A 57671-nucleotide genomic window follows, 5' to 3' on the forward strand; every position below is an offset into this window, starting at 1 on the left:
CGTTAAGCTAACCGATACTAATTGCTCGTGAGGCTTGATCCTATCATTTGAGAGGCTTTGTCCTAGCGACAGAGTCTGCGCGAGATACACATCAGAAACCCGCGTATTTTGGCTTCTTGCAATTTGACCAGTTTATGTCTGGCGGCCATAGCGAGGTGGTCCCACCCCTTCCCATCCCGAACAGGACCGTGAAACACCTTAGCGCCGATGATAGTGCGGCATTCGCCGTGTGAAAGTAGGACACCGCCAGACGCCCATACGTGAAAAAGCCCGCAGAGCTCCGCTCTCCGGGCTTTTTTGCATTCTGCGCGCGCTTGTCCCAATCCCCCTGTCCGGCGGCCAGCTCCGCCCCTGCGTACATTCCCGCCATCACGGTCATCCCACGCCGGCAGAGGCCGGTGGTCGTGCGCCGAGCCCCCCGCCAATGCACGACTCGCCAGTCGTCGAACGACGAATCCCTCTCCGCCATCCCGCTCCTGCCGCCCCCGGCGTCACGGGGTCATGCCGGCGTCCGCCGGATGTAAACGGACGGCGAGCCGGCCTCCCGGTCGACGCCTGAACACCCGAAGGAGGACGGGAGGCCGGCTCGTCGTCGGGCCACGGACAACTGCCCCCCACGAACGAGACGCCGCAACCGCCCACGAACCCTGAACGCCCACGAACGGGAGGCCGGCTCGTCGTCGGGCCACGGACAATCGCCCCCCACGAACGAGACGCCACCCCCGTCCACGAACCCTGAACCTCCACGAACGAGACGCCCCAACCGCCCACGGGGACACTAGACTCCCGCGAACCCTACTCTCCGGGAGTGCTTGCCGCTGCGCGTCTCAGTACCACCAGCACAGACGCTGGAAGCAGCCGCAGAGCGAGTCCGGTCAGCGGGGAGGCAAAGCGGCACGGGGGGGCAGGGCGGGCCGATGCGCTTTGCCGGACTTCGCATCGGCCCGGGTAACCGTCTCAGCGGCTCTTGCGGCTACCGGACCGGGCCTTCTCGCGGAACTGACAATGCAGGGGGTCGGTTGCGGTGCACCGGTAATAGACGATACCGAATGGTCCATCGCTGCGTTGCCAGTGCTGCTGCTCATGCAGACTGAGCAGAGGCGTGCGCTCTGGCTTGAAAGTCATGTCGAGAACGCCTACGTTCAGCCGATAACTGCATTTCGCCAGTTTGCCTTCGCCATCTGCATGATTGGGCGATGGGTAAAAAATCGCTTCGACAAACGATTTGACCGGGCCTGAAGCGGAAGCAGGGGCGATCCCTAGCCATTCGCCCTTGGCGCGATAGACCTCACCATAGGCGTCTATGGTGGCGATGGCCGGACAGTGCTCGATGGGTTCGGCTTGCGCGCCGGCAGAAATCAACAGGGCGGCCATTAAGTAGCGGTATCTGCTCTGCATTTACATCTCCTTTTGTCACTCATTGTTACAAAACATTGCGTTTTTACAATGAAATGCCGACGGGTGACTGTCAATGCAGCGCGGCGAGTGCCGATGCCGCGGCATGTTGCAGCATGAGCGGCACTCGCCGTTGCAATAGGAAGGCCGGAGAGCGGCGGCACCGTCAAGCGCCTGGGCATACAGTATTTCCTTATGGACTGATTTGGATCTTATTTAGTGCATATTGATATATCCAATCGGTTTTGAAAGCGTTCGCTCCATCCGTTAGATTGTCGCTATGGATTGGCCGCCGCCATCGCGGCGGCCCGGATAGCAAGATAGGTTTTCGCAATGACGCTCAACGCGCAACGGCAAACTCATTTGAAGCAGCTCGAAGCCGAATCGATTCACATCATCCGCGAGGTGGTGGCTGAGTTCGAGAACCCGGTCATGCTGTATTCGATCGGCAAGGACTCGGCCGTCATGCTGCACCTGGCGATGAAGGCTTTTTTCCCCGGCAAACCGCCGTTTCCGCTGCTACATGTCGATACCACGTGGAAGTTTCGGGAAATGATCGCTTTTCGCGACAAGATGGTGAAAAAACTCGGGTTAAAGCTGCTCGTACATGTCAACGAGGAAGGCGTGCGCGAGGGCATCAATCCCTTTGTTCATGGCAGCGGCAAGCACACCGACATCATGAAGACCGCCGCGCTGAAGCAGGCGCTCGATCGCTATGGTTTCGACGCGGCCTTTGGCGGAGCGCGGCGGGATGAAGAGAAATCGCGCGCGAAAGAGCGCGTCTACTCCTTCCGCGATCGCAATCACCGCTGGGATCCGAAGAATCAGCGCCCTGAATTGTGGAACTTGTATAACGGCAGGATCAACAAGGGCGAGAGCATCCGTGTCTTCCCCCTGTCCAACTGGACCGAACTGGATATCTGGCAGTATATCTACCTCGAAAATATCGAGATTGTTCCGCTTTATTTTGCTGCAGCCCGGCCCGTGGTCGAGCGTGACGGCATGCTGGTCATGGTCGACGATGAGCGCATGCCGCTCGGGGAGGGCGAAACGCCGCAGCTGCGCAATGTACGCTTCCGTACGCTGGGGTGTTACCCGCTGACCGGGGCCGTGGAGTCGACAGCGGCGACCCTGCCCGAGATCATCCAGGAAATGTTGCTGACGACCACGTCCGAGCGCCAGGGACGGTTGATCGACCATGACCAGGCCGGATCGATGGAAAAAAAGAAAATTGAAGGCTATTTCTGAGCGTCCGCACGACGACCAAGCAGGAACACATCTATGTCACACCAGTCCGAACTGATCGCCGACGACATCCTGGCGTATCTGGAACAGCACGAGAACAAGGATTTGCTGCGTTTCATCACATGCGGCAGCGTGGACGACGGCAAGTCCACCCTGATCGGGCGCCTGCTGCACGACTCGAAGCTTATTTTCGACGACCAGCTGGCCGCGATCCGCCGCGACTCGCAGAAATTCAATACGACCGATGGCGACATCGACCTGGCCTTGCTTGTCGACGGCTTGCAGGCCGAGCGCGAGCAGGGTATCACCATCGATGTTGCGTACCGCTATTTTTCTACCGACAAGCGCAAGTTCATCATCGCCGACTGCCCCGGGCATGAGCAGTACACGCGCAATATGGCGACCGGCGCCTCGACCTGCGACCTGGCCGTGATCCTGATCGATGCGCGCCGGGGCGTGCAGACGCAGACGCGTCGCCACAGTTTCATCGTCAGTCTGCTCGGGATCCGCCATGTTCTGGTTGCGGTGAACAAAATGGATCTGGTTGATTTCCAGCAGGATGTCTATGACGCTATCTGCGAACAGTACACCGAGTTGGGGCGCCGCCTGGATATCGAATCGATCGCCTTTGTGCCGGTCTCGGCCCTGCGCGGCGACAATGTGGTCAAACCCAGCACGCGCATGCCCTGGTATGAGGGGGAGACCCTGATGCAGAGTCTGGAGGCCGTCGAGCTGTCTGCGACGGCGCGGCTGGATGCATTCCGCTTCCCGGTGCAGTACGTCAATCGCCCCAACCTCGATTTCCGGGGATTCGCCGGTACGGTGGCTGCCGGCCGCATCCGGCCCGGCGACGCGGTGACAGTCCTGCCGTCCGGCAAAAAAAGCCGGGTGCGTGCGATCGTGACGGCCGATGGCGATTTGCCTCTCGCGCATGCCGGCCAGGCGATCACCCTGACGCTGGAAGACGAAATCGACATTTCGCGCGGCGACGTGCTGGTGCAGGGGGGCGCAGCGGCGCCACAGGTGGCTGCCGCATTCGATGCCAAGCTCGTATGGATGGACGAAACGGCCCTGATACCCGGGCGCGAGTACCTGTTCAAACTGGCCGGCCGCGTCATTCCGGGCCGGGTCGAAAAAATCGACTACCGCAGCGACGTCAATAGCGGCGAGGAGATCGCCTGCGATGTGCTGCGCCTGAACGAAATCGGGCATGTCCAGGTCCGCCTGGATGCGCCGCTCGCTTTCGATGCCTATTCTGCCTGCCGCGTTACGGGTAGCTTTATCGTCATCGATCGCATGAGCAATGCGACGGCCGGCGCAGGCATGATCGTATCGGCGCGATATGGCGAGCCTGACGTCGCGGAAGATGGCGCTGCCCGCTGGCTGGCCTTCGAAACCGAGTTCAACGCACTGGTGCGCAAGCATTTTCCGCATTGGGAAGCGCGGGATATCCGCGATCTGCTGCCGCGTTGAATTTCCGCCCGCGAGTGCGGGCGGGATGCTCAGCGGCTGCGGGACTCCAGGGTGTAGCGTGCTCCATCGTCCTGCGCCAGCGCGGCGCTGAGCCAGGGGAGGGTGTTCTGCAGGGTGTCGGCCAGCGTCCACGGCGGGTTGACGATGAACATGCCGCTGCCGTGCATGCCAAAACCGTCGTTCGACGGCGACTGAACGCTCAGCGTAACGTCGAGCCAGCTATCGACCGGAAGCTTTTTCAGCTGCTGCGGCAACTCTTTGGCTTCGGCGCGTTGCAGCAACGGATACCAGACCGCATAAACGCCGGTGGCAAACCGTTTTAACCCTTCTTTCAGCGCGACGACCACGTGCTGGTAGTCGCGTTTGTCTTCATAGGGCGGGTCGATCAGGATCAGGCCGCGCCGGGGCGGAGGCGGGAGAATGGCCTTTATGCCCTCAAAGCCATCGCCTGCCCTGATCTGCGCACGTCGGCCGGCCTCTTCGAAATTGGCTTGCAACAAGCGGCTGTCGCTCGGGTGCAGTTCGAACAGGCGCAACTTGCCCTGCGCCGGCATCGCGCGGTCTGCGCAATACGGCGAGCCCGGGTAGTAGCGCAGTTTTCCATCCGGATTCAGTTCCCTGACGATTTCCACATAGCGTTTCAATGCCGCGGGCAGGTCATCGCGCTCCCACAGTCGGCCGATGCCGGTACGATATTCCCCGTTCTTCGATGCGTAGGCGTCTTCCAATGCGTAAACGCCGGCGCCGGCATGAGTGTCGATATACCAGAACGGTGTGTCCTTCTGCCCGAGATAATCCAGTAGTGCGATTTCTATGCAGTGTTTGAGGACATCGGCGTGGTTGCCGGCGTGAAAAGCATGACGGTAGCTGAGCATGGCGGTGTTTCTTCGTATTCAGCCCGCTATTGTAGCGGATGCGGCCTACGCCGTCAGTGCGTGCACGACGTATCATGGATGGCGCATATTTTGCTTGTGCCCATCGTCCGGTTCTGGCCCCGGTCTGCGATTCTGCCTCCGCTTTCGCTTGCGCCTTTCGTTTTTTCGCTAGGTGTGTGGCTGACTTGCGTCAAACGAATCATCTGAAATTTACTTTATCTTTATGTGAAGATTTTTTTCTTGTCAGCCTAATCGGTGCAGGCGAAAATGCAGCGTGCAAGGGAGCATCAGCGCTGCCTTGCAGGCCGATGGCCGGCGAGTTAGTGTCAGGAATCCGTAAACTCTTCAGATCGAAGGTTTACAGGACGTGGGAAGGGCTTCACAATGCGGCGCTTTGATGGCGCCGCAGATGTCGAATTTGCCGTAGAGGCGGATAATGGAGCGGCGCAGCCTGGCGCTGACGGCCGGAAGGCCGCGGCGGGGCCGGTTTTTCCGGTTTACGGGTGTGCTTTGAAGTTTTTGTCGATGCGCGGGGCGGCCGGGCCTTTGCCTGCCGGCCAGCGTATTTCCCACCACTAGAACGATACGAGTTAACAGAGATGAAAATCGAACTGAAAAGTGCAGGTGTCGCTGTCGTTGCCGCACTCATGGCTTCGTCCGCCTTTGCCAAAGACTTCGCTCCGGCCGTTGTCTACGACCAGGCGGGCAAATTCGACAAGAGCTTCAATGAAATGGCGTACAAGGGCGCGGAACATTTCAAGAGTGATTTCCACTTGAACTATCGTGAAGGCCAAATCGCTTCGGATGCGCAGAAAGAACAGACCCTGCGCAATCTGGCACGCAAAGACGCCGACATGATCGTTGCCGTCGGCTTCTCATTCACCCAGGCCGTCGAAACGGTTGCCCGCGAATTCCCCAAAGTCAAATTCGTCATCATCGACTCGGTCGCCAAGGGACCCAACGTCCAGAGCATCCTGTTCCGTGAACAGGAAGGCTCATTCCTGGTCGGCATGGCCGCGGCGATGAAGACCAAGACCAATACCGTCGGCTTTATCGGCGGCATGGACGTTCCTCTGATCCGCGCCTTCGGCTGTGGCTACGTTCAGGGCGTCAAATACGTCAACAAGAACGATAAGGTCATCCAGAACATGACGGGCACCACTCCGACCGCGTTCAACGATCCTGCACGCGGCACCGAACTGGCCAAGAGCCAGTTCGATCGCGGCGTGGATGTGGTGTTCGCCGCAGCGGGCGGTACCGGGCTGGGAGTCATGCAGCAAGCCAAGTCATCCGGCAAGTTCTCGATCGGCGTCGACAGCAACCAGAACCACCTGCATCCGGGTTCGGTGCTGACCTCCATGGTCAAGCGCGTCGACAATGCGGTTTACGAGGCATTCAAGACGGCTAAGGACGGCAGCTGGAAACCGGGCGTGAAATACCTCGGTCTGAAAGAAAACGGCGTCGACTGGGCTCTGGATGCGGATAACCGCGCTCTGATCACGCCGGACATGGAAAAGCGCATCACTGAAGCGCGTAAAGCCATCATCGCTGGCAAAATCAAGGTGGTCGACTACCGTGCCAACAACAGCTGCCCGGTAATGTGATCGTCTGGGCAAGACTGAATCTGACGGAACCGTCCGATGGACACGCTGGCGCGGGCGCCGGCGTGTCTGCCGGAGGCTTGAGGCGTCGCAGACGCTCCTGTTTCGGGGCAGAGCCATATCTGAACCGGGGAATTATCGAGTATGACCGACTTTGCCATCGAACTGATCGGCATCAGCAAAAGCTTCGGCGCGGTGAAAGCCAATCGCGACGTCGAAATGCGCATCGCCAAGGGATCCATTCATGGGGTCATCGGCGAAAATGGCGCTGGCAAATCCACGCTGATGAGCATTCTTTATGGCTATTACCAGGCCGATAGCGGCCAGATCCGTGTCAATGGCAAGGACGCGCGCATTTCAAATAGCCAGGAAGCAATTCGTTTGGGTATCGGCATGGTGCACCAGCATTTCATGCTTGTCGATACCTTCACTGTGCTGGAGAACATCATCCTGGGGGCCGAAGGCGGCTTCGTGCTCAAGAAAGGTCTGTCCAGCGCACGCGACCACTTGTTGAAACTGAACACGGAATATGGACTCGATGTCGACCCCGACGCGGTGGTCGGAACGCTGGGCGTCGGCTTGCAGCAACGCGTCGAAATCCTCAAGGCCTTGTTCCGCGGAGCCGAAGTCCTGATTCTGGACGAACCGACCGCCGTACTGACGCCACAGGAAGCGGATCATTTGTTCCGTATCCTGCGGACCTTGCGCGAGCAGGGCAAGACCGTGATCCTGATCACGCACAAATTGCGCGAAGTGATCGATATCACCGACGCGGTGACCGTGATGCGAGCGGGCACCGTGGTCGGCAATGTGCGCACCTCCGACGTCGACCGCGAGAAGCTGGCCGACCTGATGGTGGGGCGCAAAGTGAATCTCAAGGTCGACAAGGCCGATCGCGAGCCGGGCGAAGTGGTGCTCGATGTGAAGAATCTGGGTCTGGTCGATCATCGTGGCGTCAAGTTGCTGCAGGATATCGGCTTTTCCCTGCGTGCGGGCGAGATCGTGGGCATCGCCGGCGTAGCCGGCAACGGGCAGTCCGAGCTGATGCAGGTACTGGCCGGCATGCTGGAGCCCACAAGCGGCGAAGTCGAATACAAGGGGCAGTCGATTACCCACCTGAAGTCGCGCGAACCCAAGGCCAAGGCCTTGCGCCGGCTCGGCATCGCCCATGTGCCGGAAGATCGTTCGCGCGAAGGTCTGGTCAAGGCCTTTCCGATGTTTGAAAATGCAATCCTCGGTTATCAGGACGATCCGCGGCTGATGCGGGGGACGATGTACAACCGGCGCGCGCTGATCGCCCGTACCCGTACCCTGATCGAGCAGTTCGACATTCGCCCGGGCGACCCGATGCTGCGTGCCGGGCTGTTGTCGGGCGGCAACCAGCAGAAAGTGGTGCTGGCGCGCGAAATATTCGCCAATCCCGATCTGCTGCTGGTAGGGCAACCGACCCGCGGCGTGGACATCGGTGCAATCGAATTCATCCACAAACGCCTGGTCGAACTGCGCGACGCGGGCAAGGCGATCCTGCTCGTTTCGGTCGAGCTGGAAGAAATCATGTCGCTGTCCGATCGCATTCTCGTGATGGCCTGCGGCCAGATCACGGGTGAAGTCGCCGGCAATGCGGCGACGACGACGGAACTTGGCCTGCTTATGGGCGGGGGAAACAAACAGTGAAATTCGGACAACCTTCCACCTTGCCGCGCTGGGCACAACTGACCCTGCTGCCGGTACTCAACCTCAGCGCCGCTTTGCTTGTGACCGGGCTCGTGACCTGGCTGATAGGCGAGAATCCGCTGGAATGCCTGCACCTGCTGGTTGTGGGGGCTTTGGGCTACGGCGAAGGCATCGGCTATACGCTGTTTTACACGACGGGCTTCATCTTTGTCGGCCTGGCGGTCGCGACGGCCGCACATGCCGGCCTGTTCAATATCGGTGGCGAGGGGCAAGCCTATCTGGGCGGGCTGGGCGTGACGCTGGTCGTCCTCTCCTTCGACCACGTGTTGCCGTTCTGGATACTGATGCCGCTGTGCCTGATCGGCGCCATGCTGTTCGGCGCGGGCTGGGCCCTGATCCCCGCCTGGTTGCAGGCAAAGCGTGGCAGCCATATCGTGGTGACCACGATCATGTTCAACTTCATCGCCTATTCGTTGATGTTGTACCTGATCAGCCATCATCTGATCGAACCGGGTTCGCAAAACCCGACGACCCGGGAGTTCGGTCATAACGCCTGGATGCCGGCCATGAGCGACATGCTGGCGGCCATCGGGCTCACCATTCCGCCCACGCCGCTGAACGCCTCCTTTCTGGTCGCTCTGCTGGCCTGCGTGCTGTTTTACCTGGTGGTCTGGCATAGTCGCTGGGGCTTCGAGCTGCGCACGGCGGGCAGCAACGAGCACGCGGCCCGCTACGCCGGGATCGGCGTCAGTACCGTCATCATCGTCGCCATGTGCGTTTCGGGTGCCTTGTCCGGACTGTCGGCCGTCAACGATCTGCTGGGGTCGACGCATCGGATGAATGTCGGATTTACCAACGGCATCGGTTTCGTCGGCATTGCCGTGGCGCTGATGGGGCGCAACCATCCGGTCGGGATCCTGCTGTCCGCGTTGTTGTTCGGTGCGCTGACTCAAGGCGGGCTCGAGCTGTCGCTGGACAAGCCGGTCATTACCCGCGAGATGATTCTTCTGATCGAAGGTCTGATCATTCTGTTCTGCGGAGCGCTGGAAAACTTGTTCGAGCCCTTTCTGGCCAGTCTGTTCGCTCGTTTCACCCAGAGGAAATAACTGATGGAACTCCTGATCAGTACTCTTGATTCGACGGTTCGCGTGGCGACGCCGTTGACGCTGGCTGCGCTGGCCGGCCTGTTTTCCGAGCGTTCCGGCGTGGTTGATATCGGCCTGGAAGGCAAGATGTTGATCGCGGCTTTTGCCAGCGCCGCCGCGGCCTATGTCACGGGCAGTCCCTGGCTGGGTTTGATGGCCGGGGTGGCGGCAGCGGTGATGTTTTCCATGCTGCATGCGTTCGTGTCAGTGACCTATAACGGCAATCAGCTGATTTCCGGGATGGCGATCAATACCATCGCCTCCGGGATCACGCCCGTGCTGGCGCTGGCCTGGTTCCAGCAGGGCGGCAACACTCCGCCGCTGCCGGATGAGGCACGCTTTGCAGAAATCGCACTGCCCTTCGTCGATACGCTGCGCAACGTGCCCGTGATCGGCCCGGTCTACAGCGGTTTGATTTCAGGGCATTCGATCCTGGTCTATATGACGGTGCTGATCATTCCGCTGGTTTCGTGGTTCGTATTCAAGAGCCGCTTCGGCCTGCGCTTGCGCTCCATGGGCGAAAACCCGCATGCGGCCGATACGGCCGGGATTTCGGTCGCGCGCGTACGTTACATCGCCTTGTTCTGGAACGGTGTGCTGTGCGGGATGGCGGGGACTTTTCTGTCGGTCTACCAGACCGGCAGCTTCATCAAGGAAATGACGGCCGGCAAGGGGTACCTGGCACTGGCGGCGCTGATCTTCGGCAAGTGGCGCCCGGTTCCTGCCATGATAGGCTGCTTGCTGTTCGCCTTTGCCGATGCCGTGCAGATCCGTCTCGAGGGCGTCGAACTCCCGTTTGTCGGTGCTATCCCGTCGCAATTCATCGCCGTCATCCCCTACGTGCTGACCGTGTTGTTGCTGGCGGGTTTCGTCGGCCGTTCGACGGCGCCGAAAGCGGTCGGCATTCCTTTCGTCAAATCGCGCTGAAGTCCGCCCGGGGCCTGCCGCCCCGGGTCAGGGCTGGGCCGGGGTCACGCTTTGCTGATGGCATTGTCCGCTGACTTCGGCTTGCTGCGCCCCATGCTGCCATAACGTTCCTTCCAGCGCTCCGGTCGTTTTTTCGATGCGGTAATCGTTGACGGTGTCGCCCTGTTGCAGGCTGAAGCGGATCGGGTCGCCCACCAGCGTCAGGTTGCGGGTGCGGATTGGAACATTGTCGCTGCGTCGCAGGGTGTTGGCGCCGGCATCGACAATGACGCTCATCTCGTTGAGCGGGTGTGCCGCATGGCTCCCCGCCGTGCGCAGCTGCCTGCTGCAGCGCCAGGATTGCAAGGCCTGCAGCTCGCTCGGCGCCCGGCCGGAGTCGAAGTGCAGCGTCGCGATCACGAACTGGAAACGGTTCTCCTGCTGCCCCTGGCAGTCTTCGGTGACGCGCGTCTGCCCCAGGTCCCATTGCACATGCTTGTCGATATGCAGCGGACGGCCGGCAAGCCGATAGCTTGCATCCGTGGTGCGCGCCGGTGCTCCGAAGTGTTGCAGCCCCCACTGATACAGGGCGTGGCACTGATTGCGGGTCGCGTCATCCTGCGTCGTATACAGGGTCAGTCGTGCCTCAGGACCCTGCTGCGACAGAATGGCGTGCCATTCGCCGCCGGCCAGCATGACTCTCTGTATCCGGCTGCGATGCTCGTTGCCGGGCTGTTCACCCAGGTAGTCGACCCAGGAATGCTCGTTCCAGACGGGACTGGCGGAGGCATGCGCCCAGTCCATCGCGCGCCACATCCCTGCGTCGCCGAGGCGATCGGCGAGCGTGGCGGCCTGGGTCAGCAGCGGGACCACGGCGCAAAACAGGAAAAACGGTATCTTCATGCATTATCCAGACAGACGACAGCCGCCGATGGTATCACGCCGGCCGCACGCGAGCTCGCCAATGACTGACCAGATCGCCGTCGCTTGAGGCGATAGCGAGCGATGGCGTCGCCGCGCAAGCATGATGGTGCGTTCGATCGGAGGCGTCAGCGGCCGGGAGGCTAGGCGCGCATTGTCCGCTGACGGCAGCGCCATCTCGGGAACCACGCTGATGCCGATGCCGGCTTCTATCATGCGATAGACCGTGGTCAGATGCCCGAGCTCCTGCACGACATCGCCGCGAACGTGCTGCTGTTGCAATGCCCGATCGATCAGCGGGCGGCTGCCTGAAGCGTAGTCGAGCATGACCAGGCGCTGTTGCTCGAGCGCGGTCCATGCGACACAGGGCTGTGCCGCCAGGGGGTGATCATCGCGGCACACCAGATAGAACGGCTCGTGGCGTATGGGTTCGCAGTACAGATCGTCGGCATCGAGCGGATCGACGATGACGCCGAAATCGACTTCGCCGTTGCGGATGCCGGCCAGAACCAGGTTTTGCACCTGGTCGCGCAGGATCAGAGTGACCTGGGGGTAGCGGCGTCGGCTTTCCTCGATGCAGGCCGGCATCAGATGCGCGGACAGCGTGGGGCTGGAGGCTACCCTGACTTTGCCATGGCGCTGTTCTCCCTGCGAGCGCGCTTCGACGAGTGTGGCATCCAGCTCTTCCAGCTGCCTAGCCAGTGCGACTGCCAGTGCCGCACCGGCCTCGGTCAGCGCCATGTCGCGCGTGGTGCGGTCGATGAGCTTCAGGCGCAACTCGCTTTCCAGCTCGCGGATGGCATGGCTGACGGCGGGCTGACTCAGGCCTATCGCGTCGCCGGCGCGGCTGAAGCTGCGCTGGCGAGCGACGGCGATAAAGACCCGGAGCTGGCGTAAGGTGATATTCATGGACTGAACGGGATCATGACGCTGCGGAGATGCCTGATTCTACCTGCATTCGCCTACCGCAGCAGCTGGTCGTGATGGCGGTGGCATTGCCCGCGCACTTGACTACAATCATGTGACGAAGCGACCGCCTGGGAGTCACTATGCACTATGATTCGATTGTCATCGCCGGAATGGCGCGCACCCCGATCGGCGGTTTTCTGGGCGAACTGGCGGACGTCAGCGCCAGCGCACTGGGGGCCGCTGCCATCCGTGCGGCGGTGGCCGGAGCCGGTCTGGCTCCGCACCAGGTCGATGAGGTGATCATGGGCTGCGTGCTGGCGGCCGGGCAGGGGCAGGCCCCCGCGCGGCAGGCGGCGTTCCGGGCAGGGCTGCCTGTGACGGCCGGCGCCAGCACCCTGAACAAAATGTGCGGATCCGGCATGAAGGCGGTGATGCTGGCGCATGATCAGATTCTGGCCGGCTCGGCCGAGCTGATCGTGGCTGGCGGTATGGAAAGCATGAGCCAGGCGCCGTATCTGTTGCCGCGGATGCGGCAAGGCATGCGCTTCGGCCACGGTGAGCTCAAGGATCACATGCTGCTCGATGGGCTGGAAGACGCCTACCGGCACGGCACCGCGATGGGCGTGTTCGCCGAGGACTGTGCCGCAGAGTACGGCTTCGAGCGCAGCGAGCAGGACGATTACGCGCTGCAGTCGCTGGAGCGTGCCCAGCGTGCGACGCGCGAGGGAGATTTCAAGCGCGAGGTCGTTGCCGTGCAGGGGGCGAACGGAATTCTCATCGACAGCGACGAGGGGCCGCGCCGTGCGCGGGCCGAGAAAATCCCCATGCTCAAGCCGGCCTTCCGACCTGGTGGCAGCATCACTGCCGCCAATTCGAGCTCGATCGCCGACGGTGCGGCGGCGCTGGTTCTGACACTGGAGTCGACGGCACGCCGACTGGGGGCGACGCCGCTCGCGCGGGTCATCGGCCACGCCACCTTCGCGCAGGAGCCATCCCGTTTCACCACGGCCCCGGTTGGAGCGATCATCCGCCTTTTCAAACGCATAGGCTGGCGCCGCGAAGACGTCGATTGCTTCGAGATCAACGAGGCGTTCGCCGTGGTGGTCATGGCCGCCATTCGCGATCTGGGGCTCGATGCGGCGCGAGTCAACCGCAATGGCGGGGCGTGCGCACTCGGGCATCCGATCGGGGCATCGGGTGCACGCATCCTGGTTACGCTGCTCGCGATACTGCTGCAAGGCGGCGGTCGGCGCGGCGTCGCCAGCCTGTGCATCGGCGGCGGCGAGGCGACGGCGGTGGCGCTCGAAACGCTGTAGCAGTCCGCGGCTATTGCGGGTCGCGTTCGACCGGTTTTACCGCATATTCGCCTTCCAGCCAGTGCCGGAACAGGGTATAGGCCACTGCCAGCAGAGTCGGGCCGATGAACAGCCCGATTACCCCCCAGGCAATCAGGCCGCCGATCACGCCGAGGAAGATCAGCGACAGGGGAAGTTTCGCCCCCTGGCTGATCAGCATCGGTTTGAGGAAGTTATCGATCGTATTGACCAGCAAAAAGCCCCATAACACAAGAAACGCGGCGCGGCCCGTGTTGCCCATGTAAAACACCCAGGCTGCGCCCGGCAGCCAGACGATCAGCGTCGGCATCTGCGCGACCGCCAGCATGAAACAGAGGAAACCCAGAACCAGGGAGCCAGGCACGCCGGCTATCCACAGCCCCGCCACACATAGCAGGGTCTGTGCGAGCGCCGTCCCGACCACGCCGGTGGTGACGCTGCGTACGGTTCGCGCCACGACTTCAGGCAAATCGATCGCCGGGGCGCCGCCGAGTTTGACGATGGTTCTTTCCGCTCCGTACCAGGCCGCCTCGCCGTTATAGAGCAGGACGCCGGAGACGACGATGGCGAGGACGATCTCGAGCAGGCTCAGGCCCAGCTGCGCAACATGCGACAAGGACCATATCGCGCCTTCGTTGAGTGCCGGGCGCAACTTGTCCAGCATGCTGGGAAGGTCGCTTTGTGCGGTTTTCCACAATTGGGTCGTGGCGGGGCCCAGGACGGGAATGGAATCCACCCAGCCAGGGGCATCCGGTAAGGAGAGCCCGGACAAATCGCGGGTAAACGCCGATAACTGCGGCAGAAAATCGACCAGGGACAGAATCATCAGGCTGATCGGGACGGCCAGCGCGATCAGCATCAGGCAGACCAGGATCGCCGCCGCCAGCTTGCGCCGCTGCCCGATGCGGTCCGACAGCAGATTGAACGCCGGCCAAGTGGAAATCGCGATGATGATGGCCCAGATCAGCGCTCCGAGAAAGGGCAGGATGATCTTGACGCAGGCCAGCACCAGCAGGGACAGTACCGCGATACGGAATACCGCCATCACGCTCATGCCGGTCAATTTTTGCCTCAGGTCTTCGGTGCTCATGGTGGCCTTGTCGTGTATGTCAGCGTAGCGCAGACAAATGGTCTTGGAACGGAGCCGCGGGCATGAAGCCGATCACGCGGTCTGCTTCGCGTCCGTTCCGGTCGAACAGGATGATGGCAGGGGGGCCGTACAGCCCGAAGCGCCGCAGTAAATCCCGGGCGGCCGGATCGTTCGCGGTGACGTCGGCGCGCAGCAGGACGAAAGCGGCGAGGCGGGAGGCCACGGCGGGGTCGGGGAAGGTTTCCGCTTCCATCTCCTTGCACGCGACGCACCAGTCGGCATAGATGTCGAGCAATACCGGGCGTCCGCGTGCCGCGGCGACTGCCCGGTCCAGTTCGGCGCTGCTGCGGACCGGAGTAAAGGCCTGCACTGCGCGGGCGGCAAGCGTTTGCGTCCGCCACTGGACTCCGACCGCGCCCGCGGCGGCCAGCAGGAGAATCAGGGCCAGGGCGCGGGCGATCAGGGGGCGCGGGCCGCGGCCGTGGCGACGGTAAAGGGTGACGGCGGCGGCGATCAGCAGAGTCGCCCATGCCAGGGTGACGGCCCAGTACGGCATGAAGGGCGCGGCCAGCCGGATCGCGAGTCCGAACATGACGAAGCCGAACACGGCCTTGACCGTGTTCATCCAGTTCCCTGCGCGCGGCAGGATGTGCCCGCCGAACCCGCCGATCAGCAGCAGCGGCAAGCCGATGCCCATGGCCATGCTGTACAGGGCTGCGGCGCCGAAGCCGGGCGACCCCAGGCTGCCGATATAAGCGAGTGCCACCACCAGCGGCGGTGCGACACAGGGGCCGATGATCAGTGCCGAAAGTGCGCCCATGGCGAATACCGTCGCCAGCCGGCCGCCGCTGAGCCGGTTGGTGCGTGCCGCCAGCCGCGATTGCAGCGCAGCGGGCAGTTGCAGCGTGACGATGTCGAACATGGACAGACCGAGGACGATCATCAGCAGGCTTGCGGCCAGCACGATCGGGGCCTGTTGTAACCATACGGTCAGCAGACTGCCTGTGCTGCCGGCGACGACGCCGACGACGGTGTAGCTGAGCGCCAGCCCCTGTACATAGGCCAACGCCAGCAGGAAGCCGCGGGCGCGCGTCAATGCCGCGCCCTGCCCCGCGATCAGCGAGGACACGATGGGCAGCAGCGGGTAGAGGCAGGCGGTCGCCGCCATGCCGAGGCCGGCCAGGAAAAATCCGGCGAGCGCGGTCAGCCGGGAGACGGGGACGGAGGGCGGTGCCGGCGGCGGGGCGGGGCGGGTGTCGGCCGCGCTGCGCAGCCAACCGTCGCCCGGGCGGGACCCGATGGCCAGGTGATGCGTATAGGGCGGGTAACAGACGCCGGCTTCGGCGCAGCCCTGCAGTTTGAACTGCAGCTGAAAACGCGGCGGCGCCGCGGGGGAGAGGGGCACCCGGATCCGGTTCTCTCCGGTGAGTATGGCCTGCTTGCCGAAATAGGGGTCGTGCTTGATCTTGCCCGGCGGAATGTCGGGAGTGCGCAGCAGGTGGTCGGGGGTGCTGCTCAGCCGGATGCGGTCGCGGTAGACGTAGTAGCCGGGGGCGACGTCGAGAAGGATCACCACCTCGCCGGCCTGGCGCGAATAGCTCGCCGCGAAGGCTTTCTCGGGTGCGAGCAGATCGTTCGGGTCAAGGGCGTGGGTAAAAATCGGGTACAAGCCCAAAATCAGCCATAGCGTGGTAAAGATACGTTTGAACGATGTCGTGGCGATTCGCGGCATGGGGTTGATGTCGTTCTGTCCTGTTAACGGTTCATCGCGCAAGTTTTCGTGAATCAAGACCGGCTGGCTTCGGTTATTATGAATCGTCCGTCCGAGCAAGGCCTGATCCATGACCAGATTGCCTGTACATTTCGCTCATGCTAACGGTTTTCCCGCCGGTGTCTACCGAAAAATGCTGGGGCCGCTGGCCGAACGGCACGATCTCGGCCATATCGAGCGCATTGGCCACAACCCAGCCTATCCCGTTACCGATTGTTGGCCGCATCTGGTGCGCGAGACACTGGCGGCCATCGAGGCGCGCGGCGTTGCCGTGGTCGGGGTCGGGCATTCGCTCGGCGGCGTGCTGTTATTTTACGCGGCTATCGCGCGGCCGGAGCTTTTTCGGGGTTTGATCATACTCGATTCGCCGCTGCTGTCTTCGCACCGGCTCGGTATGATCTGGCTGGCGAAGAAACTGGGCTTTATCGACCGGCTGACTCCGGGCGGCAATACCCTGCGCCGTCGCGACAATTGGGCATCGGTGGCGATGGCGCGCGATTATTTCGCGCGCAAGATCCTGTTCCAGCGCTTTGACCCCGACTGCCTGTCCGACTATGCCTTGTACGGCACCCAGGACAACGGCGACGGAGGACGACGGCTGCTGTTCCGGCCCGAGGTCGAGTACCGGATCTTCAGAACGTTGCCGCACGACTATCCGCGCTACCGGGGCCGCCTCGCCGTACCGACGGTGTTTCTGGCCGCGGCCGAATCGCATCTGCTCGCCGGAAGCGACCTCGAGCATCTGCGCGTGGACTTCGGCATGCACATCGAGCAGATGCCGGGCACGCATCTGTATCCTCTGGAGCGGCCGCTGGCGACGGCGGAGCGGATACTGCAGCTGATCGATGCGTTTGCCTGATCACAGGCTCAACAGGGCGACATAGCTGCCGGCCAGACCGATGAGCGTGGTCGCGAACGTCGGCAGGCAGCGCAGGGCGAGGTCGCGTCCGCCTATGGTCGCGATCAGGCCGAACTTGAACAGTGTGTTGGATCCCACAGCCAGTGCCAGCGTCGCCACCAGTCCGTTGATATCCATCCTGTGCTGATTGAACAGGTTCATCGCCGACAAGGTGATGGCGTCGACTTCGTTGACGCCGGAAATCACTGCCACCGCGTAGACCCCCTTGTTGCCGAATTCGGTGCCGAGCCAGGCCGAACAGAATAGCACCGCAGCGAAGATCACCCCGAAGCCGAGCGCAAGCTTGAGCTCGGTCGGGTTGCCGAGGGCGAGTTCGGGGCGCTGTTCCTTGTTGTTGTTGCGTGCGACGACCATAGGCACGAGGCCGATAGCCAGCGCCGGCAGCATGGCGAGCGCGACTTTGGGTAGCGCCGCGGGGGCCACCACCAGCGCCAGCAGCGTCAGGCGAAGCAACAGGACCAGATTGGCGACCCGGATCACCTGGCTTGCGAACGGGATGGAGGCCGGGTTGGCGCTCGCCTCGCGCGAATAGACGAGGCTGGTCGCGGTCGAGGACACCAGGCCCCCCAACAGGCCGAGCAAGGGGCCGTTGACGCGCTCGCCGATGATTTTTTCGAGCAGGTAGCCGCTGAGGCCGATGCCGGCCACGAGAACCACCATCAGCCAGATCTGGTGCGGATTGAATGCCAGATAGGGGCCGAAACTGCGATTGGGGAGCACCGGCAGCACGATCAGCGACAGGGCGGCGAATTGCAGCAGCGAGTAGAGGTCGCGCCGCTCGAGTCGATTGGACAGCCCGGACAGCTCGGGCTTGAGGTAGAGCAGGCTGGTGGTCAGGATGGCCCCGGCGACGGCGAGCTCGGAGTAGCCGTAGGCCGTCAGGACGCCGAGCGCGTACGCGACCAGGGCCGCGACCAGCGTCGTGGTGCGCGGGTCGCTCTGGCTGTCGCCGCTTTCGCTGTTGCCATTGGGCAGGAAGCCGAGTGCGACCACGGCCAGCAGGCCGCCGAGCGGCATGTATGGCGCGCCGGCGGATCGGGCGATCAGGGTGCACAAGGTGCCGAGCAGGGCAATCAGGGGGATGGTGCGTATGCCCGCCAGCACATGCCGCTTGCGCTCGCGCTCGACCCCGATCAGCAGGCCGATGCCCAGGCTGGTCAGCAAAAGGGGGAGGGACTCGAACGGCGTGCCGTGGACTGCGAGCCAGCTCGACAGGTTGAATCCTCCCATGGCGTCTCTCCTCAGGCCCGCTGTGCGAGCCGGCGTTCTATCTGACGCTGGATTCCGTTACCGTCCAGCCCGCAATCGCGCAGCAGGGCGGCGACATCGCCGTGCTCGACATAGCTGTCGGGCAAGCCGAGCTGCAGCACGGGTGTCGTGCATCCCTCTTCCTGCATGGCTTCCATACAGGCCGAGCCCGCTCCGCCCATGACCACGTTTTCTTCCAGCGTGACGATCAGCTCGTGACTGGCTGCGAGCTGTAGCACCAGTGCCCGGTCCAGCGGCTTGACGAAGCGCATGTTGACCACGGTGGCGTCCAGCGCCTCTCCCGCTTGCAGAGCCGCCTGCAACAGGCTGCCGAAGGCCAGTATCGCCACCTGCCGGCCGTGGCGGCGGATCTGGCCGCGCCCGATCGGCAATGCCTGCATCTCGTTCTCTATGGCGACGCCCGGACCGGTGCCGCGCGGATAGCGTACTGCGCTGGGGCCTTCGATTCCGACCGCGGTGAACAGCATCTGCCTGCATTCGTTTTCGTCTGACGGTGCCATGATCGTCATGTTGGGAACACAGCGCAGGAAGGAAATGTCGAACGCGCCGGCGTGGGTGGGGCCGTCCGCCCCGACCAGGCCGGCACGGTCGATGGCGAAGACCACCGGCAGGTTTTGCAGGGCGACGTCGTGGATCAACTGATCGTAGGCGCGCTGCAGAAAAGTGGAATAGATCGCAACCACCGGCCTGAGGCCTTCGCAAGCCAGGCCGGCGGCGAAGGTCACTGCGTGCTGCTCGGCGATGCCGACATCGAAATAGCGCTCGGGGTACTCGCTGGCGAAGCGGACCATGCCCGAACCTTCGCGCATCGCCGGCGTGATGCCGACGATGCGGCGGTCGAGGCGGGCCATGTCGCACAGCCAGTCGCCGAAAATCTGGTAGTAGCTGGGGCGTGCTCCCGGCTTGCTGCCGGCCAGTCCGTTGGCCGGGTCGAAACGCGTCACGCCGTGGTAGGCCACCGGGTCGTTTTCGGCCAGCTTGTAGCCATGCCCCTTCTTGGTGACGATGTGCAGGAATTGCGGCCCCGACAGGCTCTTGATATTGCCGAGCGTATCGATCAGCGCATCGAGATCGTGGCCATCGATCGGGCCGATATAGTTGAATCCGAACTCTTCGAACATCGTTCCCGGCATGAACATGCCCTTGACGTGTTCCTCGACCTTGCTGGCGATTTCACGCATCGGCGGCACCTTGCCCAGCATGCTGCTGGTTCGGCTTTTCACCGCCGCATAGAAGCGCCCTGACATCAGCTTGGCAAAATAGTGGTTGAGTGCCCCGACATTCGGCGAAATCGACATGTCGTTATCGTTGAGCACGACCAGTAGATCGGCATCGCTGTCGCCTGCGTTGTTCAAGGCCTCGAATGCCATGCCCGCCGTCATGGCGCCGTCGCCAATGATGGCAATGCTCTTGCGGGCGATGCCCTGAACGCGGGCGGCGACGGCCATGCCGAAGGCCGCGCCTATCGACGTCGACGAGTGACCGACGCCAAAGGCGTCATACTCCGACTCCTCGCGTTTGGGGAATCCGGCCAGCCCGCCCTGCTGGCGCATGCTCGCCATCTGCTCGCGCCGGCCGGTGAGGATCTTGTGCGGATAGGTCTGATGCCCGACATCCCAGACCAGCCGGTCGTGCGGGGTGTCGAAAACATAATGGAGCGCGATCGTCAGTTCGATGCTGCCCAGGTTGGACGCGAAGTGCCCTCCCGTGGTGCTGACGGACTCGACCAGGAACTCCCGCAATTCCTGCGCGAGTTGCGGCAATTCCTGACGCGGCAGGCGTCGCAGATCAGCCGGTGTATGGATGGTTTCGAGCAGCGGATACATTGTCATGTCGGGTTCTAGAAGGAGCGGGCGACGATGAAGTCGGCCAGATCCTTGAGTCGTTGGGCGCTGGCGCCAAAATCGTCCAGTGCGGCGAAGGCCTGCTCGCGCAGTTCGGCGGCGAAGTCGCGGGCGGCGGCCAGCCCGAGCAGGCTGACGTAGGTCGCCTTATCGTGCGCGGCGTCCTTGCCCGCCGTCTTGCCCAGTGTCGCTGTGTCGGCTTCGCAGTCGAGAATGTCGTCGACCACTTGAAAAGCCAGGCCGATGCGCTTGGCGAAGCGGTCGAGCCGTTCGTTCTCGTCGGTGCTCATGCCGCGGCCCGCCAGCGCTCCGATGCGGATAGCGGCGCGGATCAGGGCTCCCGTTTTCAGCGAGTGCATGTACTCGAGCTCGGGCAGCGTCAGGAGCTGGCCGGTGCTCGCCAGGTCGATGGCCTGGCCTCCTGCCATGCCTGCGTAGCCGGAAGCGTGCGCGAGCGTGGAAACGATGGCCAACTGGCTGGCCGGGGCGAGCCCGGGGAGGGGGCGTGAAGCAAGGTCGAAAGCCAATGTCTGCAGGGCGTCCCCGGCCAGCAGGGCGGTGGCTTCGTCAAAGGCGACATGGCAGGTCGCTTTGCCGCGGCGCAGGACATCATCGTCCATGCACGGCAAGTCGTCGTGGATCAGCGAGTAAACGTGGACCATTTCGAGCGCCGCTGCCAGCGGCGTCAGGATGGAGCGGTCGGCGCCCTGCATTTCGCCTGCGGCGAACAGCAGCAGCGGACGCACGCGCTTGCCGCCTTCGAGCGCGGAATGACGCATCGCACCATGCAGGCGCTGCGGCGCCGACTCGGCGGAAGGAAGTACGCGAGCGAGTTCGACTTCCATCGCATGCTGGATATCGCTCATCCAGCCGATGAAGGCATCATTGGCCATTGGGCAGGTCCAGTGGTTTCAGTTCGTCGTTTTCGAGAATTTTCAGCTGCTGCTCGGCATCGGCGAGCTTGCCCTGGCAGAAACGGACCAGTTCGCTGCCCTGGCGGTAGGAGGTGAGCGCGGTTTCCAGTGGCATGTCGCCGCTTTCCATTGCCTGGATGATATCTTCCAGCTGGCCCAGCGCGGACTCGAAACTGGCCGGGGTTTTTGCGGGTTTGGCCATGGCGGGCGTTCCTATTCTTGTTTTCGGTCAAAGCGCCCCGCGGACGGGGCCGGATCAGTCCGCCATTTTAAGCGCTTCCCGGCCCCCCTGTCAGCGCAAGCCTCCAATTACTTGCGCGGAAAGAGCAGGGATGCGGCGACCGCGCCACCTACCAGCAGGAAAATCACACCCAGCGACCATAGCGTCGGGACGTGCCATATATCGGCCAGCAGCATTTCCGATCCGATAAAAACCAGCACCAGCGCCAGTCCGGTGTCGAGGTGGTGGATGCGGTTGGCGATGCCAGCAAGGAGAAAGTACATCGCCCGCAGACCGAGGATCGCGAAAATGTTCGACGTCAGCACGATGAAAGGGTCGAGTGTGACCGCGAACACGGCCGGAATGCTGTCGACGGCGAAAATGACGTCGGACAACTCGATCATGATCAGTACCAATAGCAGCGGCGTCGCGCAACGCGCGCCGTTGCGCAGGGTAAGAAAACGCTCGCCGTCCAGGGAGTCGCTGAGCGGAATGTGGCGGCGGACAAAGCGCAGCACGGGATTTTGCCCCGGATCGCTTTCGTGTTCGGCCCCGGGCAGCAGCATGCGCACACCCGTATAGACCAGGAAAACCCCGAACAGATACAGTATCCAGCTGAAGCGCGCGACCAGCGCGGCGCCAAGCATGATCATCAGCACCCGCAGCACGATGGCGCCAAATACGCCATACAGCAGCACGCGGCGCTGATACTGCGGAGGAATCGAAAAATGCTTGAATATCAGTAGAAAGACAAAGATATTATCGATCGCGAGCGATTTTTCCAGTACGTAACCGGTGAAGTATTCCGTCGTGCGCGCCGTGGCGACGGCGGTGCCGAAGTGTGCGGCCAGCGACCACCACAGGCCGGCTCCGAAAACGCTCGCCGCGACAATCCAGATCAGGGTCCAGCCCAGCGCTTCCCGCGCACTGACTTCATGCGCGCCCTGCCGCTTGAGCGACAGCATGTCGACGAAGATCATCGCCAGGACCACGACGAAAAATACGGTGTAGAAAAGAGGCGTGCCGATGTGCGGCATGGCCGTTTGCGTCATTATGACTCCTGATTGAAACGTGATGTCCGGCGTGCGGCCGGAGCCGAAGGCGAAAGGCCGCTGCGACGCCTCCTTATCCGGCGGCGTCTTTTTCTGGTACTGTCTGCGCGAATCGGGTACGACCCGAAATCATGCCAGGGGTTCAACATGATAGCAAAATCCATCCTGATCACCGGCTGTTCCAGCGGCATCGGCCTGTGCGTGGCGCAGGGGCTGGCCGCGCGCGGCTGGAATGTCTTCGCCAGTTGCCGCTCCGGGGACGATGTCGAACGCTTGCGGGCGCAGGGGCTGCAGTGCGTGCAACTCGATGTCACCGACGACGACTCCATTGATGCGGCGCTGGAGGCGGTGCTGGCTGCCAGCGGCGGGCGGCTCGACGCCGTGTTCAACAATGCCGGCTATGGTCAGCCCGGGGCGGCGGAAGACATCGGCCGCACGGCGCTCGAGCAGCAGTTCGATACCAATCTGTTCGGGCCGTGGCAGTTGACGCGGCGGGTGCTTCCGATCATGCGCAGGCAGGGGCAGGGGCGGATTCTGTTCAATAGTTCCATCCTCGGGTTTGCGGCGATGAAATGGCGGGGCGCTTACAATGCGAGCAAGTACGCGATCGAAGGTCTATGCGACACTTTGCGCCTGGAAACCGCCGGTAGCGGCATTCAGGTGGTCTTGATCGAGCCCGGGCCGATCAGCAGCCGCTTCCGGCCCAACGCCCTGCAGCAGTTTCTACGGCATGTCGACATCGAACACAGCGTGCATGCCGATGCGTATCGCGCCCAGCTGGAGCGTCTGCGGCGCGAGGGTGCGGCCGCACCGTTCACCTTGCCTCCGGAGGCGGTGCTGGCGGCGGCGATCAAGGCGCTCGACTCGCCGCGTGCCCGTGCGCGTTATCGGGTGACTTTCCCGACCCGGCTGTTCTGGTATCTGAAGCGGCTGCTGCCCACGCGCTGTTTCGATGCCGTGTTGCGCCGCGCGGCCTGAACGGCGCCTTGCCCGGCATTCAAGCCATCAGACCTGTGATCAGCGACTCCACATCGGAGCGGGAGTCTTCCAGTATCGCGGTCAGGGTCTCCTTGCCTATGACCATGTCCAGGCTGGGTGCGCCGTCTTCGCCCGGCTTCAGCGACCCGCTGAGGCTGAACGGCGAGGCGACGGGGGCCAACTCGTCCGCCAGCAGCAAGGTGTCGCCGAGCGAGCGCGGAGGAATGGTCAGATACCCCTCCCAGTAAGCCTCGACGGCCTCGAGCACGTTGGCGGGCGCATTCAGAACGCCCAGTACCGCGCGTCCGACCTCGGAGCGGCCGGTCTCCAGCCAGTCCGTTCTGTCCCCCGCCAGGAGCCCGGGGGCGCTTGCTGCGAGTGAGAGCAAGTAGAAGCCGCCGATGGCATGCACGATTCCGGCAAAGAGGGCGGCTTCGGGATCGACGTGCGTGACCCGGCGCGCAATCAGGTGGGCGAGCGATGCGACATGCGCGGTGTGCTCCCAAAGCTGTTCCGCCATCGCCTTGCAGCCGGGAGTGCCGCTGCCGCTTGCCAACTGCCGGGTGATATGAGCTACGGCGAGCGTGCGCACCGTACGGAAGCCGAGCCGGGTGATGGCAGTATGGACATCGCTGGTGTTGCGCCCGGAATGGTTGAAGGCGATGGCGTTGGACATCGCGACGATGCGCGCGCACAACAGCGGCTCGGCCCGGATCAGCCTGGCGGCTGTCTCTATCTGGCAATTGGGATTGTCGAGTTCGCTCCGGAGCTTCATGGCGTGACCCGCGCTGGTCGGGAACGTCATTGCACCAGCGTTGACTTCGGCCGCGATGCGGCTGAAAGCGTACCGTTTATCCATGGCTCGGCGTTCTCCCTTGCTGCTGCGAGCGCAAGGAGGCGGTATAGACCTGCTCTTCGCGCTGTAGAACTTCTGCATTGATCATGCTCGATACCTGGCGCTTGCAGTAGACCGCGCCGGAAGGCGGGACCAGCAGCACTTTGCGCGACCAGGGGCCCAGAAAGTCCGACGCGGTCAGCGGAATATTCTCCCGGAGCAGCCATTCGCGCGTGAAATCGGTGTTGAGTTTACCGATGGAACCCGTCTCTTTCAGCGCGATGTCGACGACGCAGCCTCCGCCGAAGGCCTTGGCCTGGAGGCGGGACTTGCTTGCCCCCTGCTCGAGCAGGGCTTCGAGCAGGGCCGCCATGCACGCCTCGCCTGCCAGCAGGATGTCGCGCGAGGCCGGGTGGGGTCTGCGCATGCGAGGCAGCATGAAGTGATTCATGCCTGCGATGGGGACGGCCGTGTCGTACAGGCAGACCGCCACGCACGACCCCAGCAAGGTCGAGATCGGCCTTTCTTTTTCCACCGCCCACTCTCCGGGCCGGATCTGGCGCGACATTCGTTCTATTTCGCGTGTCGTCAGCGCGGTCAGGTCCATCGCTCCTGCCTTTTCGTTTGCGTCGTCGGTAGGCATCCGCCGCGTTGGGAATCGTCGATGCCTGGCTCCACTCTCTTCAGTCTAGCGGGTAAATCGGCACGGCAAGAGAAGAGTGCTCGGCGGCCGACCGGTACGGGGCTCCACGCCGCGGCAGGCCGGCAGGTGGGTTTGCCGGCAGTCTCTGCTATAATCGAGCCATTTTTCCATTCAGACACATAGCCAAGACCATGGAACTCGCCAAGAGCTTTGAACCGGGCGACATCGAACGCCGCTGGTACGACACCTGGGAACAGGCCGGCCATTTCAAGCCGAACATGGACGCATCGCAGCCGTCTTTCAGCATCCAGTTGCCGCCTCCCAACGTGACCGGCACCCTGCACATGGGCCACGCCTTCAACCAGACCATCATGGATGGGCTGACCCGCTATTACCGGATGAAGGGGTGCAATACCCTGTGGGTTCCCGGGACCGACCATGCCGGTATCGCGACCCAGATCGTGGTCGAGCGACAATTGGCAGAGCAGGGGGTGTCGCGGCACGACCTCGGGCGCGACGCGTTTATCGACAAGGTCTGGCAGTGGAAGGGCGTGTCCGGCGGGACCATTACCAGTCAGATGCGCCGCGTCGGCTGTTCGGTCGACTGGTCGCGCGAATATTTCACCATGGACGACACCCGGGCCGAAGTGGTCAGCGAAGTGTTTGTCCGTCTCTATCGGCAGGGGCTGATTTACCGCGGCAAGCGCCTGGTAAACTGGGACCCGAAGCTGTCGACGGCGGTATCCGATCTCGAAGTCGAATCGGTCGAAGAAGACGGCCATATGTGGCTGATCCGCTATCCCGTGGTGGGGCGCGCCGAGGCGGTGGTGGTGGCCACCACCCGGCCCGAGACGATGCTCGGCGACGTGGCGGTGGCGGTCAATCCTGCCGATGAGCGCTATACCCATCTGCTGGGCTGCGAACTGGAACTGCCGCTGACCGGGCGCCGTATTCCCGTGATCGCCGACGACTACGTGGATGCCGCTTTCGGTACGGGCTGCGTCAAGATCACGCCGGCGCACGATTTCAACGACTATCAGGTCGGCAAGCGTCACGCCACGCAACTGATCAATGTCATGGCGCTGGATGCGACCATGCGCGCCGAGGCCGAGGTGTTCGGCTTCGAAGGCGAATCCTTCGGCACGCTGCCGCTGCCGGCCGCCTATGCCGGACTCGACCGCCATGCCGCACGCAAGGCGATGGTGGCGGATCTGGACCGCGACGGCTATCTGGTCGAAGTCAAGCCGCACAAGCTGACGGTGCCGCGCGGTGACCGCACCGGTTCCGTGATCGAGCCTATGCTCACCGATCAGTGGTTCGTGGCGATGAGCCGCGTGGGCCGCGACGATCCGACCGGAAAATCGATCACGCAAAAGGCCATCGATGCCGTCGCCAGCGGCGAAGTGCGCTTTGTTCCCGAGCAATGGGTGAATACCTACAACCAGTGGATGAACAACATCCAGGATTGGTGCATTTCCCGGCAGCTGTGGTGGGGGCACCAGATTCCGGCCTGGTACGATGACGAAGGTAATATCTTCGTGGGCCGCAGTGAAGCCGAGGCGCGCGAGCAGGCCGGCGATCGTCCGCTGCGCCGCGACGACGATGTGCTCGATACCTGGTTCTCGTCGGCTCTCGTGCCGTTCTCGACACTGGGCTGGCCGGCCGAAACGCCGGAACTGGCCGCGTTCGTTCCATCCAGCGTGCTGGTTACCGGCTACGAGATCATTTTCTTCTGGGTTGCTCGCATGATCATGATGAGCACTCACTTCCTGGGCAAGGTTCCGTTCAAGGACGTCTACATTCATGGCATCGTACGCGACCATGAGGGCAAGAAGATGTCGAAGTCGGAAGGCAATGTGATCGATCCGGTCGACCTGATCGATGGCATCGACCTGGAGCGGCTGGTGCAGAAGCGGACCACGGGTTTGCGCCGTCCGGAAAAGGCGCCGCAGATCGGGGCCGCCACCCGCAAGTTGTTCCCGGACGGTATTCCCGCCTATGGAACCGACGCGCTGCGTTTCACGATGGCCAGCTATGCTTCGCTTGGGCGGTCGGTCAACTTCGATTTCAAACGCTGCGAAGGCTACCGTAATTTCTGCAACAAATTATGGAACGCGACCCGCTTCGTGATGATGAATCTGGAAGGCAAGGACTGCGGCCAGGACGAAGCGTTGCCGCTGGAGTTCGGTTTTGCCGATCAATGGATTCTCGGACGCCTGCAGCAGGCGATCGCCGAGGTGACCGAAGCGCTGGAAACCTATCGTTTCGACCTGGCGGCTCAGGCCATCTACGAATTCATCTGGAACGAGTATTGCGACTGGTATGTCGAGCTCGCCAAGGTCCGGTTGCAGACCGGAAGCGAGGCTGCGCAGCGTGCGACGCGCCGCACCCTGGTCCGGGTACTCGAGACCGCGCTGCGGCTGACCCATCCGCTGATGCCCTTCATCACCGAAGAGCTGTGGCAGACCGTGGCCCCTCTCGCCAATGCGCGCCATGGCGACTCGCTGATGCTGGCGTCGTGGCCGGTTGCCGATGCGACGAGTATCGATGCGGCGGCCAATGCCCGCATGGCGACACTGAAGGACATGGTCAACGCCGTTCGCAACCTGCGCGGCGAGATGGGCCTGTCCCCGGCGCAGAAAGCCCCCTTGCTGGTCGAAGGCCGCGCCGCGGAGTTCGATGTCTATCTGCCGTATCTGAAGTTGCTGGCCAAGTTGTCCGACGCCAGCGTGGTGGACGTGCTGCCGGCCGACGATGCGCCGGTCGCCATGGTGGCCGATGCCCGCATGATGCTGAAGGTCGAGATCGACCGTGCCGCAGAAAGCGCGCGTCTGGCCAAGGACATCTCGAAGACCGAGGCGGAGCAGGCCAAGATCCTGGCCAAGCTGGAAAAACCCGGCTATACCGAACGGGCTCCCGCGCACTTGGTGGAACGCGATAGAGCGCAGCTTGCCGAGCTGGTCGAACGCTTGATCAAGCTCAAGGCTCAGCTGGAGCGGCTGGCCGCTTGAGCTGCAGGAGAGGCAGGAAAGACGACGGGCGCCAAGGGCGCCCGTTTTTTTTGTTCTGCCTGTGTGCCTCGTGGAGCGGGCGTGCTAGCTAAGTGCTTGACATTTCAGCAAGTGTCTTGATGACGTTTGGATTTGATGTGCTGTTGTGCTATTTGATTTGATCTGCATCAAGGGTCACATCAAATGCCCGGAGCACACTCATCACAGATTCGCGCCGCAAGGCTGCGCTATTGGATCAACTCAAGGAGCATTCACATGGCTGTTTCCGCATTCTTCATTCCTTCCGTCAACTTGATGGGCGCAGGCGCTCTGGAAGACTCCGTTGTCCGTATGTCCGAGTATGGCTATCGCCGGGCATTGATTGTGACCGACCCCTATCCCGCCACGCTTGCCCTGGCCGACAAAGTCGGTGGCTTGCTGAAGGCGCGCGATATCCAGAGCTTCGTTTTCAGCGGCGTGCAGCCCAATCCCACCACTCAGAATGTGGAAGCCGGCCTCGAGATGCTGCGCGCCAATCAGTGCGACGTCGTGATTTCTGTCGGTGGCGGTTCGCCGCATGACTGTGCAAAGGGGATCGCGCTGGTCGCCGCCAATGGCGGAAAAATCGCCGACTACGAAGGTGTCGACCGTTCGGCCAAGCCGCAGTTGCCCCTGGTCGCGATCAATACCACCGCGGGTACCGCTAGCGAAATGACGCGTTTCTGCATCATCACCGATGTGTCGCGTCATGTGAAAATGGCCATTGTCGACAAGCACACGACTCCGATTCTGTCGGTCAACGATCCGGTTGCCATGGCTACCATGCCCGCGGGCTTGACGGCTGCTACCGGCATGGATGCGCTGACGCATGCGGTCGAAGCGTATGTTTCGACTGCCGCCACCCCGATCACCGATGCCTGCGCGCTGAAGGCGGTTTCCCTGATCAGCGCTTCGCTGCGCCGTGCCGTGGCCAATGGCCAGGATATGGAAGCACGCGAGCAGATGGCGTTTGCGCAATTCTTGGCCGGTATGGCGTTCAATAATGCGTCGCTTGGCTATGTCCATGCCATGGCCCACCAACTGGGTGGCTTCTACGATTTGCCGCATGGCGTGTGCAATGCGGTATTGCTGCCGCATGTGGAAGCGTTCAACGCACCGTCCTGCGCGGCGCGTCTGGCGGATGTCGCCGTTGCGATGGGGGCGCAAGCCAGTGCCGAAGGCGCTTTGGCGGCGATTCGCACCTTGTCGGCCGATGTCGGCATTCCGGCCGGGCTGACCCAGCTGGGCGTGAAGCTCAAAGACTTGCCGACGCTGGCGGACAATGCGTTGAAGGATGCGTGTGGTTTGACCAATCCGATCCAGCCGACACACGAGCAGGTCGTGGCGATCTACCGCGCCGCAATGTAACGCGCCGCGCACCAGAAAAAACGGGACGCCCGCCGGCGGCCCGTTTTTTTTTGCGGCCTCGGCACGGCTGCCGTCTCCATCCCGTCGCTGCGCATGCACCAATCCAGGCGGGCATGCACCGACAAGGACGCGCTGCCGCACGACTGCCCATCCCTCCGCCTCGCCGAACCCGGCATTCGCCCTGATTTGTCGCCGGATTTCCGTTTTTTCTTCGTGTTTTCGCCTGGCACGCGATTTGCTGTTCCGTACCGGCCTGACTGGTCTTACCAGTCGACCCGCACAGAGGAGCTACGATCGTCATGGACCGCTTGTCCAGTTTTGCCGCACACCTTCTGCAAGGCCGGATTCAGGATGGAAGCTATGGCCCGGGCGATGCCTTGCCATCGCAGCGCGAACTGTCCCTGGCTCTCGGCATCAGTCGCGCCTCGCTGCGCGAAGCCATCTCCATGCTGGAGGGGCTGGGGCTCGTATATTGCCAGCCGGGAAAGGGGGTGTATGTCTGCGGCGGGCTGGCGCCACGGTACGGTGGCCTGAGCCGGACGGTAAGCGAGCAGGCTGGACAGATGTTCCAGTTGCGCGCCGTGCTCGAGCCGGCGGCCGCAGCGCTTGCCGCCAGCGCGATCACCGCGGACGATCTCGCACAGTTGCACCATCTCCATGACCGGATGCAGCAGGCCTTGCGCCAGACCGATCTGGTCGGTGCCTCCGGTTTCGATCTTACCTTTCATATGAGCCTCGCCCGCTACTCGGGCAATACGGTCCTCGCAACCGTGGTCAGGCAGATGGAGCAGCCGATCTCTCACAGCGTGCGCCTGCCGTTTGCCGCTACGCCCAGCATATGGGAGACCGCCGAAGAGCATGGCGAAGTGCTCGATGCCGTTAGCCGGCACAAGCCGGAGCAGGCCTATGCGGCCATGCTCCACCACTTGCAACAGGCCGCGCGACGCGCGGATATCGTTTTTAATCTTCCCTACCGCATCGCTGCGGCTCAATCCGAAGGAGTCTCTGCATGAACCCTCGTTTACGTTTCCTGGTGTCGGCCGCCTTGTGCTGCGGTCTGTCCTTTTCCGCTGCCGCGCATGCCGATGCGTTGGCCAACATCAAGAAAGCGGGCGTGCTGCGGGTGGCCGTTCCGCAGGATTTCCCGCCGTTTGGTTCGGTCGGCGCCGACCTGAAGCCGCAGGGCTACGACATCGATGTCGCCGCCATGCTGGCCAGAGATCTCGGGGTGAAACTGGCGTTGACGCCCGTGACCAGCGCCAACCGCGTGCCGTTTCTGACCACGGGCAAAGTCGATCTGGTGATTTCGAGTCTCGGCAAGAACCCGGAGCGCGAGAAAGTTCTCGATTTCTCCGTCGCCTATGCCCCGTTCTATAACGGCGTTTTCGGCCCGGCCGGGGCGAGTGTGGCCAATGTGGCCGCGCTGGCGGGCAAGACGATCGCGGTGACGCGCGGCTCGGTGGAGGATCTGGAACTGAGCAAGGTGGCGCCTGCGAGTGCGGTCATCAAGCGTTTCGAGGACAACAACAGCACGGTTTCCGCCTATTACTCGGGGCAGGTGCAATTGATCGCGACCGGCAATGTGGTGGCGGCAGCGCTGAAGAAACGCGACACGCAGAAGTCGCTGGAGACCAAGTTCCTGATCAAGGACTCCCCGTGTTTCATCGGCATCAACAAGAACGAACCGCAGCTGCTGGCCCGGGTCAATGCGGCAGTGGCGAGTGCGCGAAAATCGGGAGAGTTGAACCGGATTTCCCTGCGCTGGCTGAATACGCCTCTGCCCGCTGCATTCTGAGCCCCGGTCGCGACGATGGAGGAGGATTATGGCGTATCAGTTTGATTTTTCAGGGATATGGGAGTACCGGGCCGAACTCGCCGCCGGTGTGGTGCACACGCTGGCCTTGACCGGGGTCGGCACCGTGTTCGGCCTGCTGGTGGGGGTGGTGGGCGGCGCCGTGCGCGGTTGGCGGGTCGAACCGTACAACCGGCTCTGCGGTCTCTATGTCGAGTTGATCCGCAATACCCCGTTTCTGGTGCAGCTGTTCTTCATTTTTTTCGGTTTGCCCGCTTTGGGCGTGCATTTGAACGAGTGGGTCGCCGCGGCGCTGGCAATGATCATCAATCTGGGGGCCTATACCACCGAGATCGTGCGGGCCGGCGTTCAGGCGACGCCGCGCGGCCAGATGGAGGCCGGCCTGTCGCTGGCGATGTCGCGGCGACAGGTGTTCTGGCACGTGGTGCTGCCGCCCGCGCTCGGTCGCGTGTGGCCTGCCTTGTGCAGCCAGATCGTGATCGTGATGCTCGGATCGTCGGTCTGCTCGCAGATTTCGGCCGAAGAGCTGACCTTTGCCGCCAGTTATATCCAGTCGCGGAATTTTCGCGCGTTTGAAACCTATATCGTCACTGCCGTGCTCTATCTGCTGCTGGCCATCGTCTTGCGCCATCTGCTCAACCGCCTGGGGGCACGACTGACGAACCGGGACGTCGCCAAGCCATGATCGAATTTTCCATATGGACGATTTTGCAGTATCTGGCACAGGGCCTGGGCTGGACGCTGTGCCTGTCCTTGCTGGCCTTTGTGCTGGGCGGGGCGGTGGGGGGCGGGATTCTGCTCGCCCGTATCGCCACCTATCCGCTGCTGCGCGTCTTCGCACGCGGCTATATCGAGTTTTTTCAGGGAACGCCGCTGCTGATGCAGTTGTTCATGGTGTTCTTCGGCCTGTCATTGCTGGGCCGCGATGTGTCGCCCTGGGTGGCCGCCGGCTTTTCACTGACGTTATATAGCGCGGCCTTTCTGGCCGAGATCTGGCGTGGCTGTGTCGAAGCGGTCGATCGCGGACAGTGGGAAGCGGCTGCCAGTCTGGCGATGTCGCGATGGGAACAGCTGCGCCACGTCATCCTGCCGCAGGCGTTGCGCCATGCGGTGACGCCGACGGTGGGCTTCTCGGTGCAGATCGTCAAGGGAACCGCGGTGACGTCCATCATCGGCATGACCGAATTGACCAAGACCGGTTCGATACTGGCCAACGCCACCTTGCAGCCCTTCACGATCTTCGGGATGGTGGGGCTTGGCTACTTCCTGCTTTGTTATCCGCTGTCCCGTCTGGCCCATTACCTGGAAAGGAAGTTGAATGTCCTTGCTGCGCATTGATTCCGTGCATAAGCACTTCGGCAGCCATCATGTGCTCAAAGGAGTCGACCTCAAAGTCGAAGCGGGCGAAGTGGTGGCCATCATCGGACGCAGCGGCTCCGGCAAGAGCACCCTGCTGCGTTCCATCAACGGGCTGGAAACCCTCAGCGATGGGCTGATCGAGGTGGACGGCGAACGCCTGCATGCCGGGCAGACCGATATGCGGGCCCTGCGGCTCAAGGTCGGCATGGTGTTCCAGCAGTTCAACTTGTTCCCCCATCTCAGCGTGGTCGAGAACGTCATGCTGGCGCTGGGCGTGGTAAAGAAAATGGCGCGCTCGCAGGCGCGCGAATGCGCGCATGCGGTATTGGACAAGGTCGGTCTGTCGCACAAGCTGGATGCCCGCCCCGGGCAGCTGTCAGGAGGGCAGCAGCAGCGCGTGGCGATAGCGCGCGCACTGGCGATGTCGCCCAAGGTCCTGCTGTGCGATGAGATCACCTCGGCGCTTGATCCGGAGCTGGTCAGCGAGGTGCTGGCCGTCGTGCGGCAGTTGGCGGGCGAGGGGATGACGCTGGTAATGGTCACGCATGAAATGCGCTTCGCGCGAGAAGTCGGCGACAAGGTTGTCTTCATGCATGAAGGCCGCATTCATGAGCAGGGGACGCCCGAGCAGATGTTTGGCGCGCCGCGCAGCAGGGAACTGGCCGCTTTCATCGGGGCGCTTGGCGGCTGAAAGCGGCGCGAGCCGGCAGTTGGCAGGTTTCTTGCCTTGCAGGTGCATGATATGGCAGGAGATCATCGTGGACACGCCCCCCGATCAGAATGCACCTGTTCAGCATATCGTCAAGATCCGCCGCGATTATAACGGCTGGGTGGCGCGCGAGACGCTGGAAGACTATGCCTTGCGCTTTACGCCCCGCCGCTTCCGGCAGTGGTCGGAGTGGCGGGTGGCCAATACCGCTTTTGGCGCCGCTTCTTTCCTGGTGCTGGAGGCCGTCGGTGCCACCATGATGGTCGACGCCGGTTTTTTCAACGCGTTCTGGGCGATTCTCGCCACCGGCGCCATCATTTTCCTGGCCGGCTTGCCCATCAGCCTCTATGCCGCCCGCTATGGCGTGGACATGGACCTGCTGACGCGCGGCGCCGGTTTCGGCTATATCGGTTCGACCATCACCTCGCTGATCTACGCGTCCTTCACCTTCATTTTCTTTGCGCTGGAAGCGGCCATCATGGCGTATGCGCTCGAGCTGGGCTTCGGGATTCCCCCTGTCTGGGGCTATTTGCTGTGCGCTCTGGTGGTGCTGCCGCTGGTCACTCATGGAGTGACCGTGATCAGCCGGCTGCAGACCTGGACACAGCCGCTGTGGCTGGTGTTGCTGGTTCTGCCCTATGTGTTTGTACTCAGACATGACCCCACCGTGCTATCGGGGCTGTGGCGTTTTGGCGGAACCGAAGCCGTGGGTGCGCAGTTCGATGTGCGTCGCTTTGGTGCGGCGTTGACGGTCGGGGTAGCGCTGATCACCCAGATGGGGGAACAGGCTGATTATTTGCGCTTCATGCCGCCTCGCAGTCCGTATAATTCGCGGCGCTGGCTATGGGCTACCATCATCGGCGGCCCGGGTTGGGTATTGCCCGGGGTGGCTAAGATGCTGGGCGGAGCGCTTCTGGCCTGGCTGGCCTTGCGTAATGCGGTGCCGGTCGAGCGCGCGGTCGATCCGAATCAGATGTATCTGGTCGGTTTCTCGCATGTGTTTTCCGATGCCCGGCTGGCGATAGCGGCGACGACGCTGTTCGTCATCGTGTCCCAGCTTAAAATCAATGTGACCAATGCCTACGCCGGTTCGCTGGCGTGGTCCAATTTCTTCTCCCGGCTCACGCACAGTCATCCCGGACGCGTGGTGTGGGTGGTATTCAATACCACGATCGCGCTGATGCTGATGGAACTGGAGGTGTTTCAGGCGCTCGGGCAGATACTCGGCCTGTTTTCCAATATCGCCATCTCCTGGATCATGGCGGTGGTTGCCGATCTGATGATCAACAAGCCTTTGGGCCTGAGCCCGGCCGGCATCGAGTTCAAGCGTAGTCATTTGTTCGACATCAACCCGGTCGGCGTCGGGGCGATGGGCCTGGCTTCGATCCTGTCGGTGTCCGCCCATGTCGGGCTGCTGGGTGCGGCCGTGCAGCCTCTGGCGCCCTGCGTGGCGATGCTGGCCGCCTTGCTGGCCTCGTCCTTGCTCGCCTGTCTGACGCGCGGTCGCTATTACCTGGCGCGCCCGGCGGATGCTGACACCAGGCGCTACCGTCGCTGCGTGGTGTGCGAGCGCGAGTATGAGGCCGAGGATATGGCCTTCTGCCCGGCTTATCAGGGGGGAATCTGCTCGCTGTGCTGTACGCTGGATGCGCGGTGCGACGATCTGTGCAAGCCGCACGCACACCTGGCCGGACAATGGGCCTGGCTGCTCCGGCGTCTGTTGCCGGACCGGCTGCGGCCTTATCTCGAGCGCGGGCTCGGCCACTACTTGCTGTTGATGGGAGGCATGGCGGCTTCGCTGGCCTTGTTGCTCGGCCTGATGTACTGCGTAGAGCGGGATGGCGGAAGCCGCCAGGTGCCGCCTGCCCTGTATCTGCGGCTGTTTGCCGCCTTGCTGCTGGCGGGCGGGGTGGCGGCGTGGTGGATGGTGCTCACGCACAAGAGCCGGCAGGTGGCGCAGGAGGAGTCCAACCGGCAGACCCGGCGCCTGATGCAGGAAATCGCCTCGCACGGTCGCACCGACGCGCAGTTGCAACAAGCGCGCCGCGATGCGGAACAGGCCAATCGCGCCAAGACCCGCTATGTCTCGGCGATCAGCCACGAGTTGCGCACGCCGCTGAATAGTCTGCTGGGCTATGCGCAGATTCTAGACGGCGACGATAGTGTCGCTCCCGTCCATCGGCAGGCGCTGCAGGTGATCCGGCGCAGCGGCGACCATCTGCTTTCGGTGATCGAAGGCAGCATGGACATCGCCCGCATCGAGAGCGGGCGGTTGAGTCTCGATACCCGGGCGGTCGACTTTGGCGGGCTCATCAATCAGATCGTTGCCATGTTCGAGCTGCAGGCGAGCAACAAGGGGCTGGATTTCCGCTTCGAACCGGAGGGGGCGTTGCCGGCCGTGGTGCGGGCCGACGAAAAACGTTTGCGTCAGATACTGATCAACATCCTGGGCAACGCTGTCAAATTCACCGTGCACGGCAGCGTGCGTTTCAGCTTGCGCTATCAGCGTGAAATGGCGCAGTTCGATATCGCCGACAGTGGTCCCGGCATGGCGGCAGACGAACTCGCGCGCGTATTCGAACCCTTCGAACGGGGCAGCGCCGCCAGCGGCGGCAGCGGCCTCGGCCTGACCATCAGCAAGATGCTGGTCGACCTCATGGGCGGCGAATTGACTGCCAGCAGCCAGCCGGGCCAGGGCAGCCGCTTCAGCGTCCGGCTGTTTCTGCCGCAGGCGAGGATGGCGCTGGACGAGCGCGAACCGCAGCGTCGCAACCGGGTGGGCTATGTCGGGCCACGTCGTCGCATCATGCTGGTCGATAACGAGTGCGTGGACCGCGAGATGCTGGCGCGGGTCCTGCAGCCGCTCGGCTTCGAAATCGGGCAGGCGGAATCCGGACTGGAGTGCCTGGCACGCTTGCCTGTTTTCCAGCCGCACCTCGTCTTCATCGATCTGGCGATGCCGGGCATCGATGGCTGGGAAACCTTGCGCCGTATCCGCCGCCAGCGGCAATGCGGGGCGAGGCTGGCGGTGATATCGGCCAATGCCTTCGACAAGGGACAGGATAACGATGCCGGTATCGCCGATGAGGATTTCATCCTCAAACCGGTCAAGGTCGAGGAATTGCTGGACTGGATCGGGCGGGCGCTGGAACTGGAGTGGGTCGCCCGTCCCGAGCCTTCTGCCCGGCTGGCGCCGGAGCGTGTTGAACGGCCCCCTGCGCATGAGCTGGCAGGTCTGCTGGCGGCGCTGGAACTCGGCTATGTGCGCGGCATCCGCCTGGAGCTCGAGTGTCTGGACAAGGGCGGCCGCACCGCTTTCGTCGCCGCGGCGACCCGCCTGGTCGACGGTTTCCGTTTCGAGGAGTTGAAGGCGTTTCTGGCCGGGGTGGAGGGAGGGGAGCATGAGCGCGGTGCCATCTGATGTTTCGGCGCGGCACATCGTCCTGATCGTGGACGATGTGCCGGACAACTTGATGCTGTTGCATGATGCGCTCGATGCGGCCGGTTATACCGTGCTTGTGGCGACAAACGGCGAGGATGCGCTGCGGCGCGTGCAGCAATGTCCGCCGGATGTCATTCTGCTGGATGCGGTGATGCCGGGAATGGACGGTTTTGCCGTGGCGCGGCGACTCAAAGGCGACTCCCTTACCCGCCCGATTCCCATCGTCTTCATGACCGGTCTGACCGAGAGCGAGCATGTGCTGGCCGCCTTCGATGCCGGTGGCGCCGATTATGTGACCAAGCCGCTGCGCCCCCCCGAGGTGCTCGCGCGCATTGCCGCACACGTCGCCAACGCCAGGCAGGTGGCGGAGGCGCGCACGGCACTGGATGCCTTCGGGCAGGGAACCGTCGCCGTCGATGCCGATAGCGGTCGCATGCTGTGGCAGACGCCGCTCGCGGGCCGTTTGCTTGAGCGCTACTTCGGTGCCGGCGATGACCATGCGCCGCCGCGCCTGGCCGCCTGGCTGCGGCATGCGGCGGCAGCGCGGGCGATAGGGCAAGAGGTCGCGCCCCTGCTGCTGGCGGGAGCCGACCGCCGCTTGCTGGCCACCTTGCACGATCCGGCGGCGCGTGCGGCCTGGCTGGTGGTTTTGCGCGAGGAGAGCGATGAAGGGGCGATCGCCCTTCTTGCCGGTGCGTTCAAACTGACGCGACGCGAGGCCGAAGTGCTGTACTGGATCAGCCTGGGCAAGACCAACCGCGATATCGCCGACATCCTGGGCATGAGTCCGCGCACGGTCAACAAACATCAGGAGCATATTTTCGGCAAGCTGGGTGTCGAAACGCGCACCGCCGCCGCCGGGGTGGCAGTGAACAAGGTTCACGGGCGCTGAAGCGCTGGCCGTATGGGCTTGTGTATTTTTTAATGCTATGAGCATGCGCAAGTGCGGCGTTTAACTATTATTAAGGCATGTGCGAGGGACAGGGCCGACCAGACCCCTGTTTTGCTGCGGCCCGTACCGTGGCAACGGGATATCCGGGTATCCCCGGGAAGGGGCGACATGGCGACAAACGCTGATGGGGAGAGGCAGGCCAGGCAAGGCGTGCGCGGTTTGACCTCGCTGCCGGTCTGGCTAGTGTCGTTGATCGTTGCGCTGGGCATTGCGGCTGCCGGAAATGCGGCCTATCGGCGTGCGCACCAGTTCCGCGCCGAGCAGGTTCGCGCCGAACTGGCGGCGATAGCGTCGCTCGAGGTCGCCCGGATTCAGTCCTGGCTGCAGGAGCAGGAGGACGAGGTGCGCGCGGCAGTCGCTTCTCCCATGTTCAAGCGTGAACTGGAGGGTTGGCTGCGTGGCGGCCGGCGCAACGAGGCGCAGCGGCTGCGCATGCTCGAGACGCTGCATCATGTTGCGCGTTCGTCGCATTATCCGGGTTTGCGCTTGCTGGATGCGGACACGGCAGCCCCCTTGTTGCTCGACGGGAGCGCGGGCGCCGACCGCCGCCTGAGCGCACGGGCGGCCGAGGCGCTGCGCGAGGGACGGGCAGTGCTGTACGACAGGGGGGCTCCGGGTTCTTCGGGGACGATTGTCGCAAGTCTGCTGGTTCCGCTGTACCGGGAAGAGAACGCGCGGCTGCCTCTGGCGCTGGTCGACATGGCGATCGACCCGGAAAAATTCCTGTCTCTCCTTTTTCTGCAGTGGCCGGGCAGCCGGCCCGGCGGAGTGACCGAGCTGGTGCGGCGCGGCGGCCCTGATGCGGTGCTGCTGAAGAGCTTGCCTGGCGCCGAAGCGGGCGGAGGTGTCGATTCTCGCGGAAGACCGGTGCTGGCGACCGGCGTGCCCATCGCCCGGACGCCATGGATTCTGGTCGCTAAAGTCGACGAGGGCGAGGCCTTTGCCCGCCTGAACCAGGGCGCGGCCATCGTTGCCGCCATGCTGGCGCTGTCGTGGCTTGCCGGGGTGCTGTGGCATCGCGAGCGGAGGCGGATGCAGGTCTGCCGCGACCAGTCCGAGGCGGCCTGCAACGAGTTGGCGACCCGCTTCGACCTGGCTTTGCGCGATGCACGCGACGGGGTCGTGTTCCACGATGAGAATCTGTTCATCATTGATGTTAATGAGCGGGCACTGGCGATTTTCGGTTATGGCCGCGAAGAGATGCTGGGCCTGAGCGTGGTTCAGCTGCGCGCTCCGGAGCTGCGTGCGCAGATACCGGCCTTGCATGAGCGCATCCTGCGTGGGGAAAGCCAGTTTTACGAGACCGTCAACGTACGCAAGGACGGAAGTCGTTTTCCGGTGGAGATCAGCGTGCGCAGGGTGGTGCACGACGGGCGCAACTACAGTCAGGCGGTCATCCGCGACATCACGGAGCGCAAGGTGGCGGAAGACGCTCTGCGGCAATCCTTGCGCGAGAGCGAGGATCTGTATAACAACGCGGCCAACGGCTATCACTCGCTGGCGGCGGACGGCACGATTCTGCGCATCAATGATACCGAGCTGCGCTGGCTCGGCTACGAGCGCAGTGAGATCGCGGGGCGCAGAAAATTCCCGGATCTGTTGACCACGGCCAGTGCGACCCTGTTCTGGAACACTTTTATCGAATTCAAACAGCGTGGCTATGTGCGCAACGTCGAATTCGACATGATCCGCAAGGATGGCAGCCTGCTTCCCGTGCTCCTGACAGCGACGGCGCTGCTGGATGAAGACGGCCGTTATCTGATGAGCCGCTCGACGTTGTTCGATTTGACCGAGCGCCGTCAGGCGGAACAGCATCAAACCCGGCTGTATCGGGCCTTGCGCTTGCTGAGCGACAGTAATATGCGTCTGGCACATGCCGGGGATGAACTGACCTTGTTGTCCGATGTGTGTCGTCTTATCGTGGAAACCGGTGGCTATCTGATGGCCTGGGTCGGTTATGCCGAGCAGGATGTCGCGAAGAAGGTGGTGCCGGTCGCGCGCTCGGGCTACGAGGAAGGCTATCTCGACCATGTCAGCATCAGTTGGGATGGCGAAGCGGATAACGGGCGCGGTCCGACGGGCATGGCCATCGCGACCGGGGCGGCCCAGATCAATCAGAACTGGCAGGACAACCCGAAAATGTTGCCGTGGCGCGCGGCCGCGCTGCGGCGCGGTTATCGCTCCAGCGCCGCCCTGCCGCTGACGATAGAGGGTGAGACTTTTGGCGCTCTGACGGTTTACGCCTCCGATGCGGATGCGTTCACCGAGGAGGAAGTGGGCTTGCTGGAGGAGCTGACGCGTAATGTCGCCTATGGCATCCAGACCCTGCGGACACGTATCCAGCGTGATGTGGCACAGGCCGCCACCCGGGCAAAAAGCGCCTTTCTCGCCAATATGAGTCATGAGATCCGTACGCCGATGAACGGCATCCTCGGCATGGTGCATCTGATGCGACGTTCGGGCGCGACGCCGCTGCAGCTCGATCAGCTCGACAAGATCGATGCTTCGGGCAAGCATCTGCTGGCGGTAATCAACGACATTCTGGATCTGTCCAAGATCGAGGCCGGCAAGCTGAGTCTCGAGCAAGTCGACTTTACGCTGTCGCGTGTATTGCACGCGGCGGTCGCTGCTGTCGGCCCCGACGCGACCGCCAAAGGGCTAAGCCTGTGCATCAAGGTCTCCGGCATGCCGCAGGCCTTGCATGGCGATCCAACCCGCTTGTCGCAAGCTCTCGTCAACTACCTGGCCAATGCGATCAAGTTTACCGAGCGCGGCAGCGTCACCCTGTCGGGCAGGGTCGCCGACGAATCCGCAAACGGGTATTTGTTGCGCTTCGAGGTCTGCGACACCGGCATCGGCATGTCGGAGGCGCAGCAGGACCGGGTGTTCGATGCTTTCGAGCAGGCCGATAAATCGACGACCCGCAAGCATGGCGGTACCGGCTTGGGACTGGCCATCACCCGTCGTCTTGCCCTGCTGATGGGCGGGCAGGTCGGCGTCAAAAGCAGCCTGGGCAGGGGGAGCACTTTCTGGCTGACGGCATGGTTCAGCAGAGGGGCCGGCGAGAGCGAAACGGCAGAGATGCAGGGGGAGGCGGCCGAGAGCACCCTCTTGCGCCTGCACTGCGGCAAGCGGGTGCTACTGGCCGAGGACGATGCCATCAATCAGGAGGTGGCGTTGCTGCTGTTGCGCGCGGCCGGACTGGTGCCGGATCTGGCGCAGAACGGGGCCGAGGCCGTGCGCATGGCGGCGACGTGCGATTACGCCCTCATTCTGATGGATATGCAGATGCCGGCGATGGACGGGCTCGAGGCTACGCGCGAGATCCGGCGCCTTGCCGGTGGCGCGGCCATCCCCATTCTGGCGATGACCGCCAGTGCCTTCACCGAAGATCGCGACAAATGCATGGCTGCCGGCATGAATGATTTCATTTCGAAACCGGTCGACCCCGACCTCCTGTTTGCAACCCTGCTGAAGTGGCTGACGGCGACGCCGTGCGAAAGCGATCCCCTGTCAGCATCCGCTCGCGCCGATTGACGTTTTCAGCCCGGGCCAGGCCAGAGTCAGCAGCAGGCCGCGCAGCAGCATGAAAATCACCAGGGCGGCCCATATTCCGTGGTTGGCCCATACGCCGGATAAACCGATCTGACAGGGAAGATAGAGGCCGAAACTGATGAGCATTGCGTTGCGCAAGGTGCGTGTGCGCAGCGCCCCCATGAATACGCCATCCCAGAAAAACGCCCAGGTGCTGACCAGTGGCAGTGCCACCAGCCACGGCCAATAGCGCGCGGCTTCCTGCCGCAAGCCGGGGTCGGGCGTGATGGCCGCGAGATAGAAGTGACCGCTGCCGGCCAGAGCGATGGTCAGCACAAGCCCCCACCCCATGGACAGCCAGCCGCAGCGCCGGATGGTCGTCGTCAGTGCCTGGCGCGAGGCGGCACCGATGGCCCGCGCGCCGTACACCTCGGCCGCGGTGGCAAAGCCGTCCAGCAGGCTGACGATCACCATGAATGCCTGCAGCACGATCTGATTGGCGGCCAGGGTGATCGTGCCCAGGCGAGCGGCTTCGCGCGTCATCAACGCGAATGCCGCCGTCAGCAGCAGGGTGCGCACCATGATGTCCAGGTTGGCCGCAAACAAGCGCCGCCAGGGGGCGGCGCCCGCAATGCGGGCAAGTGCGCTGCGCCAGTGGGGCCATGGGGTGATGTTGAACATGGTCCGCAAGGCCAGTGCACTGCCCAGCGTTTCGCTCAGTGCCGTGGCCGCCCCCGCTCCGGCGATGCCCCAATGCAAGCCCAGAACGAACAGTAGCGCGAGAGCCGCATTGAGCCCGTTCATGAACAGCTGCAACAGCATGACCTGGCGCGAGTGTCCGAGCCCGAGCAACCAGGCAAACTGGGCATAGGCCAGCAGGGTGAATGGTGCGGAGACGATGCGGGCATCGAAATAATGGCGGGCAAGCACGGCGACATCGGGCGGTGGCGAGAGACACCACAAGGCAAGCCGGGCTATCGGCCATTGCAGCAGGAAGATCGCAATGCCGCCGGCCAGCGCGGCGATCATCGGACGCAAACCGGCCAGAAGCACTTGCTCTCTATCGTGCTGCCCCGCGGCCTGGGCCACGAGTCCGGTGGTGGTGAAGCGCAGAAAACTGAAGCACCAGTAGATGACCGTAAACAGGGTGGTGCCTATGGCGGCCGCCGCCAGTACCGCGTTGTCGCCGAGTCGTGCCAATACCGCCGTGTCGACCAGCCCCATCAGGGGAGTGGCCAGCGCCGCAAGCATGACCGGAATGGTGAAGCGGATCAGTTGCCTGGTCGATGGTGCCTGAATGGCGGGGGGGAACGAAGTGGGCATCGGCGGCGTGGAGTCGGCTGGGGCCGATCATCGTAGCAAGTCTGCCCCGGCTGCGGCCAGCGTTTTGTGGCCGGGCGGCGGCTATCCTGCGGCCGTGCGTCGCGGTGGCCGCCGCCGCTTCAGGCATCCGGACGGGGGGCAGGGGCGAGCAGAAAGCTCATGGCCGGACCGGCGATGTCGGCTCCGGTCGCCTGCGCCGGTATTGCCGTTTCGAATTTCCATCGTCGTTCGGCCTTCTGGGCTGAATGTTCGTCCCGAGCGCCCTGCCGGAGGCAAGCCGGCGCGGCTCACCGGTCGCGCATACGTCAGATGACGTATTTCTGCCATCTCATCCCGCCCCTATGCTGATCTCGCACTGCACCATTTCCGGAACGATATCCGCTACCAGGGAGCAATTCATGCCGACTCGCCGCCATTTACTGAAATCCACCGCTCTGACTCTGGCTCTGGCCGCCGCCGGTCTGGCGTCCATGCCGGCTTTCGCCGCCGACACGATCAAGGTCGGCATACTGCACTCCTTGTCCGGCACCATGGCGATTTCCGAGACTTCGCTGAAGAACATGGCCTTGTTCACCATCGATCAGATCAACGCCCATGGGGGAGTGCTCGGTAAAAAACTGGAGCCGGTCGTTGTCGATCCGGCGTCAAACTGGCCGTTGTTTGCCGAGAAAGCACGTCAGCTCCTGACGCGCGACAAGGTCGCCGTCACCTTCGGCTGTTGGACCTCGGTATCGCGCAAGTCGGTGCTGCCTGTGTACGAAGAACTCAACGGCCTCCTGTTCTATCCGGTGCAGTACGAGGGCGAGGAGTTGTCGCCCAATGTGTTCTATACCGGTGCGGCGCCGAACCAGCAGGCGATCCCTGCAGTGGAATACCTGATGAGCAAGGAAGGGGGCGGTGCCAAGCGATTCGTGCTTCTGGGCACCGATTATGTCTATCCGCGCACCACCAACAAGATTCTGCGCGCCTTCCTCAAGTCGAAAGGCGTGAAGGACTCGGACATTCAGGAGGAGTACACCCCGTTCGGGCATAGCGACTACCAGACCATCGTCGCCAATATCAAGAGGTTCGCTGCAGGCGGCAAGACTGCCGTCATTTCGACGATCAATGGCGATTCCAATGTCCCGTTCTACAAGGAACTCGGAAATCAGGGGCTGAAGGCCACCGATGTGCCGGTGATGGCCTTTTCGGTCGGGGAGGAGGAGCTGAAAGGCATCGATACCAAACCCTTGCTCGGTCACCTCGCTGCCTGGAACTACTTCATGAGCGTGAAGAATCCGGTCAATGGCAGATGGATTGCCGATTACAAGGCCTGGGCCAGGAAGAAGGGCCTGCCGGGGGCCGACAAGGTCGTGACCAACGATCCGATGGAAGCCACCTATGTCGGCATCAACATGTGGGCGCAGGCGGTCAAGAAGGCGGGGACCACCGATGTCGCCGCGGTGACTCGCGCGATGGCCGGCATGACCTTCAAGGCGCCGTCCGGTTTTACCTTGCAGATGGACCCGCGCAACCATCATCTGCACAAGCCGGTCATGATCGGCGAAGTGCAGGCCGACGGACAGTTTTCGGTGGTATGGAAGACCCGGGCTCCGATCAAGGCGCAGCCGTGGAGCCCCTACATCCCCGGGGATGCGGGCAAGCCCGATACCCCGGTCAAAACCAGGCTTTGATCGATGTCCGGTACCGATGGCGGTGCGTCTGGCGCCGCCGTCCGTCCGGAGCCGGCGCGTTGCCCGCGCCGGCTCCCTAGCTGCCAGGAAGTTGCCATGAATACTCCGCTACTGTACGTACTGGCCATGCTTGCCCTGCTGGCGAGCGCCGCGAATTGGGCGGCGGTGCCCGCCGCCGAGCTGGGGCGGGCCGATCCGGCTTCCCGCGCCGATCTCGTCGAGACCTGGGCCGGCGCGCCCGACAGTGCGCGCAACGCCGCCATCGCCGCGCTCGAGAACGGACAACTGCTGACCGATGCCGACGCCACACATGTGTATCTGCAGGTGGGCGAGACGATAAAGGATGTCGAAAGCGGTCTAAGCCGCGCCACCCTGCCGGATGGAGTCGACGCGGTTCCTGTCAACAATGCGCTGCGGGTCGCGCTTGATACCTATCATGCCGCCAGCGGCTTGGGCGACGTATCGCCGGCGCATAGACTGGCGGCGGTGGAGGCGTTGCGCCAGGCGGCCAATCCCGCGCTGCTGCCTTTGCTTGTCGCGCGGCGCGGAAAGGAGAGCGACCCCGCCGTCATCGCGGCGCTGGACAGCGCCCTCTCCACGTTGCAGCTGGCCAGCCCCGATGCCGGAACCCGTCTGGCGGCGATCGCGATGCTGGCCGGCAGCGACGACCCCGCGCTCCTGACCCGGCTTGTTCCCCTGACCGATCCGGGTAGCGAAGCCGATGCCGGCGTTCGCGCCGCAGCCCGGCACGCGGTGAGTGCGATCAAGACGCGGCAGATGGCCTACAACCTGCTCGGCTATGCCTTCAGCGGCCTGAGCCTGGGGTCTGTTCTGCTGCTCGCCGCGCTCGGTCTGGCCATCACCTACGGCTTGCTGGGGGTGATCAATATGGCGCATGGCGAAATGCTGATGCTCGGTGCCTACGCGACCTATGCGGTGCAGAATCTGTTCCGCAGTCACTGGCCGGCTGCATTTGACGGTTACCTGCTCGCCGCGCTTCCGGTGGCATTTGCATTGACCTTCGTCGTCGGCATGGCGCTGGAGAGACTTGTCATCCGCCACCTCTACGGCCGTCCGCTGGAGACCCTGCTGGCCACGTGGGGCATCAGCCTGATGCTGATCCAGGCCGTTCGCGTCGTCTTCGGTGCCCAGAACGTCGAAGTGTCCAATCCATCCTGGTTGTCGGGAGGCTGGCAGCTGACGCCGGCATTGACCCTGCCGTATAACCGCATCGCGATCATCGCGTTTGTCGCCGCCGTGCTGCTGCTGACCTGGCTGTTGCTCAAGCGGACGCGGCTCGGCTTGTTCGTGCGTGCGGTAACGCAGAACCGGTGCATGGCGGACAGCGTTGGCGTCGCGACCGGGCGTATCGACATGTTGGCTTTCGGACTGGGCTCGGGTATCGCCGGGCTGGGCGGAGTGGCGCTGAGCCAGATCGGGAATGTCGGACCCGAGCTCGGGCAGGGTTATATCGTGGACAGCTTCATGGTCGTAGTGCTCGGCGGAGTCGGGCAGTTGGCCGGCACGGTTTACGGTGCGATGGGGCTGGGCGTCATCGGCAAGATTCTCGAGCCGTCGCTGGGGGCGGTGCTGGGCAAAATTTTCATCCTCGTGTTCATCATTCTGTTCATCCAGAAGCGCCCGCAGGGACTATTCGCCCTCAAGGGCCGGACGAACGACTAGGAGACGTTTCATGCCTCAACCGATATCGCTGCGTTTGGCTGCCGTACTGGGGCCGCGCCTGGGGACCTGTGTCTGCGTCGCGACGCTGCTTGCCTTGCTCGCCATGCCGGCACTGCATTTGTGGACGGCCGAGAGTAGTGCGTTGCACGTGAGTGCCTATTCGCTGACCCTGGTCGGCAAGATCCTGTGCTATGCCATCGTCGCACTGGCACTGGACCTGGTATGGGGCTACACCGGTCTGTTGAGCCTCGGACATGGGCTTTTCTTCGCGCTGGGTGGCTATGGCATGGGAATGTATTTGATGCGTTCGATCGGTCGCGACGGGAATTACCAGAGCGCCTTGCCGGATTTCATGGTGTTCCTGGACTGGAAAACCCTGCCCTGGTTCTGGCGGGGCAGCGAGCATTTCGCCTGGGCGCTGTTTCTGGCGGCGGCGGTACCGGGCCTGCTCGCGCTGGTTTTTGGCTGGCTGGCGTTCCGGTCGCGCATCAAGGGTGTCTATTTCTCCATCATGACGCAGGCACTGACCTACGCAGCCATGCTGTTGTTCTTCCGTAACGAGACCGGCTTTGGCGGTAATAACGGCTTTACCGATTTCAAACGTATTCTCGGCTACGGTATCGCGGCGCCGGGGACGCGCGCTGCCCTGTTCGCGCTGACCGTGTTGTTGCTGGGGGCGGCGCTGCTGGCGAGCCGCTGCTTGGTGAACAGCCGCTTCGGCCGCCTGCTGACCGCCATTCGCGATGCCGAGTCGAGACTGATGTTCTGCGGTTACGACCCGCTCTATTTCAAGCTGGCGATCTGGGTGTTCTCTGCCGTGCTGTGCGGGCTGGCCGGCGCCTTGTACGTGCCGCAGGCCGGCATCATCAATCCGGGCGAGATGGCACCGGCCAATTCGATCGAAATTGCGATCTGGGTCGCGGTGGGCGGGCGGGCTACCCTGATCGGTCCTGTGTTGGGCGCGGTGCTCGTCAACGCGGCCAAGAGCGGCTTCACCATGGCGTTCCCCGACTACTGGCTGTTTTTCCTCGGTTTCCTGTTCATCGCGGTAACGGTGTTGCTGCCCCGCGGCTTGATGGGGATTTTCAACGCAGGCAAGGGAGAGCGCTGATATGACGCGATCTGTCGCGATGCCGGCCGGTGGCCGGGAAGGGGAGGGGCTCGGGCGCCCGCTGCAGCCGGGGGTCGACACGAGCAACGGCCAGATCCTCTATCTTGACGATATCACCGTCAGCTTCGACGGTTTTCGCGCGCTGAACAAGCTGACGCTGACTATCGGCGTGGGCGAGCTGCGCTGTGTGATCGGCCCCAATGGCGCCGGCAAGACCACGATGATGGATGTGATCACCGGCAAGACGCGCCCCGATTCCGGCACCGCTTTTTTCGGACAGACCCTGGACCTGAGCCGCTACCGGGAAGCGGAAATCGCCCAGCTAGGCATCGGGCGCAAGTTTCAGAAACCGACGGTTTTTGAAGCGATGACGGTGGGCGAGAATCTGGAACTGGCGCTGGCCGGCGACAAATCGGTCTGGGCCAGCCTGAGAGCGCGACTCGACGGCGCCCAGCGCGACCGGATCGATGCGCTGCTGGTGTTGATCCGGCTGCAGGACGAACGGCGGCGGTTGGCCGGACGGCTGTCGCACGGGCAGAAGCAATGGCTGGAAATCGGCATGTTGCTGGCACAGGAGCCCAAGCTGCTGCTGCTGGACGAACCGGTGGCCGGAATGACCGATGCCGAGACCGACAAAACGGCCGAACTGCTGCTCAGCCTCAGGGGCAAGCATTCGCTGATGGTCGTCGAGCATGACATGGCGTTTATCGCGAGCATCGCCGAGCGGGTGACGGTGCTGGCGGAGGGGGCGGTGCTGGCCGAGGGCAGTCTGGCCCAGGTGCAGGCCGATGAACGGGTGGCCGAGGTGTATCTCGGGCGGTGACGCTCTTGCGTATCGGGATCGGAGGAAAGCCGTATGCTGCAGGTCGAACAACTCAATCAATACTACGGTGGCAGCCATATTCTGCGCGATGTCAGCTTCGACGCGCCTGTCGGCGCGGTGACGTGCATACTCGGGCGCAACGGGGTGGGCAAGTCCACCCTGCTCAAATGCTTGATGGGGCAGCTCGCGGCGAAGAGCGGAAGGATACGCTGGCAGGGCGAGGACATCACCCGCTATGCGCCCCACCGCCGCGCAGGGCGCGGCATCGCTTACGTGCCGCAGGGGCGCGAGATTTTTCCGCGTCTGACGGTGGAGGAAAATCTGCGCATGGGACTCGCCCGTTTCGGCGGGCGCCGCGGGCGCGAGCTCCCGCACGAGGTTTTCGCCATGTTTCCGGTCTTGCGCGAAATGCAGCAGCGTCGTGGCGGCGATCTGTCCGGCGGCCAGCAGCAGCAACTCGCTATTGCCCGGGCACTGGTCGGCCGGCCCTCGCTGCTGATTCTCGACGAGCCGACCGAGGGCATTCAGCCGTCCATCATCAAGCAGATCGGCGAGGTGATCAAACAGCTTGCGCAGCGAGGCGATATGGCGATTCTGCTGGTGGAACAGTATTATGATTTTGCCGAAGAACTGGCCGACAACTACTTGGTCATGGCGCGCGGCGAGATGGTCAAGGCCGGTTCCGGCGCCGCGATGTCCGCCGACGGCGTGCGCGAGTTGCTGGCGATTTGAGGCCTGCGCCGAATGAGTGCCTTGGTACGGATTTTGCTGCACGTCATGCACCGATCCCGACAGGTGACCCCCAAGCCCGGTCCGCAACGATGAAGCCAGACGACGCTCCTCCACACCTGCTCAAGCTGGGCTGGCACGCCAGCCTGGAACTCGGCTACGCCGTGCGCGGCGGCCGCACCGTTCCGGTGCAGCGGCGGCACCATGGCCCGCTTCGGGTGCAAAAGCATTTTATCGACCCGGCCGGCGCCTGCCAGCATATCGTCGTTCACCCGCCGGGCGGCATCGCCGGTGGCGACCGCTTGCGCGTCGATGTCGCGCTGGCGGGGGGCGCGGATGTCCTGATCACCAGTCCCGGTGCGGCCAAATGGTACGATGGCTTCGGCCATTCCGCCGGGCAGATCCTGAATTTCGAACTGGAGGCCGGCTCGCGGCTCGCATGGCTGCCGCAGGAAACCATACTCTATGCCGGAGCCGATGTGAGACTGGAAATGCGTGCGCGCCTGCACGGCGATGCCGGCCTGCTGTTCGGCGATGTCGTCTGCCTCGGCCGGCCCGCCTGTGCCGAGACCTTCATGCGCGGTGCGTGGCGCCAACTTTCGGAAATCGAACGCGACGACAGACTGATCTGGTGCGAGCACACCGTGCTGACCGCCGGCACCCCCTTGCTGACATCGCCGGTCGGGCTGGCCGGGCGTTCTACCGTCGGCCTGCTGCTGTGGGCGGGTCCGCCGCTGCCGCCGGAAATGCATCGCTCGGTGCTGGCGCTGGAGACGGGCGGGCAGGCCGCGGCCAGCCAGCTGCCCGATGTCTGGGTTGCCCGTTTTGCCGGCGATTCCGCCGAGGAGGCGCAGCGCTGGCTGCGGTGCGCTCGTGCCTTGATCCATCCCTTTACCCATGGCCGCCCCGCGCATGATCCGCGCATATGGGCGACCTGAACCGACACAAGGCGAATCTCATGGAACTGACTCCCCGCGAGAAGGACAAGATGCTGATTTTCACCGCCGGCCTGGTGGCCGAGCGGCGTCGCGCACGCGGCTTGAAACTGAACTATCCGGAAGCGGTGGCTTTCATCAGCGCCGCGATTCTCGAAGGCGCGCGCGACGGCAACAGCGTGGCCGAACTCATGCACTACGGTACCACCCTGCTCACGCGCGACGAGGTCATGGACGGTGTGGCGGAGATGATCAGCGAGATTCAGGTCGAGGCGACTTTCCCGGACGGCACCAAGCTGGTGACCGTCCATCAGCCCATCGTATGAGGAGCGGCGAATGATTCCAGGCGAAGTGCGCGCCGTCAGCGGCGAGATCGAACTCAATCCCGGGCGGGCGACGCTTGCCCTGGTCGTGGCTAACAGCGGGGACCGGCCGATCCAGGTCGGCTCGCACTACCATTTTGCCGAAACCAATGCGGCTCTGGTGTTCGATCGCGTGGCGGCGCGCGGCTTCCGGCTCAACATTGCCGCCGGTACCGCCGTGCGCTTCGAACCCGGCCAGACTCGAACCGTCGAGTTGGTGGCCCTGGCCGGTGAGCGCAAGGTGTATGGATTCCAGGGGCAAGTGATGGGGGCGTTATGAAAATAAGCAGGCAGGCATACGCGGAAATGTTCGGCCCCACCGTCGGCGATCAGGTCCGGCTGGCCGATACCGAGCTATGGGCCACGGTCGAGCGTGACCTGACGGTTTACGGCGAAGAAGTGAAATTCGGCGGCGGCAAGGTCATCCGCGACGGCATGGGACAGGGGCAGGGGCTGGCGGCCGACGTGGCCGATACGGTGATCACCAATGCCCTTATTCTCGATCACTGGGGCATCGTCAAAGCCGATATCGCGCTCAAGGACGGACGTATCCAGGGCATAGGCAAGGCCGGCAACCCCGATATCCAGCCCGGCGTGGACATTGTCATCGGCGCCGCCACCGAAATCATCGCCGGCGAGGGCATGATCGTCACCGCGGGCGGCATCGACACCCATATCCATTTCATTTGTCCGCAGCAGATCGAAGAAGCGCTGATGTCGGGCATCACCACCATGATAGGCGGCGGTACCGGCCCCGCTACCGGGACCAATGCCACGACATGCACGCCGGGGCCGTGGCATCTTGCGCAGATGTTGAAATCGGCCGAAGCGTTTGCGATGAATCTCGGCTTTACCGGCAAAGGCAACGCGAGCTTGCCCGAGCCCTTGCGCGAGCAGGTGCGTGCGGGTGCGATCGGACTGAAACTGCATGAAGATTGGGGTACCACGCCGGCGGCAATCGACAACTGTCTGTCCGTTGCCGACGAAATGGATGTCCAGGTCGCGATACACACCGACACCCTGAACGAATCCGGTTTTGTCGAAACCACGCTGGCGGCGTTCAAGGGACGCACCATCCATACCTACCATACCGAGGGTGCCGGGGGGGGGCATGCGCCCGACATCATCAAGGCCTGCGGCTACCCCAATGTGTTGCCCAGCTCGACCAATCCCACGCGGCCGTTCACCGTCAACACCATCGACGAGCATCTCGACATGCTGATGGTGTGCCATCACCTCGACCCGGCCATCGCCGAGGACGTCGCCTTTGCCGAAAGCCGGATTCGCCGCGAGACCATCGCCGCCGAGGACATCCTGCACGATCTTGGCGCCTTCGCCATGATTTCCTCCGACAGCCAGGCGATGGGGCGGGTTGGCGAGACCATCCTGCGCTGCTGGCAGACCGCCGACAAGATGAAGCGCCAGCGCGGCCCGCTCGAGGGCGACACGACGGGCAACGATAATGCGCGCATCAAGCGCTACCTCGCCAAGTACACGATCAATCCGGCCATCACCCACGGCATCGCGCACGAAGTCGGGAGCATCGAAGTGGGCAAGTTGGCCGACCTGGTTCTGTGGCGGCCGGCCTTCTTCGGGGTCAAGCCCAGCCTGATCCTCAAGGGCGGCCTGATTGCCGCCGCCGCGATGGGCGACGCCAATGCCAGCATTCCGACGCCGCAGCCCGTGCATTACCGGCCGATGTTCGGCAGCTACGGCGCCGCCGTCGCCGCCGGCAGTGTCACCTTCGTGTCGCAGGCAGCACTGGACGCCGATCTCGGCACGACGCTGGGGCTGAAGAAGCGGCTGGTTGCGGTCAAGGGCTGCCGCGGGGTGCAAAAGACCGATCTGATCCACAATAGTGCGCTGCCGCGCATCGAGGTCGATGCGCAGAACTATCAGGTGCGCGCCGATGGCGTCTTGCTGTGGTGCGAGCCGGCCGATGTGTTGCCGATGGCGCAGCGCTATTTTCTGTTTTGAACGAGGAGAGTCGCATGCTGGTCATTACACGGCGCGCCGACGATGCGACGCGCTGGGACGCCGAGTTGGTGATGAGTTTCGAGCTGCGCAGCAAAAGCCGCTTGCGGACATCGACGACCGGCGGCGAAGACGTCGGCCTGTTTCTCGAGGCGGGCCGGCCATTGCGCCATGGCGAGGTGCTACAGGCCGAAGACGGTCGCCGGGTGCGCGTGACGGCGGCTCCGGAGGCGCTGTTGCAGGTCCGTTGCGGTTCGGAGGTCGAGCTGTGCCGTGCGGCTTATCACCTTGGCAACCGGCATGTGCATCTGGAGGTCGGCGACGGTTGGCTGCGCTTGCTCGACGATGAGGTGCTTGCGCAGATGCTGCGCCAGATGGGGGCCGAGGTCGAACGCCTTGCCTCTCCGTTCCAGCCCGAACACGGTGCCTATGGTGGCGGGCACCATCATTCGCATGGCAAGGATGCGGCTTTCCAGTACGCGCCGCGCCTGCACCAGTTCGCGAACGGCGGATGATGCCCTCGCTCGCGGTAGTGCAACTTCTGCGTCTGTCCAGCCCGGGCTTGCCGATTGGCGGGTTCAGCTATTCGCAGGGCATGGAGAGCGCGCTTGAACTCGGTCTGGTGCACGATGCCGGTAGCGCGCGAGACTGGCTGCTTCAGGTATTGCACGGCCCGCTCAGCCGTTTCGACGCCGCCTTGCTGGCTCGCGCCTGGCGCGCGCGTGCGGCTGGCGATGACGCGGCTCTGCTTGCCATCAACCGGCGCGTGCTGGCCAGCCGGGATAGCCGCGAACAACGCCAGGAAAACGAGCAGATGGGGTACTCGCTGCGGCGCCTGTTCGTCGAACTGCCGGAGGGGAGGGCGCGGCCGTGGCCAGAGTCCTTGCAAACCGTGCCGCTCGCGCTGCTCGTCGCCTGGGCGCTGGCGGCGTATTCGCTCCAGCTCGATGCCGACGCCGCGGTTGAAGGTTTTCTGTGGAGCTGGCTCGAGAATCAGGTGATGGTGCTGCTCAAGGCCATGCCGATGGGGCAGACCGACGGGCAGCGGCTGCTGTCGGCGCTGTTGCCCGACATCGTCGGCGCGGCGCGGACGGCGCTCGAACTGCCCGACGATGAACTCAGTAATTTCGCGCCCGGGCTGGCCTGGGTGGCGATGAAGCATGAAACCCAATACAGCCGCTTGTTCCGCTCCTGACGCGGATGCGGCACCCGGCAACAGGAGAATTCCATGCAAAAAGCGCCTTTGCGCGTCGGTATCGGCGGGCCGGTCGGCTCAGGCAAGACCCATCTGACCTGGGCCTTGTGCACCGCCCTGCGCGAACGCTACAACATAGCGGTAGTGACCAACGATATTTATACCCAGGAAGATGCACAGTTCCTGGTTCGCAACCAGGCCCTGGCGCCGGACCGTATCATCGGCGTCGAAACCGGCGGCTGCCCGCATACTGCGATCCGCGAGGATGCCTCGATCAATCTCGAGGCGGTGGCCCGTCTCAATGCGGCTCACCCCGGGCTCGACGTGATTTTCATCGAAAGCGGCGGCGACAATCTGGCGGCGACGTTCAGCCCCGAACTATCGGATCTGACCGTGTATGTGATCGACGTCTCGGCCGGGGACAAAATCCCGCGCAAGGGCGGGCCCGGCATCTGCAAGTCCGATCTGCTGGTGATCAACAAAATAGACCTCGCCCCCATGGTCGGTGCCTCGCTCGAGGTGATGGCGCGCGATGCGAAGACGATGCGCGGCGAGCGCCCTTTCGTATTTTCCAACCTCAAGGTCGGACAGGGCCTGAGCGACATCATCGGTTTCATCGAGGAGCGGGGAATGCTGACCTTGTAAGCGCCGGTCGGCTCTTCTTCAAATCGTTCATCGCCTGGCTCAGACCCTCCGGCGTCAGCGCATACATGCGTCCCTGCAGCAAGTCGCGCAACAGTCGGGTCGATGCGACCGGCTCCCAATAGGCGGGCGCGACCGGGTTGAGCCAAGCGGCATGGCGGAAATGCGCGAGCAGGCGGCCGAGCCAGACGGCACCGGCTTCGGCGTTGCTGTGCTCGACGCTCCCGCCCGGATGCGTAATCTCGTAAGGACTCATGGTGGCATCGCCGACGATGATCAACTTGTAGTCGGCGCCGTAGGTATTGATCAGTTCCTGGGTCGCCGTGCGTGTCGCATCGCGGCGCGGCTTGCCGTTCCAGAGCGTTTCGTAGATGCAGTTGTGGAAATAGAAATGCCGCAGGTGCTTGAATTCGCTCTTCGCGGCGGCGAACAGGTCTTCGCAGGTCTGGACATGGCTGTCCATCGAGCCGCCGGCATCGAGCAAAAGCAGCACCTTGACCGTATTGCGCGATTCCGGCATCCAGCGCAGGTCGAGCAGGCCGGCGTTCTTTGCCGTGCCGGCGATGGTCGCGTCCAGATCGAGAACGTCGGGCGCGCCGCTGCGGGCGAACTGGCGCAGCCGGCGCAGCGCCATCTTGGTATTCCGGCTGCCGAGTTCGACACTGTCGTCGGCATTGTGGAACTCGCGTTTTTCCCATACTTTGACCGCGCCATGCTTGCGGCTGTGCGCTTGCCCGATGCGCACGCCTTCCTTGTGTTCGCCCCAGGCGCCGAATGGACTCGATCCTGCGGTTCCTATCCAGATTTTTCCGCCCTCATGCCGTTCCTTTTGCTGCGCGAGCCGCTGGCGCAAGGTCTCCATCAATGCATCCCAGCCCTGCGCATCCAGCTGCTTCCGCTCTTCCGGAGTCAGCTGCTTCTCCGCCTGGCGGTGCAGCCAGGCCGCGGGGAGTTCCCGCTCGAGATCGTCGGCCGGCGGCAAGGCGCCGCAGAAGAAGGCGGCAAAGACTTGATCGAAGCGATCGAAGTATTTTTCATCCTTGACCAGGCACAGGCGTGCGAGGGCGTAGAAGTCGTCGACGTGGCCGAAAGCCAGACCGCGCTCCAGTGCGGCGGCCAGGGTCAGCAGCTCCTGTGGCGTGACGGGAAGGTGCGCGGCGCGCAAAGCCATGAAAAAATCAATCAGCATGGTAGGTTTGCGGGTGACAACAGCGGTGGGCGATGATAGATTGGAGCCTGAACTCCAAACGATCGTTTGAGTTTGTTGCTGTCTGCTTGAGGATAGCCTATGTCAAAGCCCATCGAGCCGCAACCGTCGTTCGAGGATATGGGGAGCATGCTGACCGGTCTGCGCGCGAGCCATGCGGCCGAGCCTTACCCGACGGCGGCATGCCGTCGCCGTCGCTTGCAGGCCGTCGCCGCCATGCTGCAGGTCAACGCCGATGCGATCGCCGCGGCCATCGATGCCGATTTCGGCCAGCGCAGCCGCAGCGAGACTCGACTGGCCGAATTGTTTCCCGCCCGCGAAGGTCTTCGCCACGCCGGCCGGCACCTCGCGCGCTGGATGCGCGCGCAGCGCCGTGCGACCGGTTTCTGGTTTTTGCCGGCGAAAAGCCGCGTCTTCGCGCAGCCACTCGGCGTGATCGGCATCGTCGTCCCGTGGAATTACCCGCTCTTGCTGGCGATCGGTCCGCTGACCGCAGCCCTTGCCGCCGGTAACCGGGCCATGCTCAAGATGTCGGAGCACACCCCGCGTTTCGGAGCGCTGCTCTGCGATCTGCTCGAATCGGCTCTCGGGCCCGATGTCGTGCGCGTAGTCAACGGCGGGCCCGAGGTGGGGGCCGCGTTCTGCCGCCTGCCTTTCGATCATGTGCTGTTTACCGGGTCGACTGCCGTCGGCCGCCATGTGATGCGTGCGGCAGCCGACAATCTGACGGCGTTGACGCTGGAGCTTGGCGGCAAATCGCCGGCCATCGTCGCCGACGACGCCGACCTGGAACGTGTCGCCGCCGCGCTGGTGAGCGGCAAGATGCTCAATGCCGGGCAAACCTGCATCGCTCCGGATTATGTGCTGATCAGCGAGAATCAACGCGAGGCATTGCTCGCCCGGCTGGTCGGGCAGGCGAACGCCGCGTATCCGACGCTCGCCCATAATCCGGATTACAGCGCCATCTGTCATGCCGGGCATTACCGGCGGCTGGTCGACTGGCGCGAAGAAGCGCGTGCCGCGGGCGCACGCGTGATCGAGACCGGCCCAGGAGACGAGGATCTCGCGGCGGTGCGCAAGATGCCGCTGACATTGATTCTGGACTGTCCTGCCACATGCCGGGTGATGCAGGAGGAAATCTTCGGCCCCATTCTGCCGCTGATCGCTTACCGGCATTTCGACGAGGCGCTGGCTTACATCAACGCCAGGCCGCGTCCGCTGGCCTTGTATCTTTTCAGCGATGACGCGCGCCGCATCGATCGCACTGTGCGCGAGACCGTCAGCGGCGGTCTCTGCATCAACGAGACGCTGCTGCATATCGCGCAGGATGATCTGCCCTTCGGCGGGGTCGGTCATTCCGGCTTCGGACAGTACCACGGACGCGAGGGATTCCTGCGCCTGTCGCAGCCCAAACCCGTGTTCGTGCAGAGCCGTTTCAGCCGTGTAGCATGGTTGCGGCCGCCTTACGGTCGCCGCGCGGCCTTGCTGCTGCGCTGGATGCTGGGAGAATGAACCGATGCTGTCTCGCAGACAATTTCTTTCTGTCGCCGGAACCGGGGCGGGAGTCCTGATCGCAGGAGGCTGGGCGCTGCATCGCGCATGGCCGGACAGTACGCCGCGAGGCGGGCGGCGCTTCCTTGGCGATGCGGATGCGGTGCTGATCGCGGCGCTGGCTCCGGTGGTCATCGGCTTCGCGGGCGTGGACCGTGCGGCAGTGCTGCGAGGTTTCGACCTTGCCGCCGCGGGCTTGCCGCCGGGGCCGCAGCGGCAACTGCGGCGCCTGCTCGACGTGCTTGGCAGCCGCTGGGGACGGCATGGACTGGCCGGCGTGACCCTGCCGTGGGGCGAGGCCGCCGCCAGCGAGATCGAGGCTTTTCTGCAGCGCTGGCGGCTCGGTCGCCTGCAGCTGTTGCGCGGTGCCTATCAGGCTTTGCATGCCCTGATCTGCGCGGCCTGGTACGGGAACCCCGCCAGTTGGGAGGCGCTCGACTATCGGCAGCCTCCGGTGATGGAGTGGCTGCCATGAGCGTGCACCCCCATCTGCCCGATCCGCTGGCAGAGGGGCTGGCGGGCGGGTGGCGTGTCATCGATGCCTCTGCGCTGGGCGGCGACCTGGAGCTGAATGCCGATGTGGCCATCGTCGGCACGGGGGCCGGGGGCGGGATCAGCGCCGAAATACTGACCCGCGCCGGCCTGGCGGTGGTGCTGCTGGAGGAAGGGGCGTTTCGCACCTCGCGCGACTTCCGCCTGCTGGAAGCGCAGGCCTATCCCGATCTGTATCAGGAATCGGCGGCGCGCAAGACGGCGGACCAGGGCATCACCATCCTGCAGGGGCGAACCGTCGGCGGGAGCACCACGGTCAACTGGACCAGCTGCTTTCGAACACCGGCATCGACGCTGGCCTGGTGGCGCGAGCAATTCGGGTTGTCCGACTTCGACGAGGCGTCGATGGCGACCTGGTTCGAACGTGCCGAAGCCCGGGTCGGCGTGGCGGACTGGGCGGCGCCGCCCAATGCCAATAACGCGGTGCTGGAGCGCGGCTGCCGCGCACTCGGCTGGCCGAGCGCGCCTATCCGGCGTAATGTGCGCGCGTGCTGGAACCTCGGCTATTGCGGCATGGGATGCGCGACCAATGCCAAGCAATCCATGCTGGTGACCACCCTCCCAGCCGCGCTCGAAGCGGGAGCACGGCTGCTGACGCGGGTCAGGGTCGAGCGTTTGAGCTTCAACGCGACGCATGACCGGGTCGAAGCGGTGGAGGGGGTGGCGCTCGGCTCCGACGGCTTGCGCCCCAG

Annotated in this window: 49 protein-coding genes and 1 rRNA gene (1 of these 50 running past the window's edge); 35 read left to right on the top strand and 15 right to left on the bottom strand. The window is 63.4% G+C overall.

Translation table 11 applies throughout. The features are described from left to right. Window positions 1-137 precede the first annotated feature (137 nt). Window positions 138-252, top strand: a 5S ribosomal RNA gene (rrf, locus tag G520_RS0114490). 705 nt (window positions 253-957) lie between these two features. Here rrf and G520_RS0114495 read toward each other — a convergent pair. After that, complete coding sequence (locus G520_RS0114495) at window positions 958-1398, bottom strand: DUF3757 domain-containing protein (protein WP_084637655.1); 441 nt, start codon at window positions 1396-1398, stop codon at window positions 958-960. A 330-nt stretch (window positions 1399-1728) separates the two neighbouring features. Here G520_RS0114495 and cysD point away from each other — a divergent pair, with 330 nt between their 5' ends. Then, window positions 1729-2643 carry a sulfate adenylyltransferase subunit CysD gene (gene cysD / locus G520_RS0114500; RefSeq protein ID WP_028536271.1) on the top strand — a complete coding sequence of 305 codons (915 nt, stop codon included), beginning with the start codon at window positions 1729-1731 and terminating at the stop codon, window positions 2641-2643. Window positions 2644-2676: 33 nt separating this feature from the next. Continuing rightward, complete coding sequence (gene cysN / locus G520_RS0114505; RefSeq protein ID WP_028536272.1) at window positions 2677-4113, top strand: sulfate adenylyltransferase subunit CysN; 1437 nt, start codon at window positions 2677-2679, stop codon at window positions 4111-4113. Window positions 4114-4142: 29 nt separating this feature from the next. Here cysN and G520_RS0114510 read toward each other — a convergent pair whose 3' ends face one another. Further along, complete coding sequence (locus G520_RS0114510; RefSeq protein ID WP_028536273.1) at window positions 4143-4988, bottom strand: 23S rRNA (adenine(2030)-N(6))-methyltransferase RlmJ; 846 nt, start codon at window positions 4986-4988, stop codon at window positions 4143-4145. Window positions 4989-5587: 599 nt separating this feature from the next. Here G520_RS0114510 and G520_RS0114515 point away from each other — a divergent pair. From G520_RS0114515 to G520_RS0114530, 4 genes are all read left to right on the top strand, one after another. Further along, window positions 5588-6592 (top strand): BMP family lipoprotein, encoded by a 1005-nt coding sequence (locus G520_RS0114515; RefSeq protein ID WP_028536274.1) that lies wholly within the window; start codon window positions 5588-5590, stop codon window positions 6590-6592. A gap of 141 nt (window positions 6593-6733) precedes the next feature. Then, on the top strand, window positions 6734-8263 hold the full coding sequence (locus G520_RS0114520) for an ABC transporter ATP-binding protein (protein WP_028536275.1): 1530 nt from the start codon (window positions 6734-6736) through the stop codon (window positions 8261-8263). Beyond that, window positions 8260-9369 (top strand): ABC transporter permease, encoded by a 1110-nt coding sequence (locus G520_RS0114525; protein ID WP_028536276.1) that lies wholly within the window; start codon window positions 8260-8262, stop codon window positions 9367-9369. The genes G520_RS0114520 and G520_RS0114525 overlap by 4 nt, the downstream gene beginning before the upstream one ends. 3 nt (window positions 9370-9372) lie before the next feature. Further along, window positions 9373-10335 (top strand): ABC transporter permease, encoded by a 963-nt coding sequence (locus G520_RS0114530; protein ID WP_211222837.1) that lies wholly within the window; start codon window positions 9373-9375, stop codon window positions 10333-10335. Between the two features lie 27 nt (window positions 10336-10362). Here G520_RS0114530 and G520_RS0114535 read toward each other — a convergent pair whose 3' ends face one another. Both G520_RS0114535 and G520_RS0114540 read right to left on the bottom strand, forming a co-directional pair. Next, window positions 10363-11217 (bottom strand): hypothetical protein, encoded by an 855-nt coding sequence (locus G520_RS0114535; protein WP_028536278.1) that lies wholly within the window; start codon window positions 11215-11217, stop codon window positions 10363-10365. 3 nt (window positions 11218-11220) lie between these two features. Further along, on the bottom strand, window positions 11221-12144 hold the full coding sequence (locus G520_RS0114540) for a LysR family transcriptional regulator (protein ID WP_028536279.1): 924 nt from the start codon (window positions 12142-12144) through the stop codon (window positions 11221-11223). Between the two features lie 140 nt (window positions 12145-12284). On the opposite strand from G520_RS0114540, the gene G520_RS0114545 reads away from it, so the two are divergent. Further along, window positions 12285-13460, top strand: a complete 1176-nt coding sequence (locus G520_RS0114545; protein WP_028536280.1) for an acetyl-CoA C-acyltransferase — start codon at window positions 12285-12287, stop codon at window positions 13458-13460. Window positions 13461-13470: 10 nt separating this feature from the next. Here G520_RS0114545 and G520_RS0114550 read toward each other — a convergent pair whose 3' ends face one another. Continuing rightward, window positions 13471-14568: an AI-2E family transporter gene (locus G520_RS0114550; RefSeq protein WP_051229423.1), complete on the bottom strand. Its 1098-nt coding sequence runs from the start codon at window positions 14566-14568 to the stop codon at window positions 13471-13473. 19 nt (window positions 14569-14587) lie between these two features. Then, window positions 14588-16411, bottom strand: a complete 1824-nt coding sequence (dsbD, locus tag G520_RS0114555; RefSeq protein WP_246542750.1) for a protein-disulfide reductase DsbD — start codon at window positions 16409-16411, stop codon at window positions 14588-14590. On the opposite strand from dsbD, the gene G520_RS0114560 reads away from it, so the two are divergent. Beyond that, window positions 16410-17198 carry an alpha/beta hydrolase gene (locus tag G520_RS0114560; protein WP_036666375.1) on the top strand — a complete coding sequence of 263 codons (789 nt, stop codon included), beginning with the start codon at window positions 16410-16412 and terminating at the stop codon, window positions 17196-17198. The genes dsbD and G520_RS0114560 overlap by 2 nt on opposite strands. Here the strand turns inward: G520_RS0114560 and G520_RS0114565 are convergent, their stop codons facing one another. The 5 genes from G520_RS0114565 to G520_RS0114585 all read right to left on the bottom strand — a co-directional run bounded on the left by G520_RS0114565 (window position 17199) and on the right by G520_RS0114585 (window position 22557). After that, a complete protein-coding gene (locus G520_RS0114565) occupies window positions 17199-18488 on the bottom strand; it encodes an MgtC/SapB family protein (RefSeq protein ID WP_028536284.1) in 1290 nt (429 codons plus the stop codon). 11 nt (window positions 18489-18499) lie between these two features. Beyond that, window positions 18500-20359: a 1-deoxy-D-xylulose-5-phosphate synthase gene (dxs, locus tag G520_RS0114570; protein ID WP_211222838.1), complete on the bottom strand. Its 1860-nt coding sequence runs from the start codon at window positions 20357-20359 to the stop codon at window positions 18500-18502. An 8-nt stretch (window positions 20360-20367) separates the two neighbouring features. Continuing rightward, a complete protein-coding gene (locus G520_RS0114575) occupies window positions 20368-21264 on the bottom strand; it encodes a farnesyl diphosphate synthase (RefSeq protein ID WP_028536286.1) in 897 nt (298 codons plus the stop codon). Further along, a complete protein-coding gene (locus G520_RS0114580; protein ID WP_028536287.1) occupies window positions 21254-21487 on the bottom strand; it encodes an exodeoxyribonuclease VII small subunit in 234 nt (77 codons plus the stop codon). The genes G520_RS0114575 and G520_RS0114580 overlap by 11 nt, the downstream gene beginning before the upstream one ends. Window positions 21488-21594: 107 nt before the next feature. Beyond that, complete coding sequence (locus G520_RS0114585; protein ID WP_246542751.1) at window positions 21595-22557, bottom strand: TerC family protein; 963 nt, start codon at window positions 22555-22557, stop codon at window positions 21595-21597. Window positions 22558-22704: 147 nt separating this feature from the next. Between G520_RS0114585 and G520_RS0114590 the strand changes: the two genes are divergently transcribed. Then, window positions 22705-23535: an SDR family NAD(P)-dependent oxidoreductase gene (locus G520_RS0114590; RefSeq protein ID WP_028536289.1), complete on the top strand. Its 831-nt coding sequence runs from the start codon at window positions 22705-22707 to the stop codon at window positions 23533-23535. Window positions 23536-23554: 19 nt separating this feature from the next. Here G520_RS0114590 and G520_RS0114595 read toward each other — a convergent pair whose 3' ends face one another. Further along, a complete protein-coding gene (locus tag G520_RS0114595) occupies window positions 23555-24394 on the bottom strand; it encodes an HDOD domain-containing protein (RefSeq protein ID WP_028536290.1) in 840 nt (279 codons plus the stop codon). Continuing rightward, on the bottom strand, window positions 24387-24977 hold the full coding sequence (locus G520_RS0114600; protein WP_028536291.1) for a chemotaxis protein CheD: 591 nt from the start codon (window positions 24975-24977) through the stop codon (window positions 24387-24389). Before G520_RS0114600 ends, G520_RS0114595 begins: the two co-directional genes overlap by 8 nt. A gap of 227 nt (window positions 24978-25204) precedes the next feature. On the opposite strand from G520_RS0114600, the gene G520_RS0114605 reads away from it, so the two are divergent. The 10 genes from G520_RS0114605 (at window position 25205) to G520_RS24070 (ending at window position 41222) form a co-directional block, all read left to right on the top strand. Beyond that, the gene (locus tag G520_RS0114605; RefSeq protein WP_028536292.1) at window positions 25205-28024 is read left to right on the top strand and encodes a valine--tRNA ligase; all 2820 of its coding nucleotides are present in this window, start codon (window positions 25205-25207) and stop codon (window positions 28022-28024) included. A 255-nt stretch (window positions 28025-28279) separates the two neighbouring features. After that, entirely contained in the window at window positions 28280-29410 is a 1131-nt protein-coding gene (yiaY, locus tag G520_RS0114610; RefSeq protein ID WP_028536293.1) for an L-threonine dehydrogenase, read from the top strand. A gap of 299 nt (window positions 29411-29709) precedes the next feature. Then, the gene (locus G520_RS22960; RefSeq protein ID WP_051229424.1) at window positions 29710-30423 is read left to right on the top strand and encodes a FadR/GntR family transcriptional regulator; all 714 of its coding nucleotides are present in this window, start codon (window positions 29710-29712) and stop codon (window positions 30421-30423) included. Then, window positions 30420-31205: a transporter substrate-binding domain-containing protein gene (locus G520_RS0114620; protein ID WP_028536294.1), complete on the top strand. Its 786-nt coding sequence runs from the start codon at window positions 30420-30422 to the stop codon at window positions 31203-31205. Before G520_RS22960 ends, G520_RS0114620 begins: the two co-directional genes overlap by 4 nt. A 28-nt stretch (window positions 31206-31233) precedes the next feature. Then, window positions 31234-31908, top strand: coding sequence for an amino acid ABC transporter permease (locus tag G520_RS0114625; RefSeq protein ID WP_028536295.1), 675 nt, complete (start codon window positions 31234-31236; stop codon window positions 31906-31908). After that, window positions 31905-32561, top strand: coding sequence for an amino acid ABC transporter permease (locus G520_RS0114630; protein WP_211222839.1), 657 nt, complete (start codon window positions 31905-31907; stop codon window positions 32559-32561). Before G520_RS0114625 ends, G520_RS0114630 begins: the two co-directional genes overlap by 4 nt. After that, window positions 32548-33273 (top strand): amino acid ABC transporter ATP-binding protein, encoded by a 726-nt coding sequence (locus G520_RS0114635; RefSeq protein WP_211222862.1) that lies wholly within the window; start codon window positions 32548-32550, stop codon window positions 33271-33273. The genes G520_RS0114630 and G520_RS0114635 overlap by 14 nt, the downstream gene beginning before the upstream one ends. Before the next feature lie 67 nt (window positions 33274-33340). Continuing rightward, entirely contained in the window at window positions 33341-36712 is a 3372-nt protein-coding gene (locus tag G520_RS22965) for a hybrid sensor histidine kinase/response regulator (RefSeq protein WP_211222840.1), read from the top strand. Then, the gene (locus G520_RS0114645; RefSeq protein WP_051229426.1) at window positions 36693-37625 is read left to right on the top strand and encodes a response regulator; all 933 of its coding nucleotides are present in this window, start codon (window positions 36693-36695) and stop codon (window positions 37623-37625) included. The genes G520_RS22965 and G520_RS0114645 overlap by 20 nt, the downstream gene beginning before the upstream one ends. Window positions 37626-37793: 168 nt before the next feature. Next, entirely contained in the window at window positions 37794-41222 is a 3429-nt protein-coding gene (locus G520_RS24070; protein ID WP_028536299.1) for a PAS domain S-box protein, read from the top strand. Here the strand turns inward: G520_RS24070 and G520_RS22975 are convergent. Next, complete coding sequence (locus G520_RS22975) at window positions 41199-42542, bottom strand: MATE family efflux transporter (protein ID WP_084637656.1); 1344 nt, start codon at window positions 42540-42542, stop codon at window positions 41199-41201. The two genes, G520_RS24070 and G520_RS22975, sit on opposite strands and share 24 nt — an antisense overlap. 398 nt (window positions 42543-42940) lie before the next feature. Between G520_RS22975 and urtA the strand changes: the two genes are divergently transcribed. The 12 genes from urtA to ureG all read left to right on the top strand — a co-directional run bounded on the left by urtA (window position 42941) and on the right by ureG (window position 53672). Continuing rightward, window positions 42941-44215: an urea ABC transporter substrate-binding protein gene (urtA, locus tag G520_RS0114660; RefSeq protein ID WP_028536300.1), complete on the top strand. Its 1275-nt coding sequence runs from the start codon at window positions 42941-42943 to the stop codon at window positions 44213-44215. A 96-nt stretch (window positions 44216-44311) separates the two neighbouring features. Continuing rightward, window positions 44312-45898: an urea ABC transporter permease subunit UrtB gene (gene urtB / locus G520_RS25400; RefSeq protein ID WP_028536301.1), complete on the top strand. Its 1587-nt coding sequence runs from the start codon at window positions 44312-44314 to the stop codon at window positions 45896-45898. A gap of 10 nt (window positions 45899-45908) precedes the next feature. Continuing rightward, window positions 45909-47009 carry an urea ABC transporter permease subunit UrtC gene (urtC, locus tag G520_RS0114670; RefSeq protein ID WP_028536302.1) on the top strand — a complete coding sequence of 367 codons (1101 nt, stop codon included), beginning with the start codon at window positions 45909-45911 and terminating at the stop codon, window positions 47007-47009. A gap of 1 nt (window position 47010) precedes the next feature. Then, window positions 47011-47832, top strand: coding sequence for an urea ABC transporter ATP-binding protein UrtD (gene urtD, locus G520_RS0114675; RefSeq protein WP_028536303.1), 822 nt, complete (start codon window positions 47011-47013; stop codon window positions 47830-47832). Window positions 47833-47865: 33 nt separating this feature from the next. Continuing rightward, entirely contained in the window at window positions 47866-48564 is a 699-nt protein-coding gene (gene urtE, locus G520_RS0114680) for an urea ABC transporter ATP-binding subunit UrtE (protein WP_028536304.1), read from the top strand. Between the two features lie 89 nt (window positions 48565-48653). Beyond that, complete coding sequence (locus G520_RS0114685; RefSeq protein WP_051229428.1) at window positions 48654-49499, top strand: urease accessory protein UreD; 846 nt, start codon at window positions 48654-48656, stop codon at window positions 49497-49499. A 20-nt stretch (window positions 49500-49519) separates the two neighbouring features. After that, the gene (gene ureA, locus G520_RS0114690; RefSeq protein ID WP_028536306.1) at window positions 49520-49822 is read left to right on the top strand and encodes an urease subunit gamma; all 303 of its coding nucleotides are present in this window, start codon (window positions 49520-49522) and stop codon (window positions 49820-49822) included. Window positions 49823-49832: 10 nt separating this feature from the next. Next, complete coding sequence (locus tag G520_RS0114695) at window positions 49833-50138, top strand: urease subunit beta (protein WP_028536307.1); 306 nt, start codon at window positions 49833-49835, stop codon at window positions 50136-50138. Continuing rightward, window positions 50135-51835 (top strand): urease subunit alpha, encoded by a 1701-nt coding sequence (gene ureC / locus G520_RS0114700; protein ID WP_028536308.1) that lies wholly within the window; start codon window positions 50135-50137, stop codon window positions 51833-51835. The genes G520_RS0114695 and ureC overlap by 4 nt, the downstream gene beginning before the upstream one ends. Before the next feature lie 14 nt (window positions 51836-51849). Continuing rightward, the gene (ureE, locus tag G520_RS0114705) at window positions 51850-52347 is read left to right on the top strand and encodes an urease accessory protein UreE (RefSeq protein ID WP_028536309.1); all 498 of its coding nucleotides are present in this window, start codon (window positions 51850-51852) and stop codon (window positions 52345-52347) included. Beyond that, complete coding sequence (locus G520_RS0114710; protein WP_051229429.1) at window positions 52344-53027, top strand: urease accessory protein UreF; 684 nt, start codon at window positions 52344-52346, stop codon at window positions 53025-53027. Before ureE ends, G520_RS0114710 begins: the two co-directional genes overlap by 4 nt. Window positions 53028-53060: 33 nt before the next feature. Further along, a complete protein-coding gene (gene ureG / locus G520_RS0114715) occupies window positions 53061-53672 on the top strand; it encodes an urease accessory protein UreG (protein WP_028536311.1) in 612 nt (203 codons plus the stop codon). Here the strand turns inward: ureG and G520_RS22980 are convergent. Continuing rightward, a complete protein-coding gene (locus G520_RS22980; RefSeq protein WP_051229430.1) occupies window positions 53641-54858 on the bottom strand; it encodes a vWA domain-containing protein in 1218 nt (405 codons plus the stop codon). The two genes, ureG and G520_RS22980, sit on opposite strands and share 32 nt — an antisense overlap. A 99-nt stretch (window positions 54859-54957) precedes the next feature. Between G520_RS22980 and G520_RS0114725 the strand changes: the two genes are divergently transcribed. The 3 genes in view from G520_RS0114725 to G520_RS0114735 are tightly spaced (at most 4 nt apart) and all read left to right on the top strand, a layout consistent with a single transcriptional unit that may run on beyond the window. Next, entirely contained in the window at window positions 54958-56388 is a 1431-nt protein-coding gene (locus G520_RS0114725) for a coniferyl aldehyde dehydrogenase (RefSeq protein ID WP_211222841.1), read from the top strand. Window positions 56389-56392: 4 nt separating this feature from the next. Next, window positions 56393-56902, top strand: a complete 510-nt coding sequence (locus G520_RS24075; RefSeq protein ID WP_051229431.1) for a hypothetical protein — start codon at window positions 56393-56395, stop codon at window positions 56900-56902. Next, window positions 56899-57671: the 5' portion of a GMC family oxidoreductase gene (locus tag G520_RS0114735; RefSeq protein WP_028536313.1), read on the top strand. Its footprint extends 859 nt past the window's final position; only the first 773 of its 1632 coding nucleotides appear in the window; it begins with the start codon at window positions 56899-56901; its stop codon lies off the right edge, out of view. The genes G520_RS24075 and G520_RS0114735 overlap by 4 nt, the downstream gene beginning before the upstream one ends.

Source organism: Paludibacterium yongneupense DSM 18731 (assembly GCF_000422925.1).
Classification (GTDB): Bacteria; Pseudomonadota; Gammaproteobacteria; order Burkholderiales; family Chromobacteriaceae; genus Paludibacterium; species Paludibacterium yongneupense.

Coding starts and splice junctions, on each gene's coding strand:
- G520_RS0114565 (WP_028536284.1), bottom strand. CDS start 18,488: ATGGGAGGATTCAACCTGTCGAGCTGGCTCGCAGTCCACGGCACGCCG.
- G520_RS22980 (WP_051229430.1), bottom strand. CDS start 54,858: ATGCTGATTGATTTTTTCATGGCTTTGCGCGCCGCGCACCTTCCCGTC.
- cysN (WP_028536272.1), top strand. CDS start 2,677: ATGTCACACCAGTCCGAACTGATCGCCGACGACATCCTGGCGTATCTG.
- G520_RS0114515 (WP_028536274.1), top strand. CDS start 5,588: ATGAAAATCGAACTGAAAAGTGCAGGTGTCGCTGTCGTTGCCGCACTC.
- G520_RS24075 (WP_051229431.1), top strand. CDS start 56,393: ATGCTGTCTCGCAGACAATTTCTTTCTGTCGCCGGAACCGGGGCGGGA.
- G520_RS0114630 (WP_211222839.1), top strand. CDS start 31,905: ATGATCGAATTTTCCATATGGACGATTTTGCAGTATCTGGCACAGGGC.
- G520_RS0114725 (WP_211222841.1), top strand. CDS start 54,958: ATGTCAAAGCCCATCGAGCCGCAACCGTCGTTCGAGGATATGGGGAGC.
- G520_RS0114535 (WP_028536278.1), bottom strand. CDS start 11,217: ATGAAGATACCGTTTTTCCTGTTTTGCGCCGTGGTCCCGCTGCTGACC.
- G520_RS0114520 (WP_028536275.1), top strand. CDS start 6,734: ATGACCGACTTTGCCATCGAACTGATCGGCATCAGCAAAAGCTTCGGC.
- urtC (WP_028536302.1), top strand. CDS start 45,909: ATGCCTCAACCGATATCGCTGCGTTTGGCTGCCGTACTGGGGCCGCGC.
- G520_RS22975 (WP_084637656.1), bottom strand. CDS start 42,542: ATGCCCACTTCGTTCCCCCCCGCCATTCAGGCACCATCGACCAGGCAA.
- G520_RS0114495 (WP_084637655.1), bottom strand. CDS start 1,398: ATGCAGAGCAGATACCGCTACTTAATGGCCGCCCTGTTGATTTCTGCC.
- G520_RS0114550 (WP_051229423.1), bottom strand. CDS start 14,568: ATGAGCACCGAAGACCTGAGGCAAAAATTGACCGGCATGAGCGTGATG.
- ureG (WP_028536311.1), top strand. CDS start 53,061: ATGCAAAAAGCGCCTTTGCGCGTCGGTATCGGCGGGCCGGTCGGCTCA.
- G520_RS0114530 (WP_211222837.1), top strand. CDS start 9,373: ATGGAACTCCTGATCAGTACTCTTGATTCGACGGTTCGCGTGGCGACG.
- urtB (WP_028536301.1), top strand. CDS start 44,312: ATGAATACTCCGCTACTGTACGTACTGGCCATGCTTGCCCTGCTGGCG.
- ureA (WP_028536306.1), top strand. CDS start 49,520: ATGGAACTGACTCCCCGCGAGAAGGACAAGATGCTGATTTTCACCGCC.
- G520_RS0114510 (WP_028536273.1), bottom strand. CDS start 4,988: ATGCTCAGCTACCGTCATGCTTTTCACGCCGGCAACCACGCCGATGTC.
- G520_RS0114580 (WP_028536287.1), bottom strand. CDS start 21,487: ATGGCCAAACCCGCAAAAACCCCGGCCAGTTTCGAGTCCGCGCTGGGC.
- urtD (WP_028536303.1), top strand. CDS start 47,011: ATGACGCGATCTGTCGCGATGCCGGCCGGTGGCCGGGAAGGGGAGGGG.
- urtA (WP_028536300.1), top strand. CDS start 42,941: ATGCCGACTCGCCGCCATTTACTGAAATCCACCGCTCTGACTCTGGCT.
- G520_RS0114695 (WP_028536307.1), top strand. CDS start 49,833: ATGATTCCAGGCGAAGTGCGCGCCGTCAGCGGCGAGATCGAACTCAAT.
- dsbD (WP_246542750.1), bottom strand. CDS start 16,411: ATGGATCAGGCCTTGCTCGGACGGACGATTCATAATAACCGAAGCCAG.
- G520_RS0114585 (WP_246542751.1), bottom strand. CDS start 22,557: ATGACGCAAACGGCCATGCCGCACATCGGCACGCCTCTTTTCTACACC.
- G520_RS0114540 (WP_028536279.1), bottom strand. CDS start 12,144: ATGAATATCACCTTACGCCAGCTCCGGGTCTTTATCGCCGTCGCTCGC.
- urtE (WP_028536304.1), top strand. CDS start 47,866: ATGCTGCAGGTCGAACAACTCAATCAATACTACGGTGGCAGCCATATT.
- G520_RS0114625 (WP_028536295.1), top strand. CDS start 31,234: ATGGCGTATCAGTTTGATTTTTCAGGGATATGGGAGTACCGGGCCGAA.
- G520_RS0114620 (WP_028536294.1), top strand. CDS start 30,420: ATGAACCCTCGTTTACGTTTCCTGGTGTCGGCCGCCTTGTGCTGCGGT.
- G520_RS0114600 (WP_028536291.1), bottom strand. CDS start 24,977: ATGGACCTGACCGCGCTGACGACACGCGAAATAGAACGAATGTCGCGC.
- yiaY (WP_028536293.1), top strand. CDS start 28,280: ATGGCTGTTTCCGCATTCTTCATTCCTTCCGTCAACTTGATGGGCGCA.
- dxs (WP_211222838.1), bottom strand. CDS start 20,359: ATGACAATGTATCCGCTGCTCGAAACCATCCATACACCGGCTGATCTG.
- G520_RS0114645 (WP_051229426.1), top strand. CDS start 36,693: ATGAGCGCGGTGCCATCTGATGTTTCGGCGCGGCACATCGTCCTGATC.
- G520_RS0114605 (WP_028536292.1), top strand. CDS start 25,205: ATGGAACTCGCCAAGAGCTTTGAACCGGGCGACATCGAACGCCGCTGG.
- G520_RS0114590 (WP_028536289.1), top strand. CDS start 22,705: ATGATAGCAAAATCCATCCTGATCACCGGCTGTTCCAGCGGCATCGGC.
- ureC (WP_028536308.1), top strand. CDS start 50,135: ATGAAAATAAGCAGGCAGGCATACGCGGAAATGTTCGGCCCCACCGTC.
- G520_RS0114560 (WP_036666375.1), top strand. CDS start 16,410: ATGACCAGATTGCCTGTACATTTCGCTCATGCTAACGGTTTTCCCGCC.
- G520_RS0114685 (WP_051229428.1), top strand. CDS start 48,654: ATGAAGCCAGACGACGCTCCTCCACACCTGCTCAAGCTGGGCTGGCAC.
- ureE (WP_028536309.1), top strand. CDS start 51,850: ATGCTGGTCATTACACGGCGCGCCGACGATGCGACGCGCTGGGACGCC.
- cysD (WP_028536271.1), top strand. CDS start 1,729: ATGACGCTCAACGCGCAACGGCAAACTCATTTGAAGCAGCTCGAAGCC.
- G520_RS0114710 (WP_051229429.1), top strand. CDS start 52,344: ATGATGCCCTCGCTCGCGGTAGTGCAACTTCTGCGTCTGTCCAGCCCG.
- G520_RS24070 (WP_028536299.1), top strand. CDS start 37,794: ATGGCGACAAACGCTGATGGGGAGAGGCAGGCCAGGCAAGGCGTGCGC.
- G520_RS22960 (WP_051229424.1), top strand. CDS start 29,710: ATGGACCGCTTGTCCAGTTTTGCCGCACACCTTCTGCAAGGCCGGATT.
- G520_RS0114595 (WP_028536290.1), bottom strand. CDS start 24,394: ATGGATAAACGGTACGCTTTCAGCCGCATCGCGGCCGAAGTCAACGCT.
- G520_RS0114545 (WP_028536280.1), top strand. CDS start 12,285: ATGCACTATGATTCGATTGTCATCGCCGGAATGGCGCGCACCCCGATC.
- G520_RS0114575 (WP_028536286.1), bottom strand. CDS start 21,264: ATGGCCAATGATGCCTTCATCGGCTGGATGAGCGATATCCAGCATGCG.